Consider the following 57,671-nt stretch of genomic DNA (forward strand, 5'->3'; position numbering starts at 1 on the left):
CACCATGGAAGCGGAATCCATGATGATCAAGTCAGGCTTGACTTTGGCTACTGCCTCGAAAGGAAGTGTAGAATCGATTGTTTGTACATCCTTCAGGCTATCCTGCAAGTAACCTTGCGGAGAACCGTTATTAACGGACCATTGTGCTACTGGTGTAATATCAAGCGCTACAAGGTTATCTTCCAAATAAGAAGCTAGTACCTTTTCAGGGTTAGCAGGAATCTCCACTTCATGACCCATCGCATCTGTCAGCTTGCGAGTTTCGCCGCCGTCATTATCAGAAGAGCCTTTTTCAGCGTCATCACTTGAATCGTTATTACCACAACCTGTTATAATGAATACAACACTGGCGAAGACAGCCAGCAGTAAATACATGCTCTTTCTTTTGAACAAGGGACTCACCTCTTGGTTTATGTTATAATCTCTCATTAGATGATAACAATTCTCATTATCAATTACAAGCATCATCTCATGATTTTGGTATACATAGAGCGTAGAAAGCGGGATAACGATGCAAGCACGCAGACTCATTGGCATAACCATACTACTCGCAGGCACCGCCCTGCTTTTGTTTTCCATAGGACTATCCATCGTTTTCGGGGTAGCGGATATTTCACTCAGCACTGTCTGGAATAGTATTTTCCATTTCGATGCTGCAGATACATCACATCAAATCATTCATCGGCTCCGGCTGCCTCGTACCGTCGCCGCGATTTTGATCGGAGCAATGCTGGCAGCATCAGGTTCGATCATGCAAGGGATGACACGCAATCCGCTTGCCAGCCCGCAAATCATGGGGGTGACTTCTGGGGCTACGTTCATGATCGCGATTGCGCTTGTATTTTTACCGGGCATTTCGAATATAAATCTGCTTTTGTTCGCATTTTTGGGGGCAGGACTTGGTCTGGGACTTGTCTTTGGAATCGGCCTGCTGGCGCGTACTGGGCTGACACCCGTAAAGCTGGCATTGGCAGGTACTGCTGTCACGGCTTTGCTCGGTGCGTTTTCCAATTCACTTGCACTGCATTTCGATGTGGCTCGGGACTTGACCTTCTGGTATGCAGGCGGTGTCGCGAATGTGCAGTGGGATACGGTGAAGCTGTTATTTCCGGCAGCCATCATCGGATTGCTGCTTGCATTTTTCATCAGTGGATCGGTTACGACACTTAGTCTAGGAGAAGATGTGGCTACTGGACTTGGTTTGAAGACTGGCCTGGTAAAGGCGTCAGGAATAGTGGTTGTGTTGATTTTAACAGGAGCTGCCGTTTCTGTCGGCGGTACCATCGGATTCGTCGGATTGGTCATTCCGCATATCACCCGGTTCCTCGTCGGACCGGATTATCGCTGGATCATTCCATGTTCGGCAGTACTGGGCGGTCTTTTGCTTAACTTTGCCGATATTGCATCCCGCATGATCAATCCGCCTTTCGAAACACCAGTTGGCGCCCTCACGGCATTGATCGGCGTACCATTTTTCATTTATCTAGCTCGCCGGGAGGGTAAGAACATATGATACATTCTGCCAAAAAGACAAGTCTGGTAGCAATCGGGATCATTGCTGCCATTCTCATCATATTTTTCATCAGCTTGAATACAGGAACAATCCCAATCGGACCGGCAGATGTTGTGAAAACCTTGCTTGGTACAGGTGACGGCTCCTTCGATGTGATTTTATTCGAATTCCGCTTGCCGCGTATGGTGATTGCATTACTGATAGGGATCGGAATGGGCGTCGCTGGTGCCATCCTGCAAGGCGTCTCGCAAAATGGACTTGCCGATCCCGGGATACTCGGTATCAATGCCGGAGCTGGCTTCGCTGTTGTCCTTTATATTTTCTTCCTGCAGGACAAAATGGCTGGAACAGGCAGCCTGCAAGTATTCATCATGCCTTTATTTGCATTCGCCGGGGCTTTCCTGGCCGCAGGTCTCATTTATGCGCTGGCATGGAAAAAAGGTGTGACGCCAGTGCGGCTCATCCTGGTCGGCATCGGTATAAATGCAGCTTTCGGCGGCCTGATCATCGTTTTCCAGCTCATGATGGATCCGAAAGACTTCACGCAGGCGACCATCTGGCTGAACGGCAGCATCTGGCAGACAAGCTGGAATTATGTGCTGGCACTCTTGCCTTGGATCGTTTTGCTCGTTCCATATAGCATCTTCAAGGCAAAGGCTCTGAACGTTTTAACTTTGGGTGACCAATTGGCAATTGGCGTCGGCGCCCCGGTGCAAAAAGAACGGACAATACTGCTGCTCCTTGCGGTAGCACTGGCGGGAGCTTGCGTAGCTGCAGGGGGAGCCATCACCTTCCTCGGACTGGTCGCACCGCATCTGGCCCGCCGCATTGTCGGACCGAACCACAAGCATCTGCTACCGATTTGCGCGCTCATCGGCGCACTGATCATGCTCGTAGCGGATACTTTGTCGCGTACGATACTGGCACCATCGGAAATTCCGATCGGGCTGGTGGTTTCGGCAATTGGTGCCCCATATTTTATTTATCTGTTGATTAAAGAATAGACCTTCAACTGGGAAGGTCTATTCTTTTTCGGTTTTCATTTAAGTACCAAGTCCTTTGACGCCAATTTCTCCAGGCAATTCACGATCGCCTGCTCACAATCTTCATTGAGCGGGATAACTGTATCTGCATAACGAGCCAGCTCTTCATGCTCCCCAATCATCACATTGTACTTTGCATGACGGAACATCTCGATATCATTCGCGTCATTGCCGAAAGCAATATACTCTTTTTCCCTGATTCCGACTTCTTGGATGGCACTCCACTTATCGATGCCTGGCGGGCTGATATCCACAATTCCTTCACCTTGGTGACGGTGGACGCGAAGTCCCAGTTTTTCTGCTTCTGAAGCTATTTGCTCTTGGTCGGCAGAGTCTAGAATCAGGATTTTCACTATCCGCTCTAAATCCTCCAGCTGTACTTTCTCTGCTAAGCTCTCAGGGTCCACTCTTGCTCTTAGCGGATGCTCCGGATCTCCTGTGTAAGCATAGTTCCATTCTCCATCAATCAAATAGCTAGCTTTGTATGCTTCTATCATTTGCTTCATGGCATGTATTTGGACAGGTGAAAAAGCACGACTCGTAATTATCTTTCCGTTTTTAGAGATTAAGGATCCATTGCCTCCTATCAGCGTCATGGAGTGAAAATGCTGATCGATCACTGGCAACAAGTCTCGTATTGGTCTGGCAGAAGCAAAGATCACTTGATGTCCTTCCTGTTCAAGCTCTTTTAGTTTATCCATTATACGCCTAGTGACTGGTTTGCCTTTGAAACAGATTGTACCGTCGAGATCAAAGATGTAATTCATTTTCTTCCTCCAAAATGAGTGTCATATGAATTTCCGAGATGTATGTATTTTCTATCTTTAATGCAAAATCTTCAATGCCGAATTGTTTGAACCCCGCTTGCTCATACACATGCTTTGCAGTTGGGTTCGTTGCTGCTACAACAAGGTTTATCTTCTCGATGCCTTCCCGTTCGCGAGCTGCCTGGATCATTCTTGAGATAAGCATTTTCCCAAGACCTCTGCCCCTTGTTTCGGGCGCCAGATAAACAGCCACCAAATCAGCACGATGCCGTAGTTTTGCGGGTGTTTCGTAACGCAGTGTTGCATTGCCAGCAAGCAGATCGTCGATAAAAATGCCATAAGTCTCTGTATCAGGGTTTTCCAGATTGTTCTGCATGCGTCCGATTGGGTCTTCTTGCTTTACCGCATCCTCATACGATGTACTGAAAGCATCTGGATGGTTTTGCAAAGCTTGTAATCTTAATTTCCAATATGCTTCCGCATCTGCTGCAGTCAATTTTCTTATTTTCATAGACTTTCCCCCTACTCAGCTTTTACCAGAAATGCATAGCTAGCTTCCCCTTGTTCCCATTGCCCGGAAATACGGTAGATATAGTCATCACTCAACTCAGGAAGTTCCAGCTGCGAATCATATACCTGCTGATTCTCCCAGCTGCCATCTTCCGCTTTTCGTTCCACCTCAAGAGATTGCGGCGGTTTCTGGAAATCAAGCTCAACCATCGCTCCTGATACAGCACTCAATGCTTGTCCCGCATCCAAATCTTCGGCAGGATCTGCGCTATCCACGCTGACAGCTTGATTTCCATCCTTCCAGCTGTAGCCGCCTTGTTTGGCAGTAACCGTTTCTTCGCCAGCTTGCACTTGCAAATCGGGCGGTTTGGGCTCGGATTGACTCTCATCCTTAGGGTAAACAAAAAACAACACAACGCCTAAAACCAACAGACCACTGACAACTCCGATAGCTTTTTTTAGAATCATAGTTAAATCCCCTCGCTATTATAGGAATGATAAACCCAGATTCAGCCTAAGTGGTAACCTTCAAATAGTCTTCCGCCCAGTGATTTTAAGCATTCATCCGCCAGCTTTACAATGGCTTGCTTATCTTGCTCCTGGTAAAATGCTGCCAAACTCTCTTCAAACTGACGTGCAAGATGCGGATCCAAGTCGTGCAGCTCCCGGAACATCCATTTACCTGATCCAATCCAGTGCTTGCTTGTGCGAAGCTTGAAAACGGCCAAGTCATGGATGATGCTGTTTGCTAGAAAATAAGCTTCACCACCATCTTCTTTGTCGAGGAAATCATCAATCAGGTTCGTGATCGTATACCGGTAATGATTGATGATTTGCTCTCCCCAAGGCAAGGGCCCTAGGTTGAGAATTCGTCTTGCTTCCGCTTGCATCTTCTCCACTGCTGTCGATTCCTTCAAGACAATCGCTTCACTCGCCATCCTCGGCAATGATGGAATGCCGCGCATGCTATCGCTGCTGAAGAAATCAATATAAGCATCCCCTGTATAAACAAAGGTTTCAACCGGCCAGTCATTGAAATGTAGTGATTTTCGGTAAGCATGGTTCTTACCTGTGTACAATACGATGATATCCAAATCGGATGTTGCCGTTGCTTCCCCTCTGGCACAGCTGCCGGCTAGCATCGCTCCATCACAGTCAGGGTGCACAGTTTCTATAAAGCTTTTCGCTGCTTCGATTGGCTGCATAAAAAAATCCTCATTTCCATTTGACGTCTATATCCAGTATCTGTATAATGAGCATACAACAAAACAGAAGCGTTGATAAGGACAAAATGTACGCGCCGCTTTCTTCCAGAGAGCGAAGGAATTGCTGGGACCTTCGCAGATAAGCACATACATTACCACCTTGGAGCTATTACGGGGAACTACAGTATCCGTAATCGGGAAGACCGTTATCGCAATTTTTGAGCATCAGCTTTTCATGCTGATGGAATTAGGGTGGAACCACGACCGCAATCGTCCCTTCAAGGAGATGAGTGCGGTCTTTTTGTTTACAATTTTATATTGGAATAAGCAATGCGAAGGATATGATGCAAGTCTCCCTTCTCCTGACAGAAAAGCAGGGTCACCGGCTGAGAGCCCTGCAGGAGAACGATTTGGATTACCACCTTCAAGCTATAGCGGGGAAATCATAGTATCCGCTATCGGTAGAACCGTTATCTCATAGAGCGCCACATTGGCGGAAATCTGGGTGGAACCACGACCACAATCGTCCCGAATACGGGAGGATTGTGGTCTTTTTTATATTAAAAAGGAGGAATTATCATGAACAAACAAGCAGAAGCAGAAAAACGTAATCATCGCAAATTAGGACAGCAGCTCGAACTATTCCTTAGCATGGAAGAAGCACCAGGCATGCCGTTCTTCCTGCCAAAAGGCATGGTATTGCGCAATAAATTGGAGGAGTTATGGAAAGAGAAGCATGCCAAGGCAGGCTACGATGAAATCAAGACACCAATCATGATGAAGCAGCAGCTTTGGGAGCAGTCGGGCCACTGGGATCATTATCACGAGAATATGTATTTCTCTGAAGTGGATGACCAGCGCTATGCCATCAAACCGATGAGCTGCCCCGGCGCAGTGCTCATATATAACAGCAAGCTCCGCAGCTACCGGGACTTGCCAATGCGTTATGCCGAATTAGGATTGGTGCATCGCCATGAACTATCGGGATCACTGAACGGGCTTTTGCGCGTCCGTTCATTTACACAGGATGATGCGCATCTTTTCGTCCGTGAAGATCAAATCGAACAAGAAGTGGAGAAAGTTCTTCAGCTGATTGATGAATTTTACAATTTGTTCGGCTTTTCTTATGAAGTGGAGCTATCCACTCGCCCAGAAGACTTCATGGGGTCTCCTGCTGTCTGGGACCAAGCAGAAGCAGCTCTGGAGAGTGTCCTCAAACGACAGGATATTGCCTATAAAGTGAATGCTGGTGACGGTGCCTTTTATGGTCCGAAAATCGATTTCCATATTCTGGACAGCCTTGGACGCAGCTGGCAGTGCGGCACTGTGCAGCTTGATTTCCAAATGCCGGAGAAATTCGACTGCAGCTATATCGATCAGGAAAACAGCCGCAAACAGCCAATCATGATTCATCGCGCCATCTATGGTTCCATTGAACGCTTCATGGCCATCTTGATCGAGCATTATGCTGGCGATTTCCCATTCTGGCTGGCTCCTGTTCAAGCAAACATCCTTCCTATCAGCGATGCACATGCGGAATATGCTCATTCCATTGCAGAGAAACTGCAACAGAGTGGCTACCGTGTATCTGTTGATGATCGCTCGGAGAAAATCGGACTGAAAATAAGGGAAGGGTCCCAGCAGAAAGTGCCTTATCTGCTTATTGTCGGGGATAACGAGATGCAGAATCAAACAGTTGCTGTCCGGAAGCGGCCTGAGGGTAATCTTGGAGAAATGGCGATGGAAGATTTGATCAAGCAGTTTGAAGCATAAGGAAAAGCGGACGCTCTATATGGAGTGTCCGCTTAAATGATTCACGCTCATTTTATATCTTGTGTTTTCATCTTATTCATTTCTTCTTCATGACACTTACGGACAGCTTTTCGTCCATTTGACCATTCCGCCACTAAGATGATCAACCCTACGATCAACAAAATAACATACTTCAGCACGCTGTCGATTTCACCTGTAGAAAACATCCAAGTCATATAAACCGCAAACAAGATCGGAATGAACACACCGAAAATAACGTGTTGTCGTCTGGACATAAAGGATTGGATCGCTACCATGATAAACATCAATACAAAAGAACTGATTTCTGGCAAGTTAATCTTTCCTTTCTTCACTGTATTTATCGATTAAAAGTTTTGCATCATCTAGTGAAATGCGTTCTTCTATCGCGAACTTCCTGATCAAATGAATCAAATCATCCTGATTATCGTCTTGGGCCAGTTCAATTTTCTGAATCAAGCGGTCGACCCTGATCCGTACCGTAGGATAAGAAACATCGTACAGTTTCGCCAGCTTCTTCAATGAGCCCGAGTTGAGAACAAAATGACGCATAAACTCAAGGTCTTCTGGATCCAATGAAAGAATCCAGGACGGAATATTCCTGCTATCCATTTCTTATCTTCCTCTCTGCATGAATAGTATAACATGTTCGTTCAATAAAGTTAAAACATAACTTAATTTTATTTAAGTTTTATTTTAATATAACCTTATATATTTTATAAATCTAAGTTTACACCGTAAAAAAACGGATGTCACTTTAGTGAACATCCGCTTAAAATATACTAATCAATTCTTTTGTATAAGCATGCCGGCTGCTATCATAAATATCTTCCTTCTGGAACATATCCAGCAGCTCGCCTTCTTTCATGACTGCGATACGCTGACAAAGCTGATAAACGGCAGCCAGATCATGTGAGATGAACAAATACGACAATCCCAGTGTTTGTTGCAGGGAAGCGAGAAGCTCCAATATTGCGCCCTGGGAAAGTACGTCAAGACTTGCTGTCGGTTCATCGAGCACGATGAGCTTCGGTTCGATGCTGATGGCACGCGCAATCGTCACACGCTGTTTTTGTCCGCCGCTCAATTCATGCGGATAGCGATCTCCCAGCTCTACCGGCAGCTCCACTGTTTCGAGCAGCTGCTCTACGAATGCTTTTTTGGAAGTGAAATGAAAGTGTTCCAGCTGAAGCTCATCCTTGAATTGCAGATAAGGGTCCAGTAGGGAATCCCTTATTTTCAACTTCGGATTCAAGGAAGCAGTCGGGTTTTGAAAGACTGTCTGGATATTGCGGCGATAATCCCTGAGATGTTTCCGACTAGCTTTGGTAAGTGGTTTCCCATTGAAGGTGATAGATCCTTCATCGATTCTTTCCACCCCGAGCAGACAGCGCGCCAATGTACTTTTACCGCATCCGCTTTCTCCTACCAAGCCTAGGCTTTCGCCTTTATCGATAGATAGTGAAACGTCATTGACTGCCAGCTTGCCAGGATGATAGCTTTTCTTTAGATTATTGATTTCGACGATCATGTCTTGCTTACCTCCCTGACACGCATTGGGAGCGTTGGCGCAGCTTGAATCAACTGCTTTGTATATGCATGTTCTGGCTGGTGGACCAGCTTTTGTTTTGTACCTACCTCGACGATTTTGCCATCTTTCATGACGGCAATCTTATCTGCGTACCGAACCACATGACGCCAATCATGGGTGATGAAAAGAATCGCACATCCTGTTTTTTGCTGCAGCTGCTGAAGCAGGGAAAGAATTCTATGTGCAGAAACACTATCAAGCGCAGTTGTCGCTTCATCGGCAATCAAGATATCCGGCTCCAACAGAAGGGCCAGTGCAATCGATGCACGCTGCAGCTGGCCGCCGCTCAGCTGAAATGGATAACGCTTCACAAAACCGGCATCCAAACCAACCGACTCAAGTGCATCTTTTATCATATTGCTGCGTGTATGCTTCTCTTTTATACCGTGGGTTTGCAAATATTCATCCATATGCTGCTGAATCGTCAGGAAAGGTGTAAACGAACCATGATAATCCTGAAAGATGTAGCTGATTGCTTTTCCGCGCAGCTGATTCATCTCTGTTTTGGGACGATCAAGGATATTATCACCTTGGTAGCTGATCATGCCTGATGCCTTCAGGTTGGGACCAAGCAGCTGCCCGATTGCTTGTGATAGCATCGTTTTCCCGCTGCCGCTTTGGCCTACGAGGGCAAACCATTCTCCTTTATCGACTGTAAGGCTGACTTTATCAACAATCGTTTTCTCACCATGCGATACGGTTAGATCCTTTATCGAAAGAATCATGGCTGCACCTCCTTCTTCACATCAAATTTATCACGCAAATAGTCTCCAAGAATGTTTGCCACTAATACTACCGCCACGATTGCCAGACCAGGATAGACCATCATTTCCGGATTTGCTTGGAAGTACGGCCGTGATTCGTTCAGCATGGCACCCCACTCAGGCGTTGGCGGCTGTGCACCAAGACCGATATAAGAAAGCGAGGAAATGAGTAAGATGATCTTACCAAAATCCAAACTGGCCAACACAAGCACATTACCGATGATATGCGGCATCAGATGCTTACGCATGATCGTAAATGTGGACAAGCCATTGATCTTTGCAATGGTGATGTAGTCTTTTTGTACTTCTGTCAAAACTGTACTGCGCACCATCCGGGCATAGTTGACCCATTTCACGAGAACGATGGCAAATAGTAAATTTCCGATACCAGGTCCCAGCAGACCGCTAAGTACGATGGCAATCACAGTATCCGGGAAGGCAAGGAAACCATCGGCAATCCGCATGAATAGCCGATCGACCCAGCCTCCTCGCAATCCGGCAAGCAGACCGAATGGAACACCGATGATGACGGCTGCGGCCAAGGCAATCAAACTATAACCGACTGTAAGCCGGAAGCCGAGCAAAAGCCGCGTCAGCACATCCCTGCCTAAGTGATCCGTACCCATTGGATGCTCCCAGGACGGAGATGCCAACCGGTTGCCGACGTCCGTCATAGTAGCGTCATGCTTCAAGTAAAGAAACGTATACGCCACAGCCGCCAATACAAGCAGCAATAGCGCACTGATCAGCCAGACCTTGGTTTTCTTGAATTTTTTTGGAGAAAGAGCCATGACACTCATCTAGCTGATGTTCCTTTCTTTAATCGAAGTTCAGGATTTACGTAGCGATATGATAGATCCACTAAAGTATTCACGACAAAAACGATAGCTGCCATCAAGACGATATAGCCTTGAATCAGCGGATAATCACGCTGGCGGATGGAATCGACGACGAGCTTCCCTACACCCGGGTAAGCAAATAACACTTCCACCACGACGACACCGCCGATCAAGCTGCCAAGACTGACACCGAATACGGTGATGACAGGAGGCAGACTGTACCGGAAAGCATGCGAGAAAAAGATACGCTTTTCCGCGATGCCGCGTGCTCTTGCAGCACGGACGAATTCCTGGCCCAGAGAATCTAGCAAACTCGAACGGAGCAATCGCACATATACACCAGCAATGGCTAGTCCCAACGTCACTGCCGGCAGCACCAGGGACAGCAGACTGTCACGCCCCATTGTCGGGAACCAGCTTAATCGCACAGCAAACATGTCAATCAGGATAAGCCCGAGCCAGAAGCTCGGAACCGCTGCTCCGATAATGGAGAAATAACGGCTGATATGATCGATCCAGCTGTCCTTATATAAAGCGGAAAGAGATCCAAGCGGAATGGCAACCACGAGCATGACGATTAAAGAACCGATCGTCAGCTCGATAGTAGCCGGAAGTCCAGCCAGCAGCATGTCCAAAACCGGCTGACTCGTAATATAGGAGTTGCCAAAATCCAGCTGGATGAAGTCCAGCAGCCATTTACCGTATTGCACAAGTAATGGATCATTAAAGCCCATGTCTTCCCGAAGTGCTTCCACCTGCTCTTGACTCACATTCAGTTCATCCACATTCAGGATGGTGAGCGCTGGATCACCTGGTGCAAGACGAAGGAAAAGGAAACTGATGAAGGTAACGAATAATATGAACAGTACAACCTCCAGCAGTCTTCTTCCTATAATCCGAAACATCACTTCACATCCAATTGATTTGTAATCATATAATACTCACTTCTTGTCGTAACCCAGTTTTCCACTTTCGTTTCATCATAAGCCACTAGTGTATCCGGGTAAATCACAAACGAGTTGATTTGATTTTCATCCACATAGTTGGCAGCCTGTTCTGCAAGTTCGGCACGCTTATCCGTATCTACCGTAACATTCAATTCATCGATGATCTTCGTGAGCTCAGGCTCATCAGCACCACTGAAATTCAAAGCTCCATCTGGATGATACGTGGCATTCAAGTAGTAACCTGCATCTCCGCGAGGGGCTGTCAGGTTGCTGTAAGTAGCCAAGTCCCAATCCCGATTTGCTGCCATATATTCTTCTGGAATCTCGATTTGACGAAGTTCAACGTCAATGCCAAGTTTCTTAGCATCTGACTGGAAAATCTGTGCAATCAATGGCAGATCCGCTCTGGCGGAATATGTCAGCATCGTAAGCTCAAGTGGCTTCCCGTCTTTTTGCATCTTACCGTCCACTAGGGAATAGCCAGCTTCTTCAAGATATTTCTTTGCCACATCTTCTCCTGTTTCATGATCACTGTAGCTTGGTGCAAATGGCAAGGAATCAGGGAATGGGCCCTTTGCAGGCTGTGCATATCCAAGCAATACCGAATTGGCAATTTCCTCCCGATCAATCAACGCATCCAATGCTTTCCGGACATGCACATCCTTCAGTGCTTCCCGCTGCATATTCATTGTCAGCTGGTGCACGCGGAAGGTCTCTGTTGATTCAACTTTCACGCCATCTTTCGCTTCCAGGCTCTCGATACTTTCTGTTTCCGGACGGAACACAACATCCGCGTTTCCGGATTCAAGTGCCAAGGAGCGTGCATTTGCATCTTCATTGAATGAGAATGTCACTGAATCAAGCTTTGCTTTTTCATCCCAATAATCTTCATTGCGCACAAGCTCCAACTTACTTCCCGGTGTGAAGGATTCCAGCTTGAAAGGACCTGTCCCAATCGGATTATTGACAAAGTCGCCAGCTGCTACATCAATGATGGACACATTCGGGTTTACAAGTTCAGATACGAATTCAGGAAACGCCTGTGTATTCGTGATTTGCAATGTCTTATCATCTGTTGCTTCGATCGTATCGATTTTCAGTGCATTCTGGATTGCTACATTGTCTTTCAAGGATCTTTCCAATGACGCTTTCACGGCTTCTGCATCCATCGGTTCACCATTTTGGAAGGTGATGCCTTCACGGAGCTTGATCGTCCACTCCCTTCCTTCATTCGTTCCTTCCCAACTCTCGGCGAGCCACGGTTCGATCGTTAATGTTTCTTCATTCAAGCGTACCAATGTTTCTGTCATGCCGGCACGCAAAGGCACATAACTGGAATCCACATTGGGATCCAAGGAATTCGTCGCGAAGTTATAAACAAAGGTAAGGTGCTTCTTGTCCCCTTCGGAATCTGCATTATTCGTACATGCTGCAAGCAGCAAAATAAGCACCACAATTCCCATAGCCTTCAACATTAACTTTCTCATCCGTACTCCTCCTCTAACATTTATATGTATGTAGTAGATTTCGTAATGATTACGTTTTGTATCTTATCGTAATCATTACGTTTTGTAAAGTTAATTTTTTCAAAAAGTAGCATCAATCACTGATACCATCTTCCACAGGTCCCCTTCTGCTTCACAAACAAAAAAGACAGTCTATCGACTGCCTCAGAGGGATCTTGTAATAACGTGTTTGTAATAGAAAATCGAGAGTACTCCAAAAGTGGAATACAGCAAAGTGAAAATAACCATGACTGCTGTCATCGGTACCCATAAAGAATTACCGAACCAAAACCAGCCAGACTTAACGGCAAAATAACCATGTGATAATCCTATCAAAAGCGGAATGCCAAAATGGAAGAGCTGTTTGCGAACAATGCCCTTACGCAAATCTGTTTTCGTAAACCCTATTTTGCGCAGTATCGTGTAGGTGGGCTGTTCACTATCACCTTCGTCCATTTGCTTGATATACAAAATACAGCCGGAGGTAAGCAGGAATGCCAGTCCCAAAAATCCGACGATGAACATATAGAGTCCCATGGACATTTTGCTGGAATCTGAGGCAAGCTGCTTTGATATTGCTATATCCCCTGTGTTCAACTGAGAAAATAACTTCACGGCCTTTTCCTCATCATTGCGATTTTGGAGTGATATGAAGTATAGTTTTTGCGGCTCTGCTTCAGCTGATTGAAGTCTCCGATAATCGGCAGGTGCAAGTACTGCTGCTGGGCCCCCATAAGTGATAATGGATGGAAGTGGAGAATGTGGCACAATATCCACCAATTGAAGATAAACCTCATCTTCACCTGTATGGACAACTGCTTCACCTGCTTTGAAAGCAGCTGTTGCATTTGACCGGTCATCATCTCCGGCCAGTATGACATGACCTGTCTCCACCTCCAACCCAGCTTGTGCTGACGAGATGAAGGTCATGTTCTGTTCCGCTGACATGCTGCTGTCCTCTTTCAATATTTTCGAGAGGTCGGTATTTAGCTGAACAATTTCTTTTTCTTCCTTTTCAAATCGGATTTGCGCTTGATTTAGCTCTTGCTGGAATTGCTGCTGATCATCTTCGGATACGAAAAAGAAATCGGCGCCTCCAGTTGCTGCGTCTGCATCTTTTCCTAGTGAATAATAGCTTATGTATCCCAATGATAGAAAACCAATTGCCAAAGCTGTGACAGTCGATATGACAGTGAGTAGAAAAGCATTCGTGCGCATCCGGAACATGATTGAACCAATAGACAGCACTTGCTTGATGTTCAGATAGCCACTTTTACTTTTACGAATGCACAGGAGCAGCAGTGTGACAGATCCTTTGTAAAAGAAATATGTTCCGACAATGGTACTGGCAAGTGTGTATCCCATTCTTTTTGTTAGTACAGCAAATTCCTCCGAACCCCTGTCAAATAGAATCGAAGAAGTATAATAACCAGAAGCGATCAACAGAATACCAGCGATTCCGATGACTACTTGATACCACCTCACACGACGACCAGTTGATTCCGTTTTGTTTTGCTGCTGAAATAACGCCAGCAGTGTCTGCCTCTTGATCCGAAGAGAAGTCATCAGCATCAATAGTACATATAAGAGTACGATGACGATCACTGTTTGACCGACAGCTTGCCAGGAGAAATTCAGAACAGCCACTCTGTCTATGCCAAGCAGCTTATATAAAATCATCATTAATAATTTAGAACCGATGAATCCAGATATGATACCGGCTATCAAACTACCAGCATAAAGCACAGCGTTTTCCGCCATGAACAAAAAACTCACTTGTCTCTTCGTCATCCCAGCCAGCTGATATAATCCGATCTCCTTTGTCCTTCGTTTCATGAACAATCCATTCGCATACAAAAGGAAGACCGTTACAATGAATACAAGTAAATAAGAAGCCACTTCAATACCAGCCTGCACCCTGAAGGACTCGCCCAATTCCCCGACCGCTGCTTCATACTGCAGGGTGACAAAAGCGAAATAAATCGCAACACTACAGACAATCGCAAAGAAGTATAAATGATAATAGCGCAAATTTCTCTTTATATTTCGGAAGATCAGTTGATGAATCGACATAAAACTCCCCCTAAAAAGAAAAGAGGCTGCACGCAGCCCCTTATGAAAGTGATTGTTTGATGACTTTGTTGTAATGAACGACCGAGAGTATCCCGAAAATCGAATACAATACTGTATAGATGACCATCACGATGATCATTGGTGTCAGCATCACCGAACCGAATAAGAACCAGCCGGATCTGACAGCAAAATAGCTATGCAAAAGTCCGATGACGAGCGGAATCCCAAAGTTGAAAAGCTGCTTGCGCTGAATACCGCTGCGAAGGTCGGCTGTCGTGAAGCCAAGCTTGCGGAGAATCGTATAATTCGGTTTCTCGCTTTCTGCTTCATCCATTTGTTTGAAGTAAAGGATGCAACCAGATGTAATCAGGAATGTCAGACCGAGGAAGCCTACGATGAATAGCGTCAAGCCCATTGATGATTTCTGGCTTTGAGCAGCATCGATTCTGGATTCACTGACTTCCTTAGCTTCTAAATCCAGACCTTGGAACAAGTCATTTGCTTTTTCCAGCTGTTCATCATCTTCAATTGTATATCCGAAATACCAGTGGTACCCTTGATTCAAATCTGGATTGATATCTTGCTTCAATTCCTGGAACAGCGTATCGTCGACAATCATCGTCGGCAGACCGCCCATGGTGTAATAGTTGGAAATCGGATATTCATCTTCCATCCCAGTGTAATGCAGGTCTGTTTCTGATTCCTGTCCATGGACAACGACATCACCTTCGTCCTTCAAGGACATGAAACGCTGCAGCAATTCATTATAGCCAGTCAGCTTCACTTCATCCGGCTCCACGTCCTGCCCGGCTGCCTTCTCGCTGATCACAGCCGTATCCATCATAGAGGCATTGAAGTTCAGTTCCAGCTCCGTCTGCAAGATGTTTTCAATATCCAGCTGGACAGTGTACACTTCTGCTTTATCTTCCGCGTACGCAATATCATTGTCATCCATTGCCTGCCGGAAAGTTTCCGCATCTTTTTCTGTCAGCAAGGAGAAGTCTGCTCCTCCTGTATAGTTATACGCCATCTTTTCAGCAGAGTAGTACGTGATATAACTTAAGGAAAGTAATGCGATTGCCAGTGCGGACACTGTTGTGATGATGGTAAGCAGCGTGGCATTGGATTTCATCCGGAACATGATGGTAGAAAGAGACAGCACCTGTTTGATATTCAAGTAACCATCCTTTTGCTTTCTGATCAGACTTACGATAAAGGCAACCGAGCCTTTATAGAACAAGTACGTTCCAAGAATGACAGAAAACAAGATGAAGAACATAGCTCCAAATAGCTCGATCATAGACGAGAAATCACCATCAAAAAGCTTTCCTGAAACAAGATAACCCACTGCAATTAAAACAATACCGCAAATTCCGATGATCACTTGGAAAACTGACAGCTTTCTTGCTGATAGTTCTGTCTTTGATTTCACGTGGAACAATGACAAGATTGTCTGGCGTTTGATGAAAAGCAAATTCATCAGCATAATCAGCAAGTAGATACATAGGAATACGATTACTGTCTGCAGCAGAGCCCTTGAAGAGAAATTCAAGGAAGCGATCCCCTCCACGCCGGTAGCCTTGAACATGACCATGATCAATAGCTTTGAGCTTATAAAGCCCAATACGATTCCAAAAACAAGACTGCCAAAATAAAGAATGGCATTTTCCGCACTCAATATCGTGAAGATTCTATTCTTCGTCATACCTATCAACTGGAAGAGACCGATTTCCTTGCTGCGTTGCTTGATGAAGATAGTATTGGCATACATCAGGAATACAGCAACGATGAAGAGAAGGAGCACAGAAGCAGTGGCGATAGCTGCCCCGCCTTTAACCGATCCTTCCACTGGATCCATCGATTTATCATACTGTAAGGTTACAAAAGCAAAGTATAAACCTGAGCTGAAAATCAAAGCGAATACATACAAATAATAATTCCGGAGATTTTTCTTTAGATTGCGAAGTATCAAGCTATTAACGCTCATCTTGCACCCCGCTGAGCACGCCTTGCGTGGACATGATGTCTTTGAAGAAGACTTGTCGCTCTTGCTGGCCTTTGTTCAGCTGCGTGTAAATCTGCCCGTCCTTGATGAATATGACGCGGCTGCAATAGCTGGCTGCTGCCGGATCGTGCGTGACCATGACGATGGTTGCTTTCCGATTCACATTCAAGGAGCTGAGCTTGTTTAGCAGGTCGGAAGCCGATTTGGAATCCAATGCCCCTGTCGGTTCGTCAGCGAAAATGATGCTTGGTTCATGGATGAACGCACGCGCAGCAGACGTTCGCTGCTTCTGCCCGCCGGAAATCTCACTCGGATATTTATTTTGGATGTCGGTGATGCCTAGCTGATCGGCCACTTCAGTAAACATCCGGTTCGCTTCTTGTTTGGGTACTTTCTTGATGGAAAGCGGCAGCAGTATATTTTCTTTTACTGTCAGTGTATCCAGCAGATTATAGTCCTGAAAGACGAATCCAAGATGATTTTTCCGGAACTCGGCCAGCTTCTTTTCCTTCATATTCGTGATTTCATTATTTTGAATCAGAATCGTTCCGCCACTGGTACGATCGATGGAAGAAAGTACGTTCAGCAGCGTCGTCTTACCAGATCCGGATGACCCCATGATGCCGACAAATTCGCCCTCTTCGATGCTAAGATCTACACCTCGCAGCACTTCCTGTTTATTGAATTTATTTCCGTAATTTTTCTGGACTCTTGTCGCTTCTAAAATCCTCATTGTTTCGCACCTCTTTGTCTGATTTGTTACCTCAAGTATACGGATGCCCATGAATATGCTCCTGCTTTTCAGCTAACAAACGAGCAAAAGCGTGTGACAATCCTGTCACACGCCAGTCATGCCGACCATATCGTTTCGTTTAGGGAAAGTGAGCGTAATGCGAGTGCCTTTTCCCAGGTCAGATGCTACATCTATTTTGATCTTTAACGGTTCAGCCGCCTTTTGAGTCAAATAAAGCCCCATACCGGTGGCAGCTTTATCATGTTGAATAGTTGAGGTAAACCCTCTGTCAAATATACGCGGCAAGTCTTTTGCATCGATACCAATTCCTTGATCCTGAATATGGATTCGTACGTGTCCGTCTGTTTTCTCACTTGTTATGGAGATGTCGCTATTCTCACTATACTTAATTGCATTGGACAGCAGCTGCCGAAAAATGAACGTCAGCCATTTCGTATCACTCAGCGCCGTATCTTCATGCAATTCCAAATCGAATCCGATTCCCTTTTGCATACACCACGAGCGTAAAGCACGGATTTCCTGACTGATGACAGCAGGTAAGTCGATTTTCTCGATAAATAAGTCATTTTCGATAAAGGTGATCCGCTTTTGATGAATCTGGGTATCCAGCAGCATGTGTACACGCAGCCATTCATATGTCAGCTGCTGCTTCAACACCGGATCTTCCACACGTTCGATGATCAGCTGCATGGCAGTCAGCGGTGTTTTCACTTCATGGATCCAGGAAAGCAATTCATCCTTTTCCCGCTCCAGTGATTCCTGGCGATCGGAAGAAGTGCGATGCAAGAAATTGATCTGTTCCCGAAGACTTTCAGCTACGATATATTCATAAGGACGATCTGGTTCGGGTAATCCTGAAGTATCCAGACTCTTTTCCCAATCTTTCAGGACACGGTAATATCTCGTTTCACGATGATAACGGAAGAAAAGAAAGACGATGAACAACAGCCAAAACAGCAGTAATATGTATAGTACAGAAGGTAGCGGGATAGTCGTATCAACGTAAGCTATCAGCAGGAGCAAGCCGGAAAGCAAGACAAACATCCCGAGCCAGCTTATCTTTTCCCGAAGAAATACCCGGATCACGGCTTATCTGCCTCCAATGCACAGTACCCTTGACCCACTTTTGTTTCAATCTGCTGTCCCAGACCGATATCATCCAGTTTCTTACGCAAGCGATTCACATTCACAGTCAATGTATTATCACTGATGAACCGCTCATCATCCCATAAGCTTGTGATCAGTTTCTCACGGGAAACGATCTTGTTTTTCTGTTCTACCAAGAGCTTCAAAATGAACATTTCGTTTTTTGTAAGCTCCACTTTTCCTGCATCATTTTCCACTTCATTCTTTTCATAATCGACTGTCGCACTATTCCACGTCTTCAATGTCACTTTATCCGTACTATAATTATAGACACGGCGAAGGATAGCTTGGATTTTTGCGATCAGCACTTCGAAGTGGAATGGTTTCTGAACAAAATCATCCCCGCCCAGCTGCATCGCCATGACCATGTCCATTGGATGATCCCGGGAAGACAGGAAGATGATCGGCACATTGGAATGTGCCCGGATCATCCGGCACCAGTGAAAGCCATCGTAGCTTGGCAGCTGGATATCAATCAGGACAAGTTCCGGCTGCACCTCAGAGAATGTTTCCATCACATGTCCGAAATCCTTAATCCCATATACTTCATACGACCATTGTGTCAGCCGCGTTTTTATTTCTTCGAAAAGACTTTTGTCGTCTTCGATCAGCAGTATCTTAAACACGTTTGTCACCTCGATTTCCTCACCTAAAATTGTAACGAATTCCCATTGTTTTTACTAGCACCCTTGGGTAAAGTTTGTTTCTATACCGGGTGTATGCTAGAGTTTTCTCATCTAGACAAAGCGAGGTCCTGCAAGATGTTCGATCCTACTGTATTTGATAATTTGAAAGTAGCTTTTGAGAATCAGCTTTATGATTTGGATAATGTGGATGAAGAGATTACGATCGTATCCAGACATGACCGGATGGAAATGGCTGACATGTCACGTGAGTTCCGTCTTGGCCTGACACTTCGGGAAAACGCGGAAGTGACTGCTGAAATCTGCTTGGAAGCATCTTTACGTGATTTAGCAGATGAAATATTGGAGGCACCAGATACGAACCCCGGCTGCAGATTACGTCTTTTCTTTTATATGACAGTAGAAAGTCCTGACACGGAATGTCCTGTCATCGAATCGATCCTGACTAAAATCTGGACACCGCCGACCCGCCCGGAACAAACACTGCAGTATGTGTATGATAAACAGCAAAAACACTACCAAAATACCGTGGAAGTGCGTTTTGACCGAAAAATCAATGAAGATCAGATGGAGGATCTGCCGAATTTGATCGATCATATTCTCGATTCACTTGAAGCATTGACTGTGGAATAAGATGAACAGAACCCCCTCATTCATTTGTTGAGGGGGTTGATTTGTTAAGCTCGCGCTGTCTTCCCAAGTTCCTTTCCTAGCCCGAAGTAGTGGCGGAAGTTGTAAATCAGCGGACTCCATTTACGAGGGTCAATATGATGTTCTTCTTTTAAAATGTCTTCTTGCGCATGAATGGCGACAGCTTCGATCTCTGTTATCACAATGCCTTCCATATATTCCGGCTCTCTCATATATCTTATTTTCCCTTCAATCTGTAAGGGACATTCAGCTATAGCATCTGCATTTACGACTGCGGAAGTTTTTCGCCTCAGACCGGCAGCCTCGAATTTATCTTTCACATAAACACATCCATATGCTGCTTTACCTGGTGGAACGGTTTCCTTTCCTGTACACACAGCAAGCTTCTCCACATGCTCCCAGAGCTCGGGACCCGGTACATTCAGCACGCATTCGCCACGTTGCTTCAAGTTTTCATATGCTTTTCCATCTGTCCCAAGACCGATGACAAGCAAGTGATCCAATGCCCAAGAAGATGAAATCGGACTGATATTCGTTGTCCCGTTCTCATTTATCGTCGTGAGCAGGATGACAGGGTTGCCGTAATATAAGATTTTTGGCTGTATTGTTTTATGGATCATGATCTGCTTCTCCCCTTTCAATATTCAGCTTAAAATAAAGATGATACGAACGTCATCGAAATGTGGATGTAGGGAATATATCGATTTGCATCTTTAAAACACGTTCTTTAAGGACGGATTGATCAAAATCCTCTCGAGCACGCTTCCGCCCCGGATTGGACACTATAAACCAGATAAAACACATGACAATAAGGTTTATTTACGCTAAAATATGCATAAGATAACAACGACAAAAAAGACCGTCTGGTGCTGGTAACACCAAACGGTCAAACAATAGCAAGGATTCCTCAAAGGAATCGGCCCACAAATGCGAAAAATAACCTACCCATCATGAGCTGTCACTCAAGGGTGGTTATTTTTTTTGGTTTTTATCAGACATGATCGCAACAATGAGCGTGCCGAAAGAAATCATCAGCGTCAGCGTCTCGAATACTGTCAGAGGCATCACCTCCCTCCCTGGAGGGATAAGTGAGCCGACCACCCTTGAGTCATCTATGCTATTGTCCATTCATTATATCAAACTAGGTCCCTGGCAACATCTGCCTTTGGTTGCATAAGCAGATGCGCTCAATTAACAGTTAGGTAGATTTGATTATTTTTGGAATATTTAACCTTAACATCTTCTCACCGCTTGTTTTGATGATATGATAATACATGATTTTCCATTTATTATCATGGAGGTTTTACATAATGGTACGCAATTCAGATTTAAAACGACAAGCATTGGATGGACTGTCATATAAGGCAGGAAAGGCTATTGGGGCCGGGATACTGTTATACGTTATTATATTTCTTATCATTATAGTATTGAGTATTTTCACCATCCTTTTAGCTTATCCTTCCGATTTACTTCTATCAGCATTGGATGAAGAAGGCTTTGCTGGACTTATAATGGTGGGTATTGGCTATATCATCTGTTACACATTCTTCATGCCCTTATTTGCAGGAACAAGCTGGATGTACCTTCATCTTATAAGGAAAGAGCACACATCTGTCGCTTTGATGTTCACTAGCTTTAAGTACTTCCCTAAGTTATTTGCATTTGGTGTGATCAGGCTGGTTTTGGTGGCTTTATGGTCTCTCCTGCTCATCATTCCTGGCATTCTGAAGTATTACAGCTATTCCCAAACCGTCTACATATTGAGAGATGAACCTGACCTTAGCGCGATGGAAGCCATCAGTGAAAGCAAGCGCCGGATGCAGGGTAACAGAGGCAAGTTATTTTACTTACAGTTGAGCTTTGTCGGCTGGTATCTATTAGCCAGTATCACAACATTCGGTCTCATTTTCACTTATCCATATTATAAGGCTGCTCGCGCAAGCTTCTATGAAGCCTATATCAAACGGGAAGATGCTAATGACATGGAAGAACAAAGCCGCTTTAGTTAATGATCGGGGGAGGTACTTATGAAACTGTTGACTGTTCCGTATATCAAGCAGCGACCCGAGCTTCCATCCGGGTGTGAAATAACAGCACTGGCAATGGCATTATCCTACTATGGACCAGCTGTCGACAAACTGACATTGGTCCGGGATGTGCCGATGGATGATGTCCAAGTGCAACGTAATGAAGATGGATCGATCCGTATATGGGGCGATCCGGAAGACGGATTTGTCGGCGACCCTTTCGATAATGGCATCACGATCAATCCCAATCCATTAAAGCAAGTTGCCGATAAATACCGCCCTGGCAGTCTAGCTTTGTATGGTGAAGCATTTGACGTCATTGAAAAACATGTGGCAGATGATCATCCCGTTTTAGTGTGGTTTACGATTCATCATGACATGCCGACACAGCGCACTTGGCATACACCTTCCGGAAAGGTCGTCCAAGCACCCCGACCGCTGCATTGCATTGTCGTCACTGGTACCGATGCACAATATATTTATTTTCATGACTGTGAATCAACCGATAAAAGCGGAGAACATGTAAAAGTGGAAAGAAATCACTTTATCCGAATATATGATGCGATGGGAAGACGCGCACTCGTCATAACTTGAAAACACGGTCCGTGAACCGTGTTTTCTTATTTTATCGCTTCATAAATCGCTTGGATGACCGGACCATATTTGCCTGTATCATACTCGTCTCCAGCAAATGAGTTTCTATTTTGGTCCGGGTCAAGAACTGGTGAATGCTTCTTATTCGTCAGCAGGACAATCCCTAGATTGTACTCCGGATCAATGATCGTGACTGTGCCTGTCCAGCCTGTATGTCCATAAGCTGTGTCGCTTGCCAACGATCCAAACATCCAATCCATCTTCCCTCCCTTCCCATTCCTTCGCCACCCATGTCCATATGTCTCGTCACTAGAAGATCCTTTTGTAAATTGTTCGATAACTGATTCATCAAAGAAATGCTTATTTCCATAACCTCCGCCATTCAGCATAACCTGCAGCAATACCGCTATATCCTGTGTCGTCGAAAATAGCCCGGCATGACCGGAGACACCATCCATTGCATGATAGCTTTTTTCATCATGCACTTCCCCGATGATTGTCTCTGTCCTGATATTCGGGAAAGTCACATATCCGTCGCGTGTATTGCCACGGCGCTCCGTCGCTGCAATGTTTTCCTCCTTCACACCATGCTTCAATGGATGGAACATGGTATTTTTCAAACGAAGCGGCCCATAGAATGCTTCTGCCATATATGTATCCAATCTTTCCCCTGTTACATTCTCCACAATGGCGCCTAAAAGCATATAGTCGATATCGCTGTATAGATGATCTGTTCCTGGGTCATATTGAAGCGGCACTTTGGGCAAAAGATTGATTGTACGCTCGCGGTCTTGCGAATAGAGTGTGCCCGCAATATCCGGATTATGAAAGCTAACGCTCGCTGGAAAACCAGCTTGATGGTGCAGTAAATCCTTTATCAAAATCGTGCCCTTCCCCTTGATCTCTGCATCTGCTTCATCCTTGAATTCCGGAATATGATCACTGACTTTATCCGTCAGACTGATTTCACCCTCGCTAACCAAATGCTGCAGCGCAAAGTTGGTAGCATACATTTTCGTATTGGAAGCAAGATCATATAAGGTCTCTTTCTCCACCTTTTGGGGATTTTTCAGCTTATCGAATCCATCATAAATTTGCCGGTAACCATAATGAGCATCCTTCACTATTTTTCCGTCTTTTATGATTATCAGCGATGCTCCTGGAAACCCATTCGCTACGTCTTGTTCGATCAATTCGTCGACTCTCTTTAAACCAGCTTCTGAAAAGCCCGCTTCTGCTGGGGATTTCGCTTGCTTCAATGTTGGATAGATATCTCCGTCCGCCCATGCTTCTGCAGGAATAATGAATAATAAGAACATAAGGGAAAGAATAGTAAACCGCTGTCCAAGAAGTTTCATCCAAACTCCTCCTTCGTCTTGTCTACTGTTTCCCGTAAGGCAAAACAAATTCATATACGCGGCACATAAAAAAGCACTGCAGGACGCAGTGCTCGGACGGGGAGACATGGATTGGTCAGTCTATTAACTCGCGGTTTTTACGGTAGGACTTTCTTAAGGAAACGTAATTAGTAAAGAAAAGCAGTAATGCTGCGATGAAGCTGAAAATAAGCCCCTCTATTAACGAAACGGAAGGATCCCCAAAAATATAAAGTAATGAAATACTCATGCATATAATAACTAGAAATGACGTTGATTTAATTGCAATTACTTTTCGCTCTCTTCGATAAGCTTTTTCTGTCATGATTTCGGCAAACTCCATACCTGACAGTATATAACGAATCCAGATGTAAGCCATGGTACCAATCATCAACCCGACTAGAACGGTCGCGCTATCTAAAGGAGGCACAAAATCAAAACGTAAGATGACAAGCAGCGCTAAAACAGCTATCAATTGTAAAACAGCTGCTTCCGCAAAATAAACAAGCATCGTCCTTCGCTTATACTCATCATCCGGCAGCAAAAAACGAATCCATGTTTTCTCCATTCAATCTACCTCCCAGAATAAGTCATCCAATGTCTTTTCCAATGCTTTTGCTATCGCTACACAAAGCTGGAGCGTCGGGTTGTATTCCCCTTTTTCGATCAAGCCGATTGTCTGCCTGGTGACACGTACTTGCCTGGCTAGCTGTCCCTGTGTCATCTTCTGTTCCATTCGCGTGAACTTCACTCTATTCTTCATGTAAAGGATCTCCCATGTAATATATACATTGCATTTGTTAACTATATATTACATGTAAGTCAATTTCCAGTCAAGATAAAAAACGCATGCGTGGCATGCGTTAGTCCTCTTTCTTATTTTGTCTAAAGTACCATACCGCCAGCGAGAGAGACAGAATGATATAGACTGACATTAAAATGAAAAACTCACTTTCTTCTTTTATATCAACACTTCGTAAAACGATTTGGGGTAGGTATAGTACTGCTGGTACGATGACAGAAATCCACGTTTTCCAATATACTGCAGAAGCGATAAAAACGATGCATGCAGCAATGATGACTAAAGCATTCAGAAACGGACTGATTGTGAGCATAGGTGTTTCAATGAAGAGATCTCCAACGAAAATTCCTGTGAACATTGCAGTGGGTGCAATACCCATCAGAAAATAAAGCGTTAGGGTCACTTTCTTGGATACTTTATTTGCAGCAAAAAAGCGAAACAGTCCGAACAACAGAAATATCGTAACAATGAATACAATAGGATTTCCGATGAGTACAAGAAGTGAATAACCTCTATCACCTTCCAGCGCTTTATTCATGATCAGATAGGCAAAGCCATTCAACATGATTAGCGGCACAACTAGAAACCAAAATTTCTTATCCGTTTCTACCTCTACTTCAATTTCCTTCATGTATGCTTTTGGAGACTTCCCGATGATATGCTCAACACTTTTGCCATGCTGCTCTGCTTCAATTAAGTGATCCTCCAGTTCCTCCATTAACTCAGCTACTTCATCTTCCTTCTTACTGCTGGAAAATAAATAAAGCCGCATGTTATCAAGAAATGCCTGGCTTTCCTTTGATAATGTCATGATTTATTCCTCCCCAGGATATTATCTACACTGGACGAGACTGCCGCCCATCTTTTCTTGAAATCATCGAGTTCTGCCAAACCCTCATCTGTTAACTGATAATACTTGCGCTTTGGTCCGCCGGATGGCAATGCCTTGCTTGTCGTTGCGACGAGTCCTTCCTTTTTCATGCGTAATAATAATGGGTAGATGCTGCCTTCACTGACCATCGTGAAGCCATACGCCGCAAGCTTTTCCACCATTTCATACCCATACGTTTCACGTTCAGCGATAATGGCTAGCAAACAACCTTCCAAAATGCCTTTTAATAACTGACTGGATGACAATTTCGACTTTCTCCCATCTATATTGTTTAGCAAGGTAGTTAAGTAAAAAAAGAAGCTAACTACATTGTTTTACAAGATAGTTATACTTTAGCATGAAGTTATACCAAAAACAACCAAAAAAATGTGTTGCAAACTCAATAACTTATCGGTTATTTAACTTCTATAAACTAAAAATAAAGCAGGCATCCCGATGATGCCTGCTTTTCTCTTAAATAAAATCCCTAGCAATCTTTTCATTCCATTCCTTCGTGAAGATTTCTTTTTCTCCCTCGAATGCATGGAGTTCGTGCTTTAAATAAAAGTATTTCTCATCACACCACATATTGCAGGACAAATCCAAGTGCGTCTGCCAATCATCCCTTCCAATATCCATTGTCCAATCACATTGAACACTGGCAGAAAGGGGATCGCCTTCTTTGATTGTGTAGACATTGCGGTTTGTACTGCCGTATTCCAATCCATTATCTGCAAGTTTGCGTGCACCCTCGTCTGAATAATCATCCAGTATCCAGGTTTTCTCCACGGTGTCGTACTGAATTTGACGTTTACGGCTTTCGGGACGCAAAATCTTTTTTGCTAAAACAGGTGCTGTTTCCGGCTGCTGAAAAGGAGACAGCTCATCATCGATAGCTTGCGGTTCCCTCATCGGAAGCAGCAGCTTCGTATTATCACCAGGATATATTGTCAGTGTGGCTTCTTTCCGAGATGGCCAAGCATGCGGCCAATATGCTGGGGAGACTGCCACTTGCCAGCGATGACCTGCCGGAAGAGCATGAGCAATGTCATTTAATTGAACTGTTACAGAGATTTTCTCCCCCGGTATCAAATCTGTCGGAAACTCATGACCGTTACGATGTGTCAAATTGAGCATGCCCCATGTAACACGTGTAACACTTCCATTGGGAGCAACATCATTCAAACGAACCGCCACCAATGCTTGCTCCTGATCGCTAGAAATCTCCAGCTGCAGTTTGACTGCTCCGAGTATCTCCATACGTTCTTTCAAGGGTTCACTAGTGAATACCGTAGCAAAACCATTCTCCAAACGTTGATCGGATGGCATATCGCCCGGCTGACCAAATGGACAAAACACTCCAGCGTAAAGACCATGCTGCTGCATGGTTGCAACAGTGACTGGCATACCGGCAGAAGATTCATCTTTCAACTCTGAGCCATCCAAGTACAAGGGCTTTTGCTCAATGACTGGGGATGGCCACTGTGTTTCTGCCACCCATCGGCCTGGTCTTTCCTCATACTCCACCTCAGGCGGTACACTTTCCTGCATCCAGGCACGCAGCATCGGCTCTTCCATGATGCCTGTGTCTTGATCTTTAAGCCAATAATCCCACCAACGCAAGCATTCTTGCAGGAATCCGATGGAAGGCCCAGGTATGGCAACTTCCGGATATTCATGAGCCCAAGGGCCAATCAAGCCTTTTTTCGGTACATCCAAGCCTTCCAGCAAACGAGGTATGGCATTTGTATAGCCATCCGCCCAGCCGCCGACAGCGAATACCGGCACTTCTATGTCTGCATAATCTTCATTGACAGAGCCATGCTTCCAATAAGCATCCCGGCGCTGATGACGCACCCATTCCTCAGCGAAGGGCGGCGTCTTGTCCATTCGCCGGATCCAGTCTTCCCGCCATTTATCACCGATGATTTCCGGATCTGCTGGTCTTGCATTATAAGCGAACATTGTCGATGCCCACCAAAGCATATCGGAAGCAAGCATTGCCCCGCCTTTATAATGCACATCATCTGCATATCGATCATCCGTCGAGCAGATGGTGATGACAGCTTTCAATTCGGCAGGGCGCCTGGCAGCAACCTGCAAACCATTGAATCCTCCCCAAGACTTCCCGATCATTCCTACCTTGCCAGTCGACCACGGCTGACTAGCTATCCATTTCAAAACATCTTCTGCATCGTCTTGTTCCTGCGGTAAATACTCATCATAAAGAATGCCTTCCGAATCACCGCTACCTCGTATGTCCACGCGTACACTTGCATAGCCGTGACCTGCAAAATATGGATGGCGGATCGAGTCGCGCAATGCGGTGAAGTCATCTTTCCGATATGGGATATATTCCAGGATTGCCGGTACCGGCGTCTCAGTTGCATCCTCAGGAAGCCAAATCCTCGCTGATAATTTCACACCATCACGCATTGGAATCCAGACATGACGTATCTCCTTCACTTGATGCGGATAAGTCGTTTTTATTTTAAGCTGCGTATCTCGGACATTGAATACCATCTCCATCTTCCTTCCTAGGCAAATTTGCATTCTTTCCTGACTATGCTATAATTCGTAATCATGATTATATTTTAACTTTGATTATAATATCATACGCGATTACGACTTAACAACCACGGGGAGGCGAGCACGAGCGCGTATGTAAAGGAGACAAAAAAGCACTATGAACAAAAGGGAAATCCAGAAAAGCCGGATGTGGAAATATTTCGTGGAGGCGACAGCAGATATCATCCAAGAAGAAGGATTAGAAAAAGTTACAATCAGGAAAGTAGCAGATAGGGCAGGCTACAATAGCGCTACGATATACAATTACTTCTCTGACCTATCCCATCTCATATTCTTTGCTTCCATGACATTCCTGAAAGATTATACCGATGAAGTTGTCGTGTATATGAACCGATCCGATAAGCCTCTGGAAAAGTATTTATTAGCTTGGGAATGCTTTTGTACATATTCATTCCGCTATCCAAAGCTATTTCATGCCATCTTCATCATGGATCTCGGCGATAGCCCGGAAAATATGCTGGAGCGATATTACACGAAATTCCCTAAGGATCTGATCAATATCCCAGAGGAACTGCATTCAACACTTTTGGAGCGCAACATGTCAAAACGCGGCCGCTCTGCCCTGGAGCTGGCTTTGGAGGCTGGGGAAATCAGTGAAAAGAATGTAGATGCCATCAATGAATTGACTATCCTGATCTGGCAAGGAATGTTCAATAATGTGCTGAACCATCGCCGTTCCTACGATCCACAAAGGGCGATGCAGAAAACGATGCAATATATTACTGAAATCGTCCGGAACGAAACTGCATTCGATTTTTCGGACAACAAATATGCACCGTAAACAGGAGGTTATCATGTGCTGACATTCGAGAACGTAACGAAGGTATACAGCGGCAGTAAAAAAGCAGTGAATAATTTGAATCTGGAAATAGAGAAAGGTGAATTTATTTGCTTCATCGGCCCGAGTGGCTGCGGTAAGACGACAAGCATGAAAATGGTCAACAGATTGATTGAGCCGACTGAGGGAAGAATCCTGATCGATGGCAAAGATATCATGAAGCAAAACCGTGTGCAAATGCGGAGGGAAATCGGATATGTGATTCAGCAGATCGGGCTGTTCCCGCATATGACCATCAGTGAAAACATCACACTCGTTCCCAAACTGCTTCAATGGTCAAAAGAAAAGCGTCGTGAGCGGGCAGAAGAATTGATCAAACTAGTCAACATGCCCGAAGAATACCTGGATCGCTATCCGCAGGAATTGAGCGGCGGACAGCAGCAGCGTATCGGCGTATTACGCGCACTAGCTTCCAATCCGCCACTCATCCTGATGGATGAACCATTCGGCGCACTGGATCCGATCACAAGAGACGGATTACAGGAAGAATTCAAGAATCTGCAAAGAAAGCTGGGCAAAACAATCGTCTTCGTCACGCATGACATGGATGAAGCTATCAAGCTCGCAGATCGCATTGTCATTATGCGAGATGGAGAGATTGTACAGGTGGATACCCCTGATGAGATTCTTCGCAATCCTGCAAATGAATTTGTTGAATCCTTCATCGGAAAAGAGCGCCTGATCCAAACAAAACCCGACGTAAAAACAGTCGGTCAGATCATGAATAAGATACCGGCAACCGTCTACAAAGAAGAGACATTATCTACCGCTATCCAGCGCATGAAGGAAAAACGAGTGGATTCCTTGCTCGTTATTGGTGAAGATCAGACACTTGAAGGCTATATCGACGTCGAGGATATTGAAGAGAACCGCAAGAAGACCACCCTTGTCGGTGAGATTTTCGAAACAGAGCTTTACCGAGTGAAAGAGGACAGCCTTATACGAGATACCATACAAAAAATGCTTCGCAGACACACGAAATATGTACCCGTAGTAGATGAGCAGAATCGACTGAAGGGTATCGTCACCCGTGCAACATTGGCTGACCTAGTCTATGACTCTATTTGGGGTGATGAGGATGTCAACTAAGAAGGAGGCACAGATCACATGGATGCATTGATTCAATTTATCCAGGAGCAAGGCAGTACACTTGCCCTGAAGACATGGGAGCATTTATATATTTCCTTGATTGCTGTTCTGCTCGGTATCCTTGTCGCTGTTCCAGTCGGCATCCTGCTCACAAGATTCGAGCGGGCGGCGGATACAGTCATCCGCATCATCAGCATCATTCAAACCTTTCCCAGCCTTGCCATCCTGGCATTCTTCATTCCGATATTGGGCGTAGGTAAGGTGCCTGCCATTGTCGCCTTATTTTTCTACTCCATGCTGCCGATTCTCCGTAACACCTACATTGGCATCAAAAATACAGATAAAAATCTGCTGGAGGCAGGTAGAGGCATGGGTATGACGAATTCACAGCTCATTTTCAGTGTGGAATTGCCGCTTGCCATTCCCATCATCATGGCCGGTATTAGAGTTTCCACAGTCTACCTTATTGGCTGGGCTACACTTGCATCATTTGTTGGAGCCGGCGGACTTGGAGATTTCATCTTTGATGGACTGAATCTATACCAGCCTGAACTGATTTTAGCAGGTGCAATCCCTTCTACCATTTTGGCACTGCTAGCTGATTTCATCCTGGGCAGGGTCGAAACGAAACTGACACCGACAACTAGAAGCGCACAGCAGGAAACCGCATAGGAAGGAGCAACAGCGAAAATGAAAAAGTTATCCAAACTGATCGTGATTGGTATGTTGACAGCCTTTCTTCTGGCTGGCTGTTCGCTTCCAGGTCTTGGCGGCGGATCAGGGGAAACAATCAAGATAGGTACAGTGACCACATCCGAAACACAGACACTCGGTTATATCCAAAAGTATATGATTGAACATTACACAAATCTGAATGCCGAAATAGTAGGTAACTTAGGATCTTCCATCGTGATGCATCAGGCTATGGTAAATGGGGATGTGGACATCTCTGCAGCTCGATATACCGGAACCGACTTAAGCGGTGCACTCCATATGGATCTGGTGAATGATCCTGACGAGGCAATGGAAATCGTCCAGCGGGAATTTCAAGAGCAGTTCGACCAGAAATGGTATGATACGTACGGTTTCGATAACACGTATGTCCTTTCCGTAAGACAAGATGTAGCTGAACAAGAAGGATTGGAGAAGGTTTCAGATCTTGCACCAGTTGCGGATAAATACCAATTTGGCGTTGATAACAGCTGGATCAATCGTGAGGGAATTGGTTATGACGAATTCACGCAGGCATATGGCTTCGAATTCAATAAAGTTTACCCTATGCAGATCGGGTTGGTTTATTCAGCCTTGAACAGCAAGAAGATGGATGCCGTTTTAGCGTATTCCACCGATGCTAGGTTAAAACAATTCAACTTAGCCACTTTAGAAGATGATAAGCATTTCTTTCCTCCTTACGATGCTTCCCCAGTTGTATCTAATGAACTTCTGAAAGAGCATCCTGAAATCGATGATATCCTTCAGAAGCTGGTAGGAAAATTTGATAATGATACGATTGTCGAATTGAATTATCAAGCTGATATCGAGAAAAAAGAACCTAGTACTGTTGCCAGAGAATACTTGGAAGCTCATAACTACTTTGAAGAGGAATAAAGGAGGTGCGGAACATTGGACTTACTGAAAGAATTAGTAACCTATTACAGTGATAATGGAGCTTATGTATGGACTGAATTTTACCGGCATTTCTTGATGTCTGCCTATGGTGTATTATTTGCCAGCATTGTCGGCATCCCGATCGGTATCCTGATTGCCCGATACAGCAAACTCAGTCCATGGGTTATCTCCTTAGTGAATGTTATCCAGACGATCCCTGCCCTCGCTCTGCTCGCTGTACTTATGCTGGTGATGGGTTTAGGTACGAATACCGTCATACTGGCGTTATTCCTATACTCCCTTCTTCCAATCGTAAAGAATACGTACACAGGTATCCTTGGTGTTGATAAGACGTTAAAAGAAGCAGGTCATGCTATGGGAATGACCAGATTTCAAATATTGCGGATGGTAGAGCTTCCTCTATCTCTTTCTGTCATTATGGCCGGCTTACGTACAGCACTTGTTATTGCAATTGGTGTTGCAACAGTCGGAACATTCATTGGTGCTGGTGGATTAGGATCGATCATTGTCCGAGGAACGAATGCAGCTGAAGGAGGCGCAATCATACTGGCAGGCGCTATTCCAACAGCCCTTATGGCAGTGATGGCCGACTTTGTCATGGGCTGGTTCGAACGATTGCTGTCCCCTGCAAACAGCAGAAAAGCAAGCTGAACGGCAAAATGCTCCGGAATATTCCGGAGCATTTTATCATTCAAAACTAAAGCTTATTTCCCACTGTTTCCGAAGCTTGTCCATGATGTTCATAACATCCTTCGTATATGGCAATGTTACATGTGGAACATCGTTTTCGATCAGTTCCTTCATTGCCCTGACCTCATATTGCAATGCCTTCTCTGTCTCTCCCGCTTCGATCGTTTCGGTTTTGCCTTGTTCCAGGTAACAAACACTGGCTTTCTCGGCACGGGAAAACTTCTCTACATCGATGAAGCCTTTCGTACCCATGACTGTGGCGCGTTCCGGGGACTCCACCATAAAGGATAATGTGATTGTAGCAAGCTGACCTTGTTTGGTCTTCAGGATGATTCCTGCTTGCTGATCAACGCCCGTTTCGTGTTTTGTAACCGTACTGATGACTTCAGCCGGCTCGTCTTTGATAAATAAACGGACAAACGATAGCGCATAAACCCCGATATCAAGTAGCGCCCCACCCGCTAGATCCGGATTGAAGAAGCGATTGCTGGGATCATTTTCTTTGATGCTGTTGAAGTTAACGCTCAATGTCTGGATTTCACCGATTTTTCCAGCATCGATCAGCTGATGAAGTTCTTTATAAATTGGCATATGATAAATAGTCATTGCTTCTGCCACGATCAATTGCTTTTCAGCGGCTAACGCAGTGATATCTTCAAGCTGCTTCCCATTGACTGTAATCGCTTTCTCAGCAAGCACGTGTTTTCCGTGATTCAGTGCTTCCATGATTGTGTCGTAATGAAAGGCGTGCGGCGTGGCTATGTACACAACATCTACTTCTGGATCTTCCAGCACACCTTGAAAACCTTCATACACCCGAGGTATATCAAAATCTTCAGCGAAAGCCTGCCCTTTCGATTTATTCCGCGCTCCAACTGCCAACAACGTCTCTCCCTCGTCCTTCAACGCAGCAGCAAAGTGATGTGCGATGGAACCTGGCCCTAAGATTGCCCATTTTAACATCGGTTTCTCCCCATTCTCTCTTGTATTACTATAGCTATACCCGAAAAAGCCATGGATGCAGCATACTTCCATGGCTTCTTTCTTAGCTATAGATTTTTCGCGGTATGTTGATAACCTGATTACCCGAGACATATGGTGCAATATCATACTGTTGAAAGACAAGCGCAATTCCATCTTCCGTAAAGAAAAAGGCTGTCTCCTTATTCAGATGAATATCTTCTTTCTTCAAATCAGGATAAAATATTTCCGGTCTTGCTTTTGCATAGGTGAACACGTAATGCTGGACTTTTTGCAGCTGACTCGGCGTTTTCAGAATATCCGTCAGAAACACGCGCTCTCTGGCCTTCAAATCGTAATTGAATGATTCGACGGAAGTGGACCCATGTGCTCCACCGGTAAAGATATAACTGCTCATTAAGATGCTGAGCTTACGGTCATTATTGTATTTAACATCAAATTCCGTTTGAAAATCAGGGTCAAAATGATACTTCTTGCCAGCTTCGATATTCTCCTTGCGTGCAGCAGCAGCTTTCTCGATATAGGCTCTGAAATCCTGATTGATCATTCGAGTGATTTTTGGCGTGCCCGCATGCTTCACTTGCGGATACTTCAGTTCCTCCACACCATCATAGTATTCAGATTCCACAATCACGTTTTTCGTCGGCTGTGCTTGAGCTGGCTCTATACAGCAAGAAAAAGCCAGCAAGAGCACTAAGACGACCATAGCTTTCTTCATCAGTTTCCCTCCACTGTTTGATCTCGTCTACAGTGTGTGCAGGTGACTGATTATTTATGAGTCATCGTGTCATTGATGCGCTCCAAATAAAAAACCATCATCTCCCTAAAGAGACAATGGACATTGTGGTACCACTCTTATTCCGTGAGACTTAGGCTCACCCTCAGGATGGCTGATAACGGCTGCCAGCCGACCAGGCATTTCCTCCCGGGCACTCCCAGATGAGTTCGGATGTCACCCTGACTGCCTTGCACCAGCCGGCTGCTCTCTGAGACGGTTTTTTCATCCTACTGCTTCTGCTCGTTGCGTGTATCTATTCCAGCAATTGCTTGCGGTTGAACGTATTCCGGTATAAGAGATCGCGCTGATGTGTGTTGACGAACATTCTGACGATATCACTTACACCCTTCAAATGAATCAGTCGATGGCTTGTTATGTATTTTATATCTCCATCATTCAGATGGATGGATAACTCGCCTTCTCCCGTTCCCTCTGTATATAGGATGTAGTCGATGCTGTCATAGCTGGTCGTATCCAAAAAAGCCGGTTTGATCAGCGGTTTGTGCGTAAATAGAATCCGGTTCTGCGTAACACCAAGGATGCCGGTCCTCTCACCGAGCTTACATGATACGTAGAGAAAAATCCGTTCTTCTTCATCTAGATGCGTGGACAATTCCTTCAGATCTCTTTTTTGTCCCATACTCCGCGGTCCCCTCACTTAATATACTCGCTTCCAATCCTGATTCATACTTTCTAAATATATATCGCACGCTGGAATTTATGCAATAAAAACTTACGTCAACTGCATCTATTCTCTCCTAGCTGAAATCCGCTTCACTCTCCTACATATTACCAGCTATATATAAAGAATGATACCTCCTGTCTCCATTTTTTCCAGCCCTTCCTAGACTTTCTTCTAGGAATTTAGACACTTTTCATTTCATTCCCTATAGGGTTACGGTATGATATTTATGTCTTTATTTGCTTATTTTCCAAAGACGACTCTGTTAACGAGAGGATGAAAAAACTATATGAAACTGTTCCGTATCCCAGTCGCCATTTTGCTGTTTGCAGTCGCACTGACTTTATCTGCTTGCAATAATGATGAAAAAGTAGCAGAAGATTCGAAAACTCCTGCAGCAGAAGCAGCAACGACAGAAGGAAACGAAGTAGCAGATGCATTGTCTGACGATTTGACGGACGATGTGCCAGCAGACAATCCATTTTTCCCGGACCGCCTGACGAAAAATGCGGTGGCTGAAAAAGAAATGCTGTCCCAGCAAAATCTTGATCAGTCCGAGACGGAGGACAACTTAGAAGTGACCCTCAAAGGGATTCAATATACAAAGCTGAAACCGGCAGATTCTTATGAGGAGTCTTTCACCGGTTTTGCAGACCCGGATAAAATCGTCGCCGCGACAGCGATGATCGAAGTGAAGAATGATGGGGAGAGTGCTGTACCATTGACAGACATAGGTGCCTTCCTTGAAACTCCCGCTTACCGGATCCTGAACCATAACGTGCTCGAAGCTGACTCGGGTGAAATCGAACCCGGCAAGACTTCCACCAAGTATGTTGTCTTTCTGATGGACCAAGAAGATTACAAAGAAGAAGATGACTTTTCCCTTCGTATATCCAGCATTACTGATAAACAAGAAGAAGATCTTCTGGCAGCAGATCTGACATTTGATCTGCCTGCAAACTAGAAAAAAGGAGCGCTAGCCTCAAAGGCATTTGCGCTCCTTCTTTTTCTTCAAGAGGCGTACAAGTGGGATATGAAACTGTAGAAACGGTTGATATCTGTCAGGTTCCTATTGCACTTAGCACTATCCCTGCATACATAATTCCCGCGTTTCACATATGTTCCTTGGCCGCGGCTGATCGAGTCTGCCATGAATAGTCCTACACTTTCCAGCTTATTGCAAATAGCACAAATCCCTGGCTGGGAGGAAGGCGTGATGGTGCCACGAATCGCTATCATCTCTTTCTCATGAGGGGCAACCATATACTTTGCCTGCTGGCCATTGTCATTCCAACCAAGGTAAGATGTCTTCTCCCAATCCACTTCTTCAAGCTTCGGCAGATGCAGTTGCTTCACTTTCGGAAACAGCTTTTTGAGCTGCTGTTCCGTAAGAATCGGGAATGGCTTGATGGAAGGACGCAGCTGCGCCAGGAAAAGCTCTGCATCAATCTCATCCTGTACATCCCTGATCCTTCCGAGCATTTCTGCTTCATCCCTGGAAAGCTCCTCGAATCGTTTCATGATTTTATCTTCTGCCAGTGAGCGAAGTCCGTAAATCACGTCTATATCTTTGACTACAGCAGAACTATTCACGAGCTGCTGCACCTGTTCTTTAATGTTGTTATATTGGTCGTTCCGGATAAAGGCTTGCATGTGGACATCCCTCCGTTTTGATCGCTTCCTATCATTTTAGCAGATATCGAGCAGGAAACAAAAAAACCGGATCACTGGAAGAAATAACGGAATGCGCGGCTCATCGTTGTCGGCACGACAGATGCATGGTTTTCGTCATCAGCAATATGATAGGCAGTGCTTTCTTCCAGGACGATTGGCAAACGATGATAAAATGCTGTGGCATCTTCGACCATGATACCTTCTTCTTTTCCTACACCGATGAACAATCTAACATCTTTGGTATCGTGCACAAACGAATAAATATGTTTCTCATTCCACCAGATAGAAGGACTGATTGCCAAATAACATTGAAAAGCTTCGGGACGTCTGAACATGCTGTATAAAGTGAACAAACCGCCCAGGGAATGTCCGTACAAGCATTGCTTTTTCAGATCGACGGCGTAATTTTCCAATATTTTAGGCTGCAGTTCCTCCACGATCCAGTCCAGGAAAATATCAGCTCCACCATGCTTATCAATCGTCGTATTTTTAAATCTATCAGGATATTTGTAAGCTGCAGCAGGTGGCGTGAAATCATAAAAACGCCGCTCCCTGATGATTGCATCTTCTGCCTTTAACGCGATCCCTACAATGATTGCAGGTTCAATTCCTGTCTTTAAGCCATTAAAAGATTGGTTTCGTATCGTATCAGCACCATATCCAAAATATGCGTTTCCATCCAATACGTAAATGACTGGAAAGCCTTCTGATGGCGGGGCTTGGTCCGGGACATATATTTGGACATGATATTGTACATCCGGCTCTTTTCCTTCCAGTATCCATTCTTCCCTCATCATTGATCCTCCTTTTTTTGCTTTTGCCAATTGGATAAGAATCAGGCACTCCAATAATGGAAACAACAATTTAGACTGCCGATTCTGCCGGTGTAAATACGGTTATCGCGCTGCAGGGAATCCTACGGCCATACTCAATCAAAATGTAATTTATAATCTGCGGACTTGATCCAATTCCATCTCTTGGTGAACAGATAAAGCAAGATCACATTCAAGATGAAAGGCAGGATAAAGAATACCGCTGCCATGATGATGATATTCGCAGCTGTCCAACCTCCGTCGGCAAGATGCATATAATTCAGCGGTCCGACAAAACCGGATAGACCAAACCCTGCACTATACGGAGTTCCTTGGATTTCCAATAATCCAGCCAAGGCCCCGAGCACTGCTGCAGTGATGAACATCGGCAGTGCGATACGGGGCTTCATGAAGAAGTTCCGCATTTGAATCTTTGGAGAACCGAGGACATGTGCCAATGCAGTACCTAGTGAATTGGCTTTATAACTGGCAATTGCCAAGCCGATACCCGCTGCCACGATGCCTAGATTGGCTGCGCCGGACCCAATACCTGCCAATGATATGACAGTTGCCACACCGACTGTGGAAATAGGAGACAGTATGATAAAACAGAAAATGACTGCAAGAAATGCTCCCATTACAATTGGCTGCCATGAAGTCATTGCTGCGATTGCTTGCCCGATGAGTCCTGTTCCGCCTTTTATGTAAGGTAATAGAATCAAACCTATCATTCCAGGGATCATGATGCTTAAAGTCGGCAGCAGCAGGATGCTGTATGCCTTCAATTTGTCCCCAATGAACTTCACGAATAAAACTGCCAATGCAGCTGTTATACCCGTATTGACGACAATACCGATACCTTGTAAAGCAAAAAGGCCATCTGCTGTTTTCTGGACAGCCCCGCTGCCGACCATGGCAGCGATACCGACACTTGCTGTCTGTATGGGTGTCAGCTTGAATGAGACACCTACCATGACTCCGATCAACACTGGCAGCAAGCTCATGACAAAGACAGTTGTATCGTACAATGCTTGTAAAATAGGTGCGTAGGGAATTACAAGCTTGAGCAGTTCACCTAACAGTGCATTCGGAATCAACGCAACAACGATGCCGATGCTCATGCCATTCAGCAGCTTGCTGAAGAATTCTTTCATCTACTTCTCTCCTCTCATATAGCGATTGATTATAGATAACCAATTCGGAATTGTCAATATATTCTGGACGATAAAAAAACTCATCCATTTGGATGAGCCTTTCTTATCGTGTTTGGCCATTGCCTTTCATGACATATTTATAAGTGGTCAATGCAGGCAGTCCCATTGGTCCGCGCGCATGCAGTTTTTGCGTTGAAATACCGATTTCCGCTCCGAAACCGAGCGCATGGCCATCTGTGAAACGAGTTGATGCATTATGGTAAAGCGCTGCTGCATCGACTGCTTTCATGAATTTGCTCACGTTGTCTTCATCTTCAGAGATGATGGCTTCTGAATGCTTTGTTCCATACCGATCGATATGGTCGATTGCTTCCTCCACGGAATCGACGACGCGCACCGCAACATCCAGACCAAGGTATTCATTCGCCCAATCGGCTTCTGCAGCAGGTGTACAGCCAGGCAGCACCTGAACAGCTGTTTCATCACCATGCGCCTGAATGCCATTTTCCTGGAGAGCTTTCACAAGAGCATCTTTATTCCGCTCCAGCCATGCCTGGTGAACGATCAATGTCTCCAAAGCATTGCAAACTGCCGGACGATCTGTCTTGGCATTGAGGAATGTGCGGATTGCCATGTCAGCATCGGCACTTTCGTCCACATACATATGACAGTTGCCTACGCCTGTTTCGAGTACTGGAACTGTCGCAGAATCAACAACAGCTTGAATCAGCGAAGCCCCGCCGCGCGGGATGAGGACATCGATATGCTCTTTCATCGTGAAAAGCTTCGCTGTCTCTTTTCGATCTGTCGACTGGATAAGCTGAACTGCATCTGCAGGCACTTTCGTCTGCTGCAGTGCTTCCTGGATGACATTTACGATTGCCGTATTCGTATGGATGGCGGAAGATCCCCCTTTCAGAACAATCGCATTACCTGACTTGAGTGCAAGACCCGTTGCATCGGCAGTCACGTTTGGACGTGCTTCATAAATCATGCCGATGACGCCGAGTGGCACCGTGATACGGCTCACATGCAAGCCATTATCCAATGTCCATTCGCTTACGACTTGATCAGTCGGATCTTCAAGTTCGATGACTTCCTTCAAACCATTTGCAAAGTCGTTGATACGTTCACGCGTCAATTGCAGCCGGTCAAGGAATGCTGCATCATACCCTTTTTCTTCGCCAGCTTTCATATCCATATCATTTGCTGTAAGAATTGCTTCGTATTCCTGTTCCAATTGCTTCGCCACTGCAAGCAGTGCTTCGTTTTTATCTGCTGTTGTCAGCAGTGCAAGCTTCTTGGCTGCTGCTTTAGCCGCAATTGCCTGCTCCTCTACTGTAACTGCTTCTTTTATATGATCCATGCGGTGTTATCCCTCCTATTATCGAATCGGCACGGTATGTTCCAGTTCACAAACAAATGCTTCTTGATCGACTATCGTCTCTTGCTTATTTCTTACCGGGCTGCTTAAATCCTGCCAAAGCTCAGATGCTGCTTGATTCACGATGCCAAGACCGATACGAGCTCCCGTTTCATCCTGTATCCGGACAACGTTCCCTTTTTTGAAATTGCCTTTTATCGAAAGAACGTCGGTGAACACGATGGAAGCCGGTAATTGCTCGGTCTTTTTGATGATGATTTCACCCTCAGGACCAGAATTGAAGGCAATCCATTGTTTTTTCCGGTTCAAGTGATCCGCATCTTGGGCTGCCTCGAAATAGGTACCGTCAGCTTGGCCCAATACAGATTGATAGATGATATCTTCTTCGGTAGCATCTCCGAGGAATCCTTTGATTCCCGATGCCATCGCAATCTTGAATGCCTCAAGCTTCGACTTCATACCGCCGGTTCCGACTGTACTTCCCGCATCACCAGCAGCTGCCTCGATTTCCGGCGTGATGGCTTCTACCAGTTCGATACGTTTTGCTTCCGGATTTTTAGCTGGATTATCGGTATACAGCCCGTCGATATCAGATAAAACCACTAGGAAATCAGCACCGACCAAACCAGCAACCTTAGCCGATAATGTATCATTATCCCCAAAACGCAGCCGATCGACTGTCACTGTATCATTTTCATTTATGATCGGGATGATTCCGCGATCCACTAACACATTCAATGTATTTCTAACGTTATTATAGCGGGTTTCCTCCAAGAAGTCCCCACGCGTTATCAAAATTTGTGATGCTACGTAACCATGTGATAAAAACAATTCCGAGTAAGCTTCCATCAGCAACCCTTGCCCGATCGAGGCAGCTGCTTGTTTTTCCGGCAGTGATGTCGGCCTTTCCAGAAAACCGAGCTTGCGATAACCCGCCGCTACTGCTCCGGACGAAACAAGCAGCACCTCATAGCCATTGTCTTTCAGTTTCACGAGCTGCTCCACTAGTTTCTCCAGCTTCTTACGGCTGATTTCTCCATGCAAACTGGTCAATGAACTGCTTCCGATCTTGACGACAATACGTTTCGGTTTTGTTGCTTGTATAGAAATGATAACATCCTCCATTGTTTTGATTTTTATCTATCAGCGCGTCAGCTGCTGCTTTTTCAGCTCTTCACTGATTTCATTCGACCGTGCTGCTGCTGAAAGAATAGCTTTGGTCATAGCTTCTCCTGCTCCTGCTTCTTGCAATGCTTCCAGGCCGGCTGCAGTAGTTCCATTCGGGGAAGTAACTTTCTTCCGCAGCGCACTTGGTTCTTCTTTCGTACCCACCAGCATCCTGGCTGCTCCAAGCATCGTTTGCGTTCCGATTTCCCTTGCTGTTTCCCGATCGAATCCTGCAGCAACACCCGTCTCTTCAAAGTGCTCCATCAGCTTATAAAAGTATGCAGGTCCACTGCCGGCCATACCGGTGAAAATATCCATCTGGGCTTCTTCGATGACAAATGCTTCCCCGAATGTCTGCACCAGTTCTTTTATCAATGCAAACTGGTCTTTGGAAATATGTGTCCCTGTTGCAATGGCAGTGGCAGACTCGCCGATGGTACTGGATGTATTAGGCATGATACGAACAACGGGTTGGCTGTCTGGCAGATAATGCTCGATCTGTTCATTTTGGATACCCGCAGCCACCGATATCACCAGCTGCCCTTCCTGAACCTTATCTTGCAGATCGATCAATGAAGCTATGATATCCTTTGGTTTCATTGCGAGTATGATGATATCCATACTGTTCCAATCCACCTCATCACGTGGAACTCCGTGGATGCTATAACGCTTCTGCAGCTCATGGAGACGCTCCGAGTTTGTTCGATTCGTCACATATATCTGCTCTGTTTGAATGCTATCCGAACCTCTCATCCCGGAAATCATTCCTTCTGCCATCGATCCTGCTCCAACGTACAAAATCCGTTTGTTTGTTAAGATACCTAATCGCTCCTTCTGAGAAAATTTTTCGTCCTTGTTAACAGTTATCTATGCTATCACTATAGGACATCATGTCAAGGAATGTCACAACATCAAAGCCCGTCCCATCAGCGTTCCAGCCCCATGAGCTGCATGATGTAAACGCTTTATAAATTATTATCCATCACGTTCAAGGAATGGTCATAATATCCTCCATTTTCCTACTTGTAAGGGAGGGGAAATTGTCCTAAGCTTAGGCTTGTACTACTTTGTCCATTATTACATTTACTATAGAAGAAAAGGAGTTGTTTATATGGAGGCACAGCAAGAGTCGTCGCTGTCGAAGAAGAAGCAAAAACGACGGTCGCTATATCAGTCTGTCTGGCGCTGGCATTTTTATGCAGGTCTCATCATCATGCCATTCCTGATCATATTGGCTATCACTGGCGGCGTTTATCTATTCAAACCTCAAATCGAAGCAGCCCTTTATAAAGACTATTATGAAGTCACTCCGCAAACCACCGTCACAACTCCATCCGAGCAAATCAATACCGTGGAAGCTGTGAACCCGAATGCAGCAGTGACATCGTATCGTCCAAGTGACAGTCCTGATCGTTCAGCAGAAGTAGGTATTTCAGAAGACGGAAAAGCTTATACCGTTTACGTGGACCCTTATGAAAATGTCATACTCGGTAAATTAGAAGACTCTTACAAACTCGTCAATGTGTTTGAAAAGATCCATGGTGAGCTGCTGATGGGAACTGTCGGGGACCGGATCGTTGAGTGGGCAGCCTGCTGGGCGTTGATCTTGCTCATCACGGGTATCTATCTGGGCTGGCCGAAGATGAAAGGGAAATCCAAGATTCGCGGTGTCCTAGTCCCTCGCCTTAACAAAGGGAAAAAGCTTCGCGCACGCGATTTGCACGTAGTTCCGGCATTTTGGATCTCTTTAGGTTTGCTGTTTCTTATTTTGACCGGTTTGCCTTGGTCGGGTCTGTGGGGAGATAACTTCCAGAAACTGACTACGAACGCTGGCGTCGGCTATCCTCCTTCCGTATGGGTGGGAGATGCCCCTGCATCCGATGTGAAAACAAAGGAAATCGCGGATGTACCATGGTCAGCTGAAAACTTGCCGGTACCTATTTCGACTAACCAGCAATATACACAGCTATCCGTTGACGATGTTGTATCGATTGCAGAAGAAGAAGGCGTAAAGCCGGGATACAATATCATGATTCCGCAAACACAGGATGGCGTATTCACTCTATCTGCTTTCCCGCCCCATGCCCGCGATGAAGTGACGATGCATATCGATCAGTACACAGGTGCTGTTTTGGCGGATTACCGTTATGACAACTACCATACAATTGGGAAGGTCATCGCTTGGGGAATCACCATCCATAAAGGAACGGAATTCGGGATTTGGAACCAGATCATCGGTGTGATTGTTTGCATAGGGATTGTCGGTATCGCGCTTAGCGGCTTCCTGCTATGGCTTTCCCGGAAACCAGAAGGAAAACTAGGTTCACCGAAAGCACCACCTGACAAAGTCATGAAGGGTGTGATCGTGTTGATGATCATTCTTGGCATCATCTTCCCGCTTGTCGGTATCTCGCTTATCGCGGTCTGGCTGTTTGATCGATTCGTCATCCCGAAAGTGCCTGCACTGAAGAGGTTCTTCAATGCGTAAGAAAGGAGGAAAACAAATGCGGTTCATTAAATCTTCACCGTTGTTATTGACGTTCTTCCTCCTGGCCGCATGTTCGGCGGATCCCGAAGCGGCTGAACATTATGCCAAACGAGAAGAAGTGAATGTGCTTATCGAAGCTCCTGAGGCCATCGAAGCAGACACAGCACCCCAGATCGATGTGAAACTATCGAAGGATGGAAAAGCGCTGGAAGAGGAAGCAACCGTTGACTTCCTCGTCTGGAAAGATGAAAACAAAGCAGATGCTGAAGAATTTCCAGCCTCCCTTGATGCAGACGGATCATATCATCTGGAATATAACTTCCCATCAGATGGCGTTTACTTCATAAAAGCAGATGTGAAAGTTGATAACCTCCACCTGATGCCAACGAAACAAATCAGAGTCGGGGAATTGACTGAGGAAGAGATACAGAAGATTAAAGAAGAACAAGAACAGAAAAAGCATAATGATAGTGGCGGTCATCAACATCACTGATAAAAAAGCCGTATTTTTCCAAAATGCGGCTTTTTTGATTGGAAATATCTGTTACGATAGAACGGTAATTCGCTTCTATCTGGAATGGTGATGTTTATGCAAAAGCTTCGGACATATATAGAGAAAGTTGATTATATCTATTTTTCCCTTATCGTACTGCTTGGCTTGGTCAGCTTAATAAGTTTATATCAAGTACAGCTGCTGCAAGGGGAATTCTTCGTTTTTCAGCAGATTGTTTGGTATGTAATCGGATTAGGCGGCTGTTTTGCAGTCTCTTATTTCATTGATCTGGATATTTTGAAGCGATTGTCACTTTTTGTCTATCTATTTTTCCTGGTATTGTTGGTCGGCATCCTGGTTGCGCCTGCAAATATATCAAAAGAAATCAACAATGCATACGGCTGGTACTCTATCGGCGGTTTTTCCTTTCAGCCTGCGGAATCGATGAAAATAGGGCTGATTCTTTATTTGGCCCAAGTGATCAGTAAAGGGACAGATGATTCTTCTTCCTTGAAAGGTGAAATGCTGCTTGTTGGAAAAATGACACTCATCACCTTGATCCCTGTCGCTGTTGTCATGCAATTCCCTGACTTTGGGAATGCGATGGTCTATTTTGCTATTTATGGCGCCATGCTGCTTGTCTCGCATGTTCGGATCAAGACGATTTTGCTCATTTTCTCCGTTCCTTTAACTGTCGTCCTTTCGTTGGCGATCACGTACTTCATCGCGACCGATTTCTTCCTGGACCATATTCTTGGCACGCTGCCAAGCTATCAGGCAAGCCGTTTTTACGGTTGGCTGCAGCCAGAGAAATATGCAATTTCCGGTTATCAGCTGAACCAGTCCATCATGGCGATAGGTTCTGGTAATGTGAGCGGCTATGATCACTTGCCGCATGTACCATATGCTTATTCAGACTTGGTTTTTGCAGTCATTGGCGGCGTCTTCGGCTTTGTCGGGGCAAGCATCGTCTTGATGCTTTACTTTATGCTCATCTACAAAATCGTCATGATTTCCCAGCGTTATCACGATTCTTTCGGTACCTTGATCGGAGCGGGGATTGCAGGTTTCCTGACATTCCAAATCTTCCAGAATGTCGGGATGAGTATCGGACTTATGCCTGTCACAGGACTTGGTTTGCCGCTTATCAGTTATGGAGGCAGTGCCCTCGTCATTACACTCGCATCCCTTGGGCTGATCCTTAATATGCGCGTGAATAGAATGACGTTCATGTTTGGAAGCAAATAGCGTTTACTTCTCTGCATAGGTACGGTATATTGTTCGTAATTACTACTATTTAAGGTGAGTGTATGCAGCATAAAAAATATTTAGCATTAGCCCTTCCGTTGACATTATCGACCATCACGACACCATTGCTCGGCGTTGTCGATACAGCGGTTGTCGGCCAGCTTTCCGATGCCTCGTATATCGGCGGGGTTGCAATCGGAACGATCATATTCAATACAATGTACTGGCTGTTCGGGTTCCTGCGGGTCAGCACCTCCGGATTTGCCGCTCAAGCATCCACGAGTCTGGATACTGATGAACATGTCATGGCATTATTGCGGCCTTTTCTTGTCGCTTTTGTCGTCGGTCTGTTATTTGTGCTCATCCAGCAGCCGATTTTGCACTATTCCCTTACCTTTCTTGGGGCAAGTGACGCCGTTAACGGCAGTGCTTCGACTTATTTTTCCATCCGGATTTGGGGTGCGCCATTTGCGCTTGCCAATTACGTCATACTCGGCTGGCTGATCGGCATGTCTTATATCAAAGCAACGCTGATCCTGCAAATCAGTACGAATGTGCTGAATATCATTCTTTGTATCCTGTCGGTTCATGTTTGGGATTGGGGAGTGGCAGGTGTCGGAGCTTCGACGCTTATTGCCGAAGTCTTCTCCTGTGTGTTCGGCATTGTGCTATTGCGAAAATATGCCGGAAACATTTGGCAGCATCCGTTTTTGCAAGTCATTCAGCGCGCACTCGACCCTAAACCGCTATGGCGCATGATGAAGGTCAACCGTGATTTGTTCATCCGGACAATATGCCTGCTCATTGTCTTTAACTTGTTTACGGCAAAAGGCGCTGCATTCGGGGAAGATGTGCTTGCAGCAAATGCCATCTTGATTCAAATTCATTATATGATGGCTTATTTCTTTGACGGTTTCGCTAATGCTTCCAGCATCCTCGCTGGCCGGGCTCTTGGCGAACGCAATGAGAAACTTTTCTCGCAGTCACTGCGGCTGTCTTTGCGATGGGGACTTGGTATCGGGGTGGCACTTGCACTCATCTTCCTGCTCGGACAGAAATGGATTTATCCTATGTTCTCCAACCAGCAGCATATCATCGAGCTGACTGCTGCTTATGCCAACTGGCTTGTTGTCTTTCCGATCCTGGCCAGTCTGGGGCTTGTTTATTATGGTGTGTTCACTGGCGTCACGGAGGTGCGCTTTGTCCGTAATTCCATGATTCTAGCTGTTTTGCTTTATTTAGCAGCTCTTTATACGCTGCAGCCGCTCGGCAATCATGGATTGTGGCTTTCGTTCCTGCTGTTCAGTCTGGGGCGATCCGTTTTCCTAATCATGTATGTACCGAAGCTGCGCCGCCTGTTCCGTCAGACGGCAGCAGCATAAGTTCAGGCTTGGTGACCTCCAATTTTCGTACTGCGTTCGATCGTCATACCAGCAGCGGTGTAGCTGCTGGCACGCAGTATGGCTGTTGTTCCGAAGCGCGCGCGAATCTGATCCATCGCCCGGCTCAGATCCTTTTGCTTGCTTTTATCCTCAAACAAGCTGAGCTGCGTTGCTTCTTCTTCATATAAATTGGTCAGGGAGACAGACACACGTCTGACTTCGTGGCCTTTTTGGTAATGCTCATGAAATAACTCCAAGCATAGCTTATACATATCTGTCGTCAAATTGGATGGGCTGGTGAATGAACGGGAGCGGCTGAAGCCGCCGCCATGCTGACTCGCATAGCCGACAGCAAGATGGACTGTATTGCCTTCTTTCCTATCCCGCCTTGCCCGTCTGCAAGCTTCCTCACACAGCTCCAGGATGATCGTCGGGATCTCTTCGCCCCGGTAATTGCGCAGCAAGGTAATGCCGTGTCCGTAGCTTTTTTGTTCCTGCTTGACGAAATCACCGAGCACCTCGCTCTCATCGATTCCCCATGCATGCCAATACAATTGCTCTCCCATCACCCCATATCGTTTTTTGAGATGATCGATGGATGTATGCGCCAGATGGCCAAGCGTGACGATGCCCATCCGGTTCAAGTTCCGCTGCATGCGTCGTCCAATCCCCCAGATATCCTGTATCGGAACAGGCCATAATAAACGCGGGACATCCTGATAACGGCAAACAGCAATTCCAGAGGACTGCTTCTTCGCATGGATATCCATCACAACCTTGGCAAGGAACTTATTGTCTCCGATCCCAATCGCCGCTGTGACGCCGAATTGCTCCAAAATATCCTGCTGCAGCTTGACTGCTGTCTCTTCCGCAGTTCCATGCAGCTGTTCTGTGCCATCAAGCGTCACCCAAAATTCATCAACTGAATACACATGAATCGCTTCCATCGGGACATACTCATGCACAAGCTCCGTAATCGCTACCGACACTTCCAAATAATCTTTCATATGTGCTTCTGCAATCACGATATCCGGATCCTCCGGCAGCTCGAAATACCGGCTCACATTGCTGACGCCATGCTTTTTCTTCAACATAGGACTTGCAGCGAGCACAATACTGCCTGGCCGTTTTGTATCCCCGACTACTGCAAGCATCGTGGTCATCGGATCCAAGCCGCGCTTGACGCATTCCACACTCGCATAAAAACTGCGCATATCCACACAAAGCACTTCATGCTGCTGAAATCCGCTGTAATCCATTTTCTCCACCTCCAGAGGGAACAAATGTTCTTACCTTAGATTACCCGATTTGAGGCAGTTATAGTAGCAGTAATTTTTGGATGGGGAGGAAAACAGATATATTTTTCGTTTGGCACCTGAACGTTTACCTAGTATTTGGTATTTAAACGATATATAGGATACAGATTGCAATTGAGATGATGGGCTATCAAAGGATGGCTGCGTTTATTTTACTTTGAAGCTGATTTATAAGCAGGTGATGGATGGAAGTATGGATTGGTTTTATCCGGCAGTCATAATAAGTCAGATAGGTGCTATCTATTCGGAGAAAAAAGAGAAGCAAGAATCACATTAAGAGGAAAAAATGACCCGCACCTTCATGGCACGGGTCATTGATTATGCTTCTACCTTTTTAAAGAACTGTGGCAAATGCTCTTTATGTGCTTCCAGTAAATCATCCACTAAATGCTTCGCAATCTCATCGGAAGGTACAAGCGGGTTGATTGTCATCGCAAGCAATGCTGTATTGTAGTCACCTGTTACAGCTGCTTCTGCACCGACACGCTCGAATGATTTGATTTGCTGCACAAGTCCGCGTACTGGAACCGGCAGGTCACCGATACCGATTGGTTTTGGACCATCTTTTGTGATGACACAGTTGATTTCGATGGCGGAATCATTCGGGATGCTCTGGATGGCACCATTATTGATTGTGTTCACTGTCTGAATATCACGTTTGTCATTGTAGATGGAGTTGATCAGGCTGCAGGCTGCATCACTGTAGTATGCACCGCCGCGCTTGGACAGCTGCTCAGGCTTTTCAGCAAGATTCGGATCTTTGTAAAGCTCGAACAAATCACGCTCCACGCCTTGTACGACCTCGGCACGTGTCCCTTCGTTATCTGCTTCCTCAAGCTCCGCTTCAAGCATTTGCGATGTTTTGTAATAGTAACGGTGGTATGGACATGGGATTGCTTTCAAACCTTTGATGAAGCTCGGTTCCCAGTCAAGACCTTTGATATTTCTCATCGTCATTTCTTTTTTATCAGCACTTGTCATTTTGTCGAGAACGGTTTCCGTCACATTTACTCCATCCAGATATACGTTCAAGCCGAATACCATATGATTCAAGCCTGCAAAGTCGATGTGCACACGGTCTCCGTCAGCTTCAAGCAGCTCAGCCACTTGCATTTTCATCATGATCGGCACATTGCATAGGCCGACGACATTTTTGATATTGGAGTAGCGAAGCACAGCTTCTGTCACCATGCCAGCTGGGTTTGTGAAGTTAACGAGCCATGCATTCGGGCAGAGCTCTTCCATGTCCTTACATATATCCAGGATGACTGGAATGGTGCGCAAACCTTTGAACAATCCGCCTGGTCCATTCGTTTCCTGTCCGATTACATTATATTTCAAAGGGATTCTTTCGTCTTTTGCTCGTGCATCCAATAGCCCGACACGGAATTGTGTGGTAACAAAGTCTGCATCTTTCAATGCTTCCCGGCGATCCAGTGTCAAATGGACATCGATCGGCAAGCCTGCTTTTTCCACCATACGTTTTGCCATATTTCCTACAATCTCAAGCTTTTCTTTTCCTGCTTCTACATCCACAAGCCAAAGCTCTGTGATCGGCAATTCATCATAGCGTTTGATGAACCCTTCCACGATTTCCGGAGTGTAGCTGGAGCCGCCGCCGATTGTAACGATCTTCAATTTTCCCATGATTAAAGCCTCCTATATGGTTACGTTTTGGATCTACAACCATAGCTTAAATGCTGGAATGCATCCCAGGTCAAGCAGAAATTCGTAAGGAATTTGTAAACAAATTGTCCAAAGCTTACAAAACGCTGATTTTCCGCTAAAATAAAGGTAAGAAAGCGATTTCCAAAGAGGTGATGTACATGAGTAATATCAAACAGATCGCACAGATGGCTGGCGTTTCCCGCAGCACTGTTTCACGTGTCCTCAATCACCACCCCCATGTGCACGAAGATACCCGGCGAAAAGTCCAAGCAGTCATCGACAAGCTCGACTATATTCAAAACAGCAACGCCGTGCATCTGAAAAAAGGTCGGACCAATACTATCGGCGTCGTTTCCCCGAGCATCAGCCATTATTTCATGCAAATCGTCCAAGGTATCGCCGAAGCAGGCTCTTCCTGCCATTACCAAACCTTACTTTATCAAACGAATGAAAAGCCGGACCAAGAGCTGCAGGCGTTGGAGATGCTGCGCCAAAAGCGCCTTGATGCCCTGATCATACTGCGTTGCGGATTGGGCTGGGAAAAGGTTGCATCTTATACAAAATACGGACCAATCCTGACATGCGAGCCATTGCAGCATCCAAAAATCCAATCGATTTATATGAATCATTATGAAGGATTCCAACTCGGGCTGGAGCATCTGATCGAAAAAGGCTATCGCCGCATTGCCTGTACAATCGGAAGAGCGGAAAGCCGCAACAGCCTGGAGCGGAAAAAAGCATTTGAAGATATATTGCAAACACATAACCTGCCCGTCCATCCAGAATGGATCTTGGATGAAACATTCGTAGTGGATGATGGGCGGACGGCCCTGCGGAAGCTTCTAAGTGGCAAGGGAATGCCTGATGCTGTCATACATGCCAGCGATTACGTGGCAGCCGGCATGGCAGCCGAAGCACGTGCGCATGGAATCAGCATCCCCGAGGAGCTTGGGTTGGTCGGCTTTGAATCCGATCAAAGCGATATAGCTGGCCTCATGGAACTGACGCATGTCCGCAACCCGCTAAAACAGATGGGAGCTGAGGCATTCCGTCGCGTGTATGCAGAGCTGACAAAGGCACCGTATACAGCAACTGACCTTTCCTTTTCCCTGAGAGAGCGTGAGTCTACGGCAAGAAGTGTCACGCAGAAAATTTGAGGTTCCATTTATAATCGTCTCAAACATCAGGATTGTGTGATGAGGAATGAAAGGGGCTTGAAAAATGGTTTCTCAAGAAGTTCGATACTTTGATAAATATCCATATTCAGAGCTAAAATCCCAGGATGAACGATCCTGCTTCAAAATTTGTTCGTATCAATATGCTTATCCAGATGCCGAAAATGAATATGATGCGGATTGGCATAAAAATTATCTTTATGTCACCCTTCCTTCATTCCAGGCCGAAATTGACGATATTATGCTCGAAGGAAGATATCTGGAATGCTATTTGGATGAATTAAATCAGTTTCTATCACTGAAAAAGAGGAAGGTTATGTTTGAGCCTACCGAACCTTTCTTCAGTCTTGGGTTTTCATTTAATAGAATCAAGAAAGTCGAAGTGAGTGGTTTTGTCCAATACCCTGTTGGCAATGGCAGCCAGCTGGAATTCGAGTTTGAAACCGATCTGGCTTATATAGAGAGATTTGCAGAAGGATTACAAAAGATACTGCAACAATTTCCTGTTAAAGATCAATAATTGCGAGCTTGGATCTAGAGAGAAAGAATAGCAAGACAGCTATCTCTTCTCTCTAAAGGCCTCTACCATCCGCCGGTGGCTGCCGACCATCTTCTCCGGCATTCCATCAAGAGGGAAGAAGGCAAGCTCCGTGGTTTCAGCTTCATCAAATATCATGTTGCCGTGATAATGACTTGTCTGGTATAAAATTGTCACATTATAAAATTCATCCCCATTGGCAGCTATGGCGAAATTATCCTCACCGGAATAGACATCCACCAGCTGCAGTCCCTCCACGGTCAGTCCTGTTTCTTCAAGGACTTCCCTGGCAGCGGTCTGTTCTGCTGATTCGCCCAATTCCATCAGGCCGCCCGGCAAGCCCCATGTTTCAGGCGGATGAACCCGTTTTTGCAAAAGGACATGCTGCTTTTCGTCCAGCAAGAGACACAACGACCCCACTAAGATAACAGGCTGATGACCGACGTACTTTCGAAGGTTTTCTACATAACTCACGAACATATCCCCTTTCTTTCAATCAGTTTACCAAATCTTACAACTAGCTGATAGAATTCTTTAATCCTTATATGATACAGTGGATATAATCAGAAAAAATCAGGAGTGATCATATGGAAAAAATCATGTTCATCCAAACTGGCTTCGGCGTCGACGTCCACGGTCAGGATGTTACGAAAGCAGCCGTGCGTGCAGTGGTCAATGCCATTCATACCAATTCCATGCCCGGTATTGCAAGTGTCCTGCCAGAAAACGATTTGCATAATATGAAAGTGAATGTCCGCTTGGCTGTCCCTGCTGATAAGGACAAGCTAGATATCGAGCAGGTAAAAGCACGTATTCCATACGGAACCGTAACAGTGGAAGTGGTAGATGGCGGGATGCTGACAACCAGTGCGATCTATTTGGAGGAGAAACAGGATAAGAACGATATGATGTATATTGTGAATGCTTCCGTTGAGACAGGCTACTGATATGATCGAGCATAAGGTTTATAATATGGTGATGGTGCATGATGGGGATCATGTGCTTTTGCTGGACAGACAGCACGATGACTTCAGCGGGTTCATCCCGCCAGGAGGAAAGGTTGACTTTCCGGAAAGCCTCACAGCCAGTGCCATTCGTGAAGTAAAAGAAGAAACAGGACTGGATGTTTGGGATTTGAAGTATAAAGGCGTGCAGCATTACGCAGATGTGACACGGAATATTCGCTACTTCATATTTTATTATGTTACGCATTCCTTCTCCGGCACCCTGCTGACAGCTTCCAGGGAAGGAAATCCATCGTGGTTTCATAAATCCGAGACTGTCGAGCTGCCGATGCAGGATGTAGTTCGAACTGTTTTTCCTTTATTCTTTCAAGAAGGCACATTTGAACTGCATATGAAAGAAGATTCCGTAACCTCTGTTTATGAAGAAGAAATTCTGTATACATAAATAAAAAAGGAAGCAAGGTCAGCTTCCTTTTTCCTTCAGTAAATACAGCATCGCAAAACAAAATGCACCGAAAAGAGCTCCAATAAGTGGATATAAATAAAGTAGTTCTGGAATAAAAACAAATTGCGCTATTACTTGTAAGGTAAACAACTGAAGAAATGCGATAATGCACATGATGACACCAAGTTTCATCCACATAATGCTCCTCCTTCGCCAATTAAATATACACTTATTTACAATTAATGTATATAAGTGTCAATGAACTTTCAAAAATCCAAAATCATAGCTAGGTACTTTCACTCATTTTTCTTCGGTTTGTCATATTTTCCAGTCTGCCTTACTTTCCCAACTTCCCCTTCTCTTTTACAAGTTTCTATTCGTTTATATAATTTTCCACACCTTAGTTTCCCAACTCTTCTTCCATTCATGTCGGATTATGTGAATATATCTCCCATAAACCGCATCAAATCAAGGCCTACAGAATTTCTCTTCCTTCAAAAGTACCATTGTAAATCTAGCAGTCTAGTAGCTATACTACCCTTTAAGGAAAACTTTACCTACATACGCCTTCTGTTTTCCGACTATTTAAACTATTATTACAGGGAGAGTGACTTGCTTGAAGAAGAACAAATGGATGGCTTCTGCAATGGCAGCTGTTATCGGATTCAGCACTTTTACATTATCATTCGCGCCAGCGCAGGAAGCCCAAGCCGAAGCAGCTGCTGGGGAAACACCTGCTGTAACGTACACGCCTAAGGCTCCTCAAAATGGCGGTCCTTTTGACAGTGCCATTGCCAATCAAGATAAATTAATTGAATTGCTAAAAGAAGAAGGCAAGATCAGCAAGGATGCTACGGAAGCTGAAGCGCAGGAAGCATTGAATGCCTATCTCAAAGATAGAGAAGAAAAGAGCGCAGAAGCAGCCAAGCAACCTTTACCCGAGGAACTTGAAGAAGCTGCAATCGATGAAAATGTCGTAAGCGACACCGACAAACAAAACGGTAACGCTGATAACGCAGCTAGTGCATCCAAGAAAGACAAAGATAAAGGCAAGGGAAAAGGCAAAGATAAGAAAAAAGACAAGAAAGTCGATAACGTGAAGGAAGAAGCGTATGACGGTGAAGTGCGCGAAGACAAAGTGCTCGTACTTGCCATCGACTTCCCTGATTACCAAAACAGCTCCATCACACCGGAAGAAACGGATATGTGGTATGAAGATTACACACATGATCATTTCCAGAACATGATTTTCGGTGAGAAAGGTTATGCTGGTCCGGACGGTCAGAATTTCACTTCCATGAAACAGTATTATGAAAATCAATCCGGCGGCAGTTATACCGTTGACGGAGAAATTGCCGGATGGTATACAGCCGATCATCCTGCTGCTTATTATGGCGCCAACGATCCTGCTCCGGATGGCAGTGATACAGCTGCAAGGGAATTGGTGTATGAAGCATTGACGAAAGCTGGACAAGATCCCAATGTCGATTTGAGTGAATATGATCAATGGGATCGCGATGACTATGATGGCGACGGCGTCTACCATGAGCCAGATGGCATCATCGATCACTTGATGGTCATCCATGCAGGTGTCGGTGAGGAAGCTGGCGGCGGAAGCCTCGGTGCTGATGCCATTTGGTCTCACCGCTGGAATCTTGGCGGACTTGTGGCAGTACCTGGTGGTAACTCAGCGAGTGACCGTTTCGACGGACAGCTTGCTGCTTATGACTATACAATGGAACCGGAAGACGGCGCTATGGGCGTATTCGCGCATGAATACGGACATGACCTAGGATTGCCGGATGAATACGATACAAACTATACCGGCCAAGGAGAAGCTGTGGCTTATTGGTCGATCATGGCTAGCGGCAGCTGGGCTGGAGATGTTCCGGGAACCGAGCCAAGCGGGTTCAGTGCCTATGCCAAGGAGTATTTGCAAAATGCTCACGGCGGTAACTGGCTGAGCGGTACGACGATCGAAGCAGAGGATCTGGATGACGACGGCATCGAGCTCTTATTGGATGAAGCCGTCACAAAGGGTACGAATAACGATGTGATTCGAGTGAATTTGCCAGATAAAGAAACTGAAGTCACAAAGCCTGCAAGCGGCACTTATGCCTACTTCAGCGGTAAAGGCAATGAGGTCGATAACAGCATGACTGCAACTGTCGACCTGACAAACGCTTCTGCAGCTGAGCTGACATTCAAAACTTGGTATGATATCGAGCAAGACTGGGATTATGCATCTGTCAAAGTGAATGGAGAAACCATTCCTGGTTCCATCACGACAACGGAGAATCCAAATGAACAAAATCCAGGTGATGGTATCACCGGAACCTCTGATGGCTGGGTCGATGCTACCTTCGATTTGAGTGCTTATGCCGGTCAGGAAATCGAGCTTTCCTTGAACTATTGGACGGATGTGGCTGTGAATAACGCTGGATTCTATGTGGATGACATTCAAGTCACAGCCGACGGCAGCTCTGTCCTTTCAGATGATGCCGAAAACGACAGTGCTTTTGAGCTTACTGGTTTCGCTAAAGATAAAGGAGTATCCCTTTCCGAGCATTATTATCTGCTGGAATGGCGCACACATAATGGCGTCGATGTCGGCCTTGACCATATCCGCCGCGGTGATAGCCTGATGAGTTACAACACAGGAATGCTAGTCTGGTACGTCGATAATTCTTATGATAATAACTGGACCGGAACACATCCTGGCGAGGGCTTCCTAGGTGTAGTGGACGCTGATCAGAAGGCGCTGTACTGGAGCGATAAGTCAGTTGCTTCCACTCGCTATCAGATCCACGACGCTGCCTTCAGCAAAGATAAGTCTGAGAAGATGTTCCTCGACTATCGCACAACGAATGGCTTGACGCTGAAAGATAACCATACGAAGAGCTATGATGAGTTCGAGGATGATAATAATTATTTGAACAAAGCACTTCCTGACGCTGGTCGTAAAGTTCCGGAGTTCGGAATCGAGTTTGAAGTGAAAGCAGACAGCAAGGATGGTTCAGTCGGTAAGATTGAAATCTCCCGCGAAGATTGATAGACAAGAAGGAACCCATGCAATTATGGGTTCCTTCTTTTTTTAGGGAGTGATACTTGGAATACAGTACCTCTGCCTTTTTCACTATGCACTTCTATCGTTCCACGATGCGCCTTGACGATAGCATGACTGATGGAAAGACCAAGACCGGCACCCCCTTGCAAACGAGCGCGCGAACTATCACTTCGATAGAATCGGTCAAACACATATGGAAGATGTGCACTCGAAATACCTGATCCATTATCTTTCACTGTGATTTCAGCTGTATGTTCCCCTTCATCAAGAATCACATCAATCTCTCCATATTCAGAATCTGTGTGCTGTACTGCATTATAAAATAGATTCAACAACACTTGTTTCAATTTATCTTTATTCACTGCTACTATCAACTGCTTCTTTACCGAGAAATTCAATCTTCTGCTGCCGGCAAGCATATCAAAATGCGGCTTCATTTCCGCAAGGATTGGACTTACTTCCATTTCTTGCAGTTGCATATCCTCAGCTTGATTCAGCTTGGTGAGTAAAAGCAAATCCTCTACCAGTTTTTTGAGCCGCTTCGATTCCTTGAGCATGCTTTCAAGAGCCGGATAAAGCTGTTCAGGCTTATCTGCCACCCCTCGCAGCAGCACCTCCAAAAAGCCGTGAATGGAAGTGAGCGGCGTTCGGAGCTCGTGAGACGCATCCGCAATGAACTGCTGCATTTGTTCTTTTGCATCCCGTTCGGACTGGAATGAGCTATCGATTCTTTCTATCATCTGATTGAAAGCAACAGTCAGCCGTTTGATTTCGATTTGCTCGGATTCCTCTTCCATCTTCTCAGATAGATTTTCAGCACTAGTCCGCTCGACCCTTCGGATGATCCGGTGCAGCGGATCGAGCGCTTTTTTGATCACACGTGTGTAAAGCAGGATGCCGGCAGACAGAGCCACAATTGCTAACAAGATAAATACTTGCAGCTGGCCTTTGATGACATCATTGATGGATGCTGTCTCTGTACCTGCCTGCAAATAACCGTTTATATCCCCGAATCGACGATCAGCGACAATGACAACAAGCTGTTCTTTTCCATCTTCATCCTCCATCACGACATATCTGGTTGATTTATCGTCACGAGCATTCATAAACTTGCTCAGTTCTCCTTGCTCCAAGCGAGGACTGGAGAGCCCATTCTCCTTTGATAAATCCGTATAATTCCCGGAAGTATCGATTCGGGCCAGCGAACGATCGAAAAGAAATGGCTGATGTCTGTCATCGTTTTGCTCCAGCAATGCCGGTGGAAGCGAATGCAGCTGTGACTGCATCGCATCTGCCTCATTCTGGTATAGGAAGTCTTTCATCAGGAAATATTGCAAGACGCCGACAACCGTCAGGATGATGGCAAGAATAAGACAAGATAAGGCGACAATTTGCTTTTTTAATGTTCTTGGTTTTAGTTTGTATTTTCGCTTCATCTGACATCCAGGCGATAGCCTGCTCCCCTGATAGTACGGATCAGCTTGCGCTCCTTATCGTGAAGCTTGTCCCGCAAGGAACGAATATACACTTCCACGATATTTTCTTCTCCGCCAAATGCATATCCCCATACTTTATCGAGGATAAGTGCTTTGCTCAGGACAATGCCTTGGTTCATTGCAAGGTATTTGAGCAGCTCATATTCTGTCGGGGAAAGCTGCAGCAGCTCTTCCTCCAAATAGATTTCCTTGCGGCGGTCATCGATCCGCAGAGGACCTGCTATAAGTGAATCGCCCAGTTCCGGAAATTGATTTCGGATCCGTGCTTGCATTCTAGCCAATAGTTCTTCAAAACTGAACGGTTTGACAAGATAATCATCCGCCCCGCCATTCAATCCTTTGATACGATCATCCACCTGATCCCGCGCTGTCAGCATAATAATAGAAAGTTTCCGGCCCTTCTTTTTCAGCATCCGGCACACCTCGAAGCCATCCATGCCTGGCATCATGACATCTAATATAACGATATGAGGATCGAACTGATCTGCTTTGGCAATGGCCTGCA

At 45.4% G+C, this 57,671-nt stretch carries 61 protein-coding genes and 2 other annotated features (2 of these 63 cut by a window edge); of the genes, 21 read left to right on the top strand and 40 right to left on the bottom strand.

Annotated features, from left to right (window positions below; all coding sequences use genetic code 11):
* On the bottom strand, positions 1–402 hold the 5' portion of the coding sequence (locus tag SFC66_RS04960; protein ID WP_411217756.1) for an ABC transporter substrate-binding protein. 576 nt of this gene lie to the left of the window's left edge; the window shows 402 of its 978 coding nt (coding positions 1–402); its start codon is at positions 400–402; the stop codon falls past the left edge of the window.
* A 109-nt stretch (positions 403–511) separates the two neighbouring features.
* Here SFC66_RS04960 and SFC66_RS04965 point away from each other — a divergent pair, with 109 nt between their 5' ends.
* Together SFC66_RS04965 and SFC66_RS04970 are read left to right on the top strand one after the other, a co-directional pair.
* Positions 512–1,513: a FecCD family ABC transporter permease gene (locus tag SFC66_RS04965; RefSeq protein WP_411217586.1), complete on the top strand. Its 1,002-nt coding sequence runs from the start codon at positions 512–514 to the stop codon at positions 1,511–1,513.
* Positions 1,510–2,517, top strand: a complete 1,008-nt coding sequence (locus tag SFC66_RS04970; protein ID WP_411217587.1) for a FecCD family ABC transporter permease — start codon at positions 1,510–1,512, stop codon at positions 2,515–2,517. Before SFC66_RS04965 ends, SFC66_RS04970 begins: the two co-directional genes overlap by 4 nt.
* 35 nt (positions 2,518–2,552) lie before the next feature.
* Here SFC66_RS04970 and SFC66_RS04975 read toward each other — a convergent pair whose 3' ends face one another.
* Genes SFC66_RS04975 through SFC66_RS04990 form a run of 4 tightly spaced genes read right to left on the bottom strand, consistent with a single transcriptional unit; the run spans position 2,553 to position 5,038 of the window.
* Entirely contained in the window at positions 2,553–3,323 is a 771-nt protein-coding gene (locus tag SFC66_RS04975) for an HAD-IIB family hydrolase (protein WP_411217588.1), read from the bottom strand.
* Entirely contained in the window at positions 3,307–3,834 is a 528-nt protein-coding gene (locus tag SFC66_RS04980; protein ID WP_411217589.1) for a GNAT family N-acetyltransferase, read from the bottom strand. Before SFC66_RS04980 ends, SFC66_RS04975 begins: the two co-directional genes overlap by 17 nt.
* Before the next feature lie 11 nt (positions 3,835–3,845).
* Positions 3,846–4,301 (bottom strand): hypothetical protein, encoded by a 456-nt coding sequence (locus SFC66_RS04985; protein WP_411217590.1) that lies wholly within the window; start codon positions 4,299–4,301, stop codon positions 3,846–3,848.
* A 41-nt stretch (positions 4,302–4,342) separates the two neighbouring features.
* Positions 4,343–5,038 (bottom strand): nucleotidyltransferase domain-containing protein, encoded by a 696-nt coding sequence (locus tag SFC66_RS04990; protein ID WP_411217591.1) that lies wholly within the window; start codon positions 5,036–5,038, stop codon positions 4,343–4,345.
* Between the two features lie 63 nt (positions 5,039–5,101).
* Positions 5,102–5,319 (top strand) — a binding site (T-box leader).
* A 298-nt stretch (positions 5,320–5,617) separates the two neighbouring features.
* Between SFC66_RS04990 and thrS the strand changes: the two genes are divergently transcribed.
* A complete protein-coding gene (gene thrS / locus SFC66_RS04995) occupies positions 5,618–6,811 on the top strand; it encodes a threonine--tRNA ligase (protein WP_411217592.1) in 1,194 nt (397 codons plus the stop codon).
* Between the two features lie 47 nt (positions 6,812–6,858).
* Here the strand turns inward: thrS and SFC66_RS05000 are convergent, their stop codons facing one another.
* The 12 genes from SFC66_RS05000 to SFC66_RS05055 form a co-directional block, all read right to left on the bottom strand.
* On the bottom strand, positions 6,859–7,143 hold the full coding sequence (locus SFC66_RS05000) for a hypothetical protein (protein ID WP_411217593.1): 285 nt from the start codon (positions 7,141–7,143) through the stop codon (positions 6,859–6,861).
* Between the two features lies 1 nt (position 7,144).
* Positions 7,145–7,441, bottom strand: coding sequence for a DUF2089 family protein (locus SFC66_RS05005; protein WP_411217594.1), 297 nt, complete (start codon positions 7,439–7,441; stop codon positions 7,145–7,147).
* Between the two features lie 160 nt (positions 7,442–7,601).
* Complete coding sequence (locus SFC66_RS05010; RefSeq protein WP_411217595.1) at positions 7,602–8,360, bottom strand: ABC transporter ATP-binding protein; 759 nt, start codon at positions 8,358–8,360, stop codon at positions 7,602–7,604.
* Positions 8,357–9,145, bottom strand: coding sequence for an ATP-binding cassette domain-containing protein (locus SFC66_RS05015; protein ID WP_411217596.1), 789 nt, complete (start codon positions 9,143–9,145; stop codon positions 8,357–8,359). The genes SFC66_RS05010 and SFC66_RS05015 overlap by 4 nt, the downstream gene beginning before the upstream one ends.
* Complete coding sequence (gene nikC / locus SFC66_RS05020) at positions 9,142–9,975, bottom strand: nickel transporter permease (protein ID WP_411217757.1); 834 nt, start codon at positions 9,973–9,975, stop codon at positions 9,142–9,144. Before nikC ends, SFC66_RS05015 begins: the two co-directional genes overlap by 4 nt.
* A gap of 5 nt (positions 9,976–9,980) precedes the next feature.
* Entirely contained in the window at positions 9,981–10,928 is a 948-nt protein-coding gene (nikB, locus tag SFC66_RS05025; protein ID WP_411217597.1) for a nickel ABC transporter permease, read from the bottom strand.
* The gene (gene nikA / locus SFC66_RS05030) at positions 10,928–12,457 is read right to left on the bottom strand and encodes a nickel ABC transporter substrate-binding protein (RefSeq protein ID WP_411217598.1); all 1,530 of its coding nucleotides are present in this window, start codon (positions 12,455–12,457) and stop codon (positions 10,928–10,930) included. Before nikA ends, nikB begins: the two co-directional genes overlap by 1 nt.
* 183 nt (positions 12,458–12,640) lie before the next feature.
* Positions 12,641–14,548: an ABC transporter permease gene (locus SFC66_RS05035; RefSeq protein WP_411217599.1), complete on the bottom strand. Its 1,908-nt coding sequence runs from the start codon at positions 14,546–14,548 to the stop codon at positions 12,641–12,643.
* Positions 14,549–14,588: 40 nt separating this feature from the next.
* A complete protein-coding gene (locus SFC66_RS05040; RefSeq protein WP_411217600.1) occupies positions 14,589–16,535 on the bottom strand; it encodes an ABC transporter permease in 1,947 nt (648 codons plus the stop codon).
* Positions 16,525–17,286, bottom strand: a complete 762-nt coding sequence (locus tag SFC66_RS05045) for an ABC transporter ATP-binding protein (protein WP_411217758.1) — start codon at positions 17,284–17,286, stop codon at positions 16,525–16,527. Before SFC66_RS05045 ends, SFC66_RS05040 begins: the two co-directional genes overlap by 11 nt.
* Positions 17,287–17,391: 105 nt before the next feature.
* The gene (locus tag SFC66_RS05050; protein ID WP_411217601.1) at positions 17,392–18,393 is read right to left on the bottom strand and encodes a sensor histidine kinase; all 1,002 of its coding nucleotides are present in this window, start codon (positions 18,391–18,393) and stop codon (positions 17,392–17,394) included.
* Entirely contained in the window at positions 18,390–19,079 is a 690-nt protein-coding gene (locus SFC66_RS05055; protein ID WP_411217759.1) for a response regulator transcription factor, read from the bottom strand. Before SFC66_RS05055 ends, SFC66_RS05050 begins: the two co-directional genes overlap by 4 nt.
* 135 nt (positions 19,080–19,214) lie before the next feature.
* Here SFC66_RS05055 and SFC66_RS05060 point away from each other — a divergent pair, with 135 nt between their 5' ends.
* The gene (locus tag SFC66_RS05060) at positions 19,215–19,730 is read left to right on the top strand and encodes a hypothetical protein (RefSeq protein ID WP_411217602.1); all 516 of its coding nucleotides are present in this window, start codon (positions 19,215–19,217) and stop codon (positions 19,728–19,730) included.
* Positions 19,731–19,774: 44 nt separating this feature from the next.
* On the opposite strand, the gene SFC66_RS05065 is transcribed toward SFC66_RS05060, so the two are convergent.
* On the bottom strand, positions 19,775–20,368 hold the full coding sequence (locus SFC66_RS05065) for a flavin reductase family protein (RefSeq protein WP_411217603.1): 594 nt from the start codon (positions 20,366–20,368) through the stop codon (positions 19,775–19,777).
* A gap of 352 nt (positions 20,369–20,720) precedes the next feature.
* Entirely contained in the window at positions 20,721–20,813 is a 93-nt protein-coding gene (locus SFC66_RS05070) for a putative holin-like toxin (protein ID WP_233134979.1), read from the bottom strand.
* A gap of 245 nt (positions 20,814–21,058) precedes the next feature.
* On the opposite strand from SFC66_RS05070, the gene SFC66_RS05075 reads away from it, so the two are divergent.
* Both SFC66_RS05075 and SFC66_RS05080 read left to right on the top strand, forming a co-directional pair.
* Positions 21,059–21,757, top strand: a complete 699-nt coding sequence (locus SFC66_RS05075) for a DUF975 family protein (RefSeq protein ID WP_411217604.1) — start codon at positions 21,059–21,061, stop codon at positions 21,755–21,757.
* An 18-nt stretch (positions 21,758–21,775) separates the two neighbouring features.
* Positions 21,776–22,369: a C39 family peptidase gene (locus tag SFC66_RS05080; RefSeq protein ID WP_411217605.1), complete on the top strand. Its 594-nt coding sequence runs from the start codon at positions 21,776–21,778 to the stop codon at positions 22,367–22,369.
* A gap of 26 nt (positions 22,370–22,395) precedes the next feature.
* On the opposite strand, the gene pbp4b is transcribed toward SFC66_RS05080, so the two are convergent.
* From pbp4b to SFC66_RS05110, 6 genes are all read right to left on the bottom strand, one after another.
* Positions 22,396–23,688 carry a penicillin binding protein PBP4B gene (gene pbp4b, locus SFC66_RS05085; protein ID WP_411217760.1) on the bottom strand — a complete coding sequence of 431 codons (1,293 nt, stop codon included), beginning with the start codon at positions 23,686–23,688 and terminating at the stop codon, positions 22,396–22,398.
* 154 nt (positions 23,689–23,842) lie between these two features.
* Entirely contained in the window at positions 23,843–24,313 is a 471-nt protein-coding gene (locus tag SFC66_RS05090) for a hypothetical protein (protein WP_411217606.1), read from the bottom strand.
* Entirely contained in the window at positions 24,314–24,508 is a 195-nt protein-coding gene (locus tag SFC66_RS05095) for a helix-turn-helix transcriptional regulator (RefSeq protein ID WP_411217607.1), read from the bottom strand. It abuts the gene before it with no gap.
* 100 nt (positions 24,509–24,608) lie between these two features.
* On the bottom strand, positions 24,609–25,358 hold the full coding sequence (locus tag SFC66_RS05100; protein WP_411217608.1) for an HAAS domain-containing protein: 750 nt from the start codon (positions 25,356–25,358) through the stop codon (positions 24,609–24,611).
* Positions 25,355–25,684 carry a PadR family transcriptional regulator gene (locus SFC66_RS05105; RefSeq protein ID WP_411217609.1) on the bottom strand — a complete coding sequence of 110 codons (330 nt, stop codon included), beginning with the start codon at positions 25,682–25,684 and terminating at the stop codon, positions 25,355–25,357. Before SFC66_RS05105 ends, SFC66_RS05100 begins: the two co-directional genes overlap by 4 nt.
* Before the next feature lie 208 nt (positions 25,685–25,892).
* On the bottom strand, positions 25,893–27,941 hold the full coding sequence (locus SFC66_RS05110; RefSeq protein ID WP_411217610.1) for a CocE/NonD family hydrolase: 2,049 nt from the start codon (positions 27,939–27,941) through the stop codon (positions 25,893–25,895).
* Between the two features lie 163 nt (positions 27,942–28,104).
* Between SFC66_RS05110 and SFC66_RS05115 the strand changes: the two genes are divergently transcribed.
* The 5 genes from SFC66_RS05115 to SFC66_RS05135 are packed head-to-tail and all read left to right on the top strand — an operon-like array spanning position 28,105 to position 32,214.
* Entirely contained in the window at positions 28,105–28,788 is a 684-nt protein-coding gene (locus SFC66_RS05115) for a TetR/AcrR family transcriptional regulator (RefSeq protein ID WP_411217611.1), read from the top strand.
* A 15-nt stretch (positions 28,789–28,803) separates the two neighbouring features.
* Positions 28,804–29,934, top strand: coding sequence for a betaine/proline/choline family ABC transporter ATP-binding protein (locus tag SFC66_RS05120; RefSeq protein ID WP_411217612.1), 1,131 nt, complete (start codon positions 28,804–28,806; stop codon positions 29,932–29,934).
* 18 nt (positions 29,935–29,952) lie between these two features.
* Entirely contained in the window at positions 29,953–30,606 is a 654-nt protein-coding gene (locus tag SFC66_RS05125) for an ABC transporter permease (protein WP_411217613.1), read from the top strand.
* Between the two features lie 18 nt (positions 30,607–30,624).
* Positions 30,625–31,542, top strand: coding sequence for an osmoprotectant ABC transporter substrate-binding protein (locus SFC66_RS05130; protein WP_411217614.1), 918 nt, complete (start codon positions 30,625–30,627; stop codon positions 31,540–31,542).
* A 15-nt stretch (positions 31,543–31,557) separates the two neighbouring features.
* Entirely contained in the window at positions 31,558–32,214 is a 657-nt protein-coding gene (locus tag SFC66_RS05135) for an ABC transporter permease (protein ID WP_411217615.1), read from the top strand.
* Positions 32,215–32,250: 36 nt separating this feature from the next.
* On the opposite strand, the gene SFC66_RS05140 is transcribed toward SFC66_RS05135, so the two are convergent.
* From SFC66_RS05140 to SFC66_RS05155, 3 genes are all read right to left on the bottom strand, one after another.
* On the bottom strand, positions 32,251–33,216 hold the full coding sequence (locus tag SFC66_RS05140) for a Gfo/Idh/MocA family protein (protein WP_411217616.1): 966 nt from the start codon (positions 33,214–33,216) through the stop codon (positions 32,251–32,253).
* A gap of 82 nt (positions 33,217–33,298) precedes the next feature.
* Positions 33,299–33,952, bottom strand: a complete 654-nt coding sequence (locus SFC66_RS05145) for a DUF3298 and DUF4163 domain-containing protein (RefSeq protein WP_411217617.1) — start codon at positions 33,950–33,952, stop codon at positions 33,299–33,301.
* A 106-nt stretch (positions 33,953–34,058) separates the two neighbouring features.
* Positions 34,059–34,265: a binding site (T-box leader), on the bottom strand.
* The gene (locus tag SFC66_RS05155; protein ID WP_411217619.1) at positions 34,266–34,652 is read right to left on the bottom strand and encodes a PH domain-containing protein; all 387 of its coding nucleotides are present in this window, start codon (positions 34,650–34,652) and stop codon (positions 34,266–34,268) included. It abuts the feature before it with no gap.
* Between the two features lie 331 nt (positions 34,653–34,983).
* Between SFC66_RS05155 and SFC66_RS05160 the strand changes: the two genes are divergently transcribed.
* Positions 34,984–35,658 carry a hypothetical protein gene (locus tag SFC66_RS05160; protein ID WP_411217620.1) on the top strand — a complete coding sequence of 225 codons (675 nt, stop codon included), beginning with the start codon at positions 34,984–34,986 and terminating at the stop codon, positions 35,656–35,658.
* A 47-nt stretch (positions 35,659–35,705) separates the two neighbouring features.
* Here the strand turns inward: SFC66_RS05160 and SFC66_RS05165 are convergent, their stop codons facing one another.
* The 6 genes from SFC66_RS05165 to proC form a co-directional block, all read right to left on the bottom strand.
* Positions 35,706–36,347: a FusB/FusC family EF-G-binding protein gene (locus tag SFC66_RS05165; protein ID WP_411217621.1), complete on the bottom strand. Its 642-nt coding sequence runs from the start codon at positions 36,345–36,347 to the stop codon at positions 35,706–35,708.
* A gap of 71 nt (positions 36,348–36,418) precedes the next feature.
* Positions 36,419–37,162: an alpha/beta hydrolase gene (locus SFC66_RS05170; protein WP_411217622.1), complete on the bottom strand. Its 744-nt coding sequence runs from the start codon at positions 37,160–37,162 to the stop codon at positions 36,419–36,421.
* Between the two features lie 134 nt (positions 37,163–37,296).
* Positions 37,297–38,334: a PTS sugar transporter subunit IIC gene (locus SFC66_RS05175; RefSeq protein WP_411217623.1), complete on the bottom strand. Its 1,038-nt coding sequence runs from the start codon at positions 38,332–38,334 to the stop codon at positions 37,297–37,299.
* Between the two features lie 103 nt (positions 38,335–38,437).
* Positions 38,438–39,700: a glutamate-5-semialdehyde dehydrogenase gene (locus SFC66_RS05180; protein WP_411217624.1), complete on the bottom strand. Its 1,263-nt coding sequence runs from the start codon at positions 39,698–39,700 to the stop codon at positions 38,438–38,440.
* Positions 39,701–39,718: 18 nt separating this feature from the next.
* The gene (gene proB, locus SFC66_RS05185) at positions 39,719–40,843 is read right to left on the bottom strand and encodes a glutamate 5-kinase (RefSeq protein WP_411217625.1); all 1,125 of its coding nucleotides are present in this window, start codon (positions 40,841–40,843) and stop codon (positions 39,719–39,721) included.
* 18 nt (positions 40,844–40,861) lie between these two features.
* Positions 40,862–41,704, bottom strand: coding sequence for a pyrroline-5-carboxylate reductase (gene proC / locus SFC66_RS05190; protein ID WP_411217761.1), 843 nt, complete (start codon positions 41,702–41,704; stop codon positions 40,862–40,864).
* A gap of 292 nt (positions 41,705–41,996) precedes the next feature.
* Between proC and SFC66_RS05195 the strand changes: the two genes are divergently transcribed.
* The 4 genes from SFC66_RS05195 to SFC66_RS05210 all read left to right on the top strand — a co-directional run bounded on the left by SFC66_RS05195 (position 41,997) and on the right by SFC66_RS05210 (position 46,496).
* Positions 41,997–43,373 (top strand): PepSY-associated TM helix domain-containing protein, encoded by a 1,377-nt coding sequence (locus SFC66_RS05195; RefSeq protein ID WP_411217626.1) that lies wholly within the window; start codon positions 41,997–41,999, stop codon positions 43,371–43,373.
* A 16-nt stretch (positions 43,374–43,389) separates the two neighbouring features.
* Positions 43,390–43,866 (top strand): FixH family protein, encoded by a 477-nt coding sequence (locus SFC66_RS05200; RefSeq protein ID WP_411217627.1) that lies wholly within the window; start codon positions 43,390–43,392, stop codon positions 43,864–43,866.
* Between the two features lie 96 nt (positions 43,867–43,962).
* The gene (locus tag SFC66_RS05205) at positions 43,963–45,114 is read left to right on the top strand and encodes an FtsW/RodA/SpoVE family cell cycle protein (RefSeq protein ID WP_411217628.1); all 1,152 of its coding nucleotides are present in this window, start codon (positions 43,963–43,965) and stop codon (positions 45,112–45,114) included.
* 62 nt (positions 45,115–45,176) lie between these two features.
* Positions 45,177–46,496 carry an MATE family efflux transporter gene (locus tag SFC66_RS05210; protein ID WP_411217629.1) on the top strand — a complete coding sequence of 440 codons (1,320 nt, stop codon included), beginning with the start codon at positions 45,177–45,179 and terminating at the stop codon, positions 46,494–46,496.
* A gap of 2 nt (positions 46,497–46,498) precedes the next feature.
* Here SFC66_RS05210 and SFC66_RS05215 read toward each other — a convergent pair whose 3' ends face one another.
* Positions 46,499–47,755, bottom strand: a complete 1,257-nt coding sequence (locus SFC66_RS05215; protein WP_411217630.1) for a DNA polymerase IV — start codon at positions 47,753–47,755, stop codon at positions 46,499–46,501.
* Positions 47,756–48,130: 375 nt separating this feature from the next.
* Positions 48,131–49,459: a 6-phospho-beta-glucosidase gene (locus SFC66_RS05220; RefSeq protein WP_411217631.1), complete on the bottom strand. Its 1,329-nt coding sequence runs from the start codon at positions 49,457–49,459 to the stop codon at positions 48,131–48,133.
* 179 nt (positions 49,460–49,638) lie between these two features.
* Here SFC66_RS05220 and SFC66_RS05225 point away from each other — a divergent pair, with 179 nt between their 5' ends.
* Positions 49,639–50,637, top strand: a complete 999-nt coding sequence (locus SFC66_RS05225) for a LacI family DNA-binding transcriptional regulator (protein WP_411217632.1) — start codon at positions 49,639–49,641, stop codon at positions 50,635–50,637.
* A gap of 64 nt (positions 50,638–50,701) precedes the next feature.
* Positions 50,702–51,175, top strand: coding sequence for a WapI family immunity protein (locus SFC66_RS05230; protein WP_411217633.1), 474 nt, complete (start codon positions 50,702–50,704; stop codon positions 51,173–51,175).
* A 39-nt stretch (positions 51,176–51,214) separates the two neighbouring features.
* Here SFC66_RS05230 and SFC66_RS05235 read toward each other — a convergent pair whose 3' ends face one another.
* Positions 51,215–51,667, bottom strand: coding sequence for an NUDIX hydrolase (locus tag SFC66_RS05235; protein ID WP_411217634.1), 453 nt, complete (start codon positions 51,665–51,667; stop codon positions 51,215–51,217).
* Between the two features lie 113 nt (positions 51,668–51,780).
* On the opposite strand from SFC66_RS05235, the gene SFC66_RS05240 reads away from it, so the two are divergent.
* Together SFC66_RS05240 and SFC66_RS05245 are read left to right on the top strand one after the other, a co-directional pair.
* Complete coding sequence (locus SFC66_RS05240) at positions 51,781–52,140, top strand: Lin0512 family protein (protein WP_411217635.1); 360 nt, start codon at positions 51,781–51,783, stop codon at positions 52,138–52,140.
* 1 nt (position 52,141) lies between these two features.
* The gene (locus SFC66_RS05245) at positions 52,142–52,603 is read left to right on the top strand and encodes an 8-oxo-dGTP diphosphatase (RefSeq protein WP_411217636.1); all 462 of its coding nucleotides are present in this window, start codon (positions 52,142–52,144) and stop codon (positions 52,601–52,603) included.
* Positions 52,604–52,621: 18 nt separating this feature from the next.
* On the opposite strand, the gene SFC66_RS05250 is transcribed toward SFC66_RS05245, so the two are convergent.
* The gene (locus SFC66_RS05250; protein ID WP_411217637.1) at positions 52,622–52,801 is read right to left on the bottom strand and encodes a hypothetical protein; all 180 of its coding nucleotides are present in this window, start codon (positions 52,799–52,801) and stop codon (positions 52,622–52,624) included.
* A gap of 436 nt (positions 52,802–53,237) precedes the next feature.
* On the opposite strand from SFC66_RS05250, the gene SFC66_RS05255 reads away from it, so the two are divergent.
* A complete protein-coding gene (locus tag SFC66_RS05255; protein ID WP_411217762.1) occupies positions 53,238–55,655 on the top strand; it encodes an immune inhibitor A domain-containing protein in 2,418 nt (805 codons plus the stop codon).
* A gap of 23 nt (positions 55,656–55,678) precedes the next feature.
* Here the strand turns inward: SFC66_RS05255 and SFC66_RS05260 are convergent, their stop codons facing one another.
* Together SFC66_RS05260 and SFC66_RS05265 are read right to left on the bottom strand one after the other, a co-directional pair.
* Positions 55,679–57,106 carry a sensor histidine kinase gene (locus SFC66_RS05260; protein ID WP_411217638.1) on the bottom strand — a complete coding sequence of 476 codons (1,428 nt, stop codon included), beginning with the start codon at positions 57,104–57,106 and terminating at the stop codon, positions 55,679–55,681.
* Positions 57,103–57,671 carry the 3' portion of a response regulator transcription factor gene (locus tag SFC66_RS05265; RefSeq protein ID WP_411217639.1) on the bottom strand. It continues 109 nt past the right edge of the window, so the window shows 569 of its 678 coding nt (coding positions 110–678); its start codon lies beyond the right edge, outside the window; its stop codon occupies positions 57,103–57,105. The genes SFC66_RS05260 and SFC66_RS05265 overlap by 4 nt, the downstream gene beginning before the upstream one ends.

It is taken from the genome of Terribacillus saccharophilus, assembly GCF_046592895.1.
GTDB classification, from domain to species: domain Bacteria; phylum Bacillota; class Bacilli; order Bacillales; family Amphibacillaceae; genus Terribacillus; species Terribacillus saccharophilus_D.

Coding starts and splice junctions, on each gene's coding strand:
- SFC66_RS04965 (WP_411217586.1), top strand. CDS start 512: ATGCAAGCACGCAGACTCATTGGCATAACCATACTACTCGCAGGCACC.
- SFC66_RS04970 (WP_411217587.1), top strand. CDS start 1,510: ATGATACATTCTGCCAAAAAGACAAGTCTGGTAGCAATCGGGATCATT.
- SFC66_RS04975 (WP_411217588.1), bottom strand. CDS start 3,323: ATGAATTACATCTTTGATCTCGACGGTACAATCTGTTTCAAAGGCAAA.
- SFC66_RS04980 (WP_411217589.1), bottom strand. CDS start 3,834: ATGAAAATAAGAAAATTGACTGCAGCAGATGCGGAAGCATATTGGAAA.
- SFC66_RS04985 (WP_411217590.1), bottom strand. CDS start 4,301: ATGATTCTAAAAAAAGCTATCGGAGTTGTCAGTGGTCTGTTGGTTTTA.
- SFC66_RS04990 (WP_411217591.1), bottom strand. CDS start 5,038: ATGCAGCCAATCGAAGCAGCGAAAAGCTTTATAGAAACTGTGCACCCT.
- thrS (WP_411217592.1), top strand. CDS start 5,618: ATGAACAAACAAGCAGAAGCAGAAAAACGTAATCATCGCAAATTAGGA.
- SFC66_RS05005 (WP_411217594.1), bottom strand. CDS start 7,441: ATGGATAGCAGGAATATTCCGTCCTGGATTCTTTCATTGGATCCAGAA.
- SFC66_RS05010 (WP_411217595.1), bottom strand. CDS start 8,360: ATGATCGTCGAAATCAATAATCTAAAGAAAAGCTATCATCCTGGCAAG.
- SFC66_RS05015 (WP_411217596.1), bottom strand. CDS start 9,145: ATGATTCTTTCGATAAAGGATCTAACCGTATCGCATGGTGAGAAAACG.
- nikC (WP_411217757.1), bottom strand. CDS start 9,975: ATGGCTCTTTCTCCAAAAAAATTCAAGAAAACCAAGGTCTGGCTGATC.
- nikB (WP_411217597.1), bottom strand. CDS start 10,928: ATGTTTCGGATTATAGGAAGAAGACTGCTGGAGGTTGTACTGTTCATA.
- nikA (WP_411217598.1), bottom strand. CDS start 12,457: ATGAGAAAGTTAATGTTGAAGGCTATGGGAATTGTGGTGCTTATTTTG.
- SFC66_RS05035 (WP_411217599.1), bottom strand. CDS start 14,548: ATGTCGATTCATCAACTGATCTTCCGAAATATAAAGAGAAATTTGCGC.
- SFC66_RS05040 (WP_411217600.1), bottom strand. CDS start 16,535: ATGAGCGTTAATAGCTTGATACTTCGCAATCTAAAGAAAAATCTCCGG.
- SFC66_RS05045 (WP_411217758.1), bottom strand. CDS start 17,286: ATGAGGATTTTAGAAGCGACAAGAGTCCAGAAAAATTACGGAAATAAA.
- SFC66_RS05060 (WP_411217602.1), top strand. CDS start 19,215: ATGTTCGATCCTACTGTATTTGATAATTTGAAAGTAGCTTTTGAGAAT.
- SFC66_RS05065 (WP_411217603.1), bottom strand. CDS start 20,368: ATGATCCATAAAACAATACAGCCAAAAATCTTATATTACGGCAACCCT.
- SFC66_RS05070 (WP_233134979.1), bottom strand. CDS start 20,813: ATGCCTCTGACAGTATTCGAGACGCTGACGCTGATGATTTCTTTCGGC.
- SFC66_RS05075 (WP_411217604.1), top strand. CDS start 21,059: ATGGTACGCAATTCAGATTTAAAACGACAAGCATTGGATGGACTGTCA.
- SFC66_RS05080 (WP_411217605.1), top strand. CDS start 21,776: ATGAAACTGTTGACTGTTCCGTATATCAAGCAGCGACCCGAGCTTCCA.
- pbp4b (WP_411217760.1), bottom strand. CDS start 23,688: ATGTTCTTATTATTCATTATTCCTGCAGAAGCATGGGCGGACGGAGAT.
- SFC66_RS05090 (WP_411217606.1), bottom strand. CDS start 24,313: ATGGAGAAAACATGGATTCGTTTTTTGCTGCCGGATGATGAGTATAAG.
- SFC66_RS05095 (WP_411217607.1), bottom strand. CDS start 24,508: ATGAAGAATAGAGTGAAGTTCACGCGAATGGAACAGAAGATGACACAG.
- SFC66_RS05100 (WP_411217608.1), bottom strand. CDS start 25,358: ATGACATTATCAAAGGAAAGCCAGGCATTTCTTGATAACATGCGGCTT.
- SFC66_RS05110 (WP_411217610.1), bottom strand. CDS start 27,941: ATGGTATTCAATGTCCGAGATACGCAGCTTAAAATAAAAACGACTTAT.
- SFC66_RS05115 (WP_411217611.1), top strand. CDS start 28,105: ATGAACAAAAGGGAAATCCAGAAAAGCCGGATGTGGAAATATTTCGTG.
- SFC66_RS05125 (WP_411217613.1), top strand. CDS start 29,953: ATGGATGCATTGATTCAATTTATCCAGGAGCAAGGCAGTACACTTGCC.
- SFC66_RS05130 (WP_411217614.1), top strand. CDS start 30,625: ATGAAAAAGTTATCCAAACTGATCGTGATTGGTATGTTGACAGCCTTT.
- SFC66_RS05140 (WP_411217616.1), bottom strand. CDS start 33,216: ATGTTAAAATGGGCAATCTTAGGGCCAGGTTCCATCGCACATCACTTT.
- SFC66_RS05145 (WP_411217617.1), bottom strand. CDS start 33,952: ATGAAGAAAGCTATGGTCGTCTTAGTGCTCTTGCTGGCTTTTTCTTGC.
- SFC66_RS05155 (WP_411217619.1), bottom strand. CDS start 34,652: ATGGGACAAAAAAGAGATCTGAAGGAATTGTCCACGCATCTAGATGAA.
- SFC66_RS05160 (WP_411217620.1), top strand. CDS start 34,984: ATGAAACTGTTCCGTATCCCAGTCGCCATTTTGCTGTTTGCAGTCGCA.
- SFC66_RS05165 (WP_411217621.1), bottom strand. CDS start 36,347: ATGCAAGCCTTTATCCGGAACGACCAATATAACAACATTAAAGAACAG.
- SFC66_RS05170 (WP_411217622.1), bottom strand. CDS start 37,162: ATGAGGGAAGAATGGATACTGGAAGGAAAAGAGCCGGATGTACAATAT.
- SFC66_RS05175 (WP_411217623.1), bottom strand. CDS start 38,334: ATGAAAGAATTCTTCAGCAAGCTGCTGAATGGCATGAGCATCGGCATC.
- SFC66_RS05180 (WP_411217624.1), bottom strand. CDS start 39,700: ATGGATCATATAAAAGAAGCAGTTACAGTAGAGGAGCAGGCAATTGCG.
- proB (WP_411217625.1), bottom strand. CDS start 40,843: ATGGAGGATGTTATCATTTCTATACAAGCAACAAAACCGAAACGTATT.
- SFC66_RS05195 (WP_411217626.1), top strand. CDS start 41,997: ATGGAGGCACAGCAAGAGTCGTCGCTGTCGAAGAAGAAGCAAAAACGA.
- SFC66_RS05200 (WP_411217627.1), top strand. CDS start 43,390: ATGCGGTTCATTAAATCTTCACCGTTGTTATTGACGTTCTTCCTCCTG.
- SFC66_RS05205 (WP_411217628.1), top strand. CDS start 43,963: ATGCAAAAGCTTCGGACATATATAGAGAAAGTTGATTATATCTATTTT.
- SFC66_RS05210 (WP_411217629.1), top strand. CDS start 45,177: ATGCAGCATAAAAAATATTTAGCATTAGCCCTTCCGTTGACATTATCG.
- SFC66_RS05215 (WP_411217630.1), bottom strand. CDS start 47,755: ATGGATTACAGCGGATTTCAGCAGCATGAAGTGCTTTGTGTGGATATG.
- SFC66_RS05220 (WP_411217631.1), bottom strand. CDS start 49,459: ATGGGAAAATTGAAGATCGTTACAATCGGCGGCGGCTCCAGCTACACT.
- SFC66_RS05225 (WP_411217632.1), top strand. CDS start 49,639: ATGAGTAATATCAAACAGATCGCACAGATGGCTGGCGTTTCCCGCAGC.
- SFC66_RS05230 (WP_411217633.1), top strand. CDS start 50,702: ATGGTTTCTCAAGAAGTTCGATACTTTGATAAATATCCATATTCAGAG.
- SFC66_RS05240 (WP_411217635.1), top strand. CDS start 51,781: ATGGAAAAAATCATGTTCATCCAAACTGGCTTCGGCGTCGACGTCCAC.
- SFC66_RS05245 (WP_411217636.1), top strand. CDS start 52,142: ATGATCGAGCATAAGGTTTATAATATGGTGATGGTGCATGATGGGGAT.
- SFC66_RS05250 (WP_411217637.1), bottom strand. CDS start 52,801: ATGTGGATGAAACTTGGTGTCATCATGTGCATTATCGCATTTCTTCAG.
- SFC66_RS05255 (WP_411217762.1), top strand. CDS start 53,238: ATGGCTTCTGCAATGGCAGCTGTTATCGGATTCAGCACTTTTACATTA.
- SFC66_RS05260 (WP_411217638.1), bottom strand. CDS start 57,106: ATGAAGCGAAAATACAAACTAAAACCAAGAACATTAAAAAAGCAAATT.